This window comes from Clostridium sp. (assembly GCF_016650095.1).
Classification (GTDB): Bacteria; Bacillota; Clostridia; order Clostridiales; family Clostridiaceae; genus Clostridium_AD.
In genome coordinates, this window is record NZ_JAENWL010000002.1 from 1 (window position 1) to 49,155 (window position 49,155).

The window sequence follows — 49,155 nt, forward strand, 5'->3', positions numbered from 1 at the left end:
AACTAATCTTTTGTTAATATTACTATAGATACCACTATGACAATACTTCCAATTATAATCCTAGTTGATATTGGCTCTCCAAAAATAAGTATTCCTAGTATAAGCCCAACAATGGGCTCAAGAGTACTAAAAATTGTAGCCTTAGATGGCCCTACTATTCTAACCCCTTCTAAAAATGCCATTAAAGCCACAACTGTTGATATGAATGCCAATAATAAAATGGCCACAAGTGCATAAAAATGAATATGCATATTAAAATTGTTAGTAGTAATTGCAGCTATTAACATCACAACAGCAGATGCACATGAAATATAAAAAGTTAAAACATAACTGTTGATGACTTTAATCTCTTTGAGAGACGCACCTAGAACATATAATGAATATAGTACTGCTGCAGTACCTGCGAGCATTATTCCATTTAAATTAAAGCTAACACTTCCCATATCAATTAAAATATAAATCCCTACTAAAGACATAACTAAAGAAATAATTTTTCTAGCATACATTTTTTCTTTATAAAACACAAATGATAACAAAGTAACAATAGCAGGATGCATATATAAAATCATGCTAGACATACCAATACTTATATAATTGTATGAACTAAATACACATAAAGAAGTAAGTGTATATCCAAACATGCCTATTATTAATACTAAAACCAATTGCCTTCTAGTTAATTTAATTGATATACCTTTAGTTTTGAGATAATAAAGAAGCATAATCGCTGCAAAAAAGAACCTAAGAAATAGGGTGGTATAGGTATTTGCGCCTCCTATATATGATAGTTTTGCTAGTATTGGCATAATACCAAAAGCAGTAGCAGATAAAATAATATATAAAATTCCTTTTGTTTTTTCCATAGTATAATCCTCCTTGTTATCAGGGACATTCAAGTAAATAACAAGTCAGATACTAGTTTATTTCGCGACATACGACCTCTGCAGAATCTGCTGATAGTATAACTATCAACAGAACCTGCCTCCTAGTCTTTCGCGAAATATCCGTCGCATCTTTGACTTGTTATTTATTTTCATGCCCCTTATATAAAACATCTGAAAATAATTATCAATATAATAACTACTGAAATTGTACCACCTTTCTGGAAATATTACATCATTTTATATGAACTAGTAAATTATGGAGCTAATATTTAACTGTTAGCTCTATTATTAAATAAGGCCCTACGATTGCATCCGCAACCGTAGGGCCTTACAAAAGAACTTTAAAAGCACATTTTACTTACCATTATAAGCATTATCCCAAGTGTTTAAAAACACAAAATCCTTTATATCTTTTTTATCGTTATGCTCCTTGCTTTCAGCAATTTCTCCAATAGGTGTCATGGCAACTACTTTGTAATTTTGTGGAATGGACAAGGTTTTTTTAATAATATCCTCGTCAATTGCAGCAATCCAACAAGTTCCATATCCCTCATTAGTAGCTGATAAAACAAAATGCTCCATAGCTATGGCACTATCCACTAAATAGAACTCTTTGTTTTCTACTTCCCCAGAAGCACCTGGGTCTGCTACTACAACTGCAGTCATTGGTGAATCAATTATTGACTGTGCTGCTGAATTATCCTTATTCATTATAGCTTTAGAAATTTGTTCTAGTTCCCTTTTTTCATCAACTAGAATAAATCTGTAAGAAGTATTATTTTTCCATGAAGGCGACATCATAGCCGCATTAATCATTCGAGCTAATTTTTCTCTATCTATTGGGGTATTATTAAATTTTTTAATACTTTTTCTTGTTTGGACTACATCGTAAAATTCCATATAATCACGCTCCTTCATTTTTAGTATGCGTAATTATTTCTTAAATAATGTACTTATCTTTTTATAATTTTCTTTTTAAATATATCCCACAAATACGTACATTCTTCAATTTTTAAAAGGTATGTTAGAGCGAAATATAATAGTATTCCTACAGTCGCACATAGAAGTAACATCATTAAGTTTACAATAAAAGTTGAAGCCATATTGATTATAAATATCTTTTTAATAAAGTACACTACAACTCCCATAATAATAGATGCTATAGAAATTTTTCCTACAGTTTTAAGAATAGATCTAAAATTGATTCCCTTAAATTTCTTATTCATCTGAATTAGCAACATTACGGTGATAATTACAGAGGAAATAGATGAGGATAGTGTTAGTCCAGGCACTGACATATACCTATATAAAACTGCACTAAAAACAATGTTTGTTATTACTCCCACCACGCTATAAACCATTGGTGTTTTGGTGTCCTTTGCAGAGTAAAATGCTCTATTTAATATGTCTCGAACCCCATAAGCTATCATAGTTGGTGAATAGAATATTAATGCTGTAGAAACTAAGTTAACATCACTTACTGTAAATTTACCTCTTAAAAATAATACACTAATTATTGGTTTTCTTAATATAACAATTGCAAGTGCTGCTGGTATCATAACTAAATTTATTATATTAATTGATTTAACGAATGATTTCTTATACTCAGCATGATTATTTTGAACTATTAAGGTAGACAGTATTGGATATACTATCATAGAAACTGCTACCGCAAAAACTTCGTATGTAAGCAGTGTTACTTTATTTGCAGCTTCAAGAATTGAAGCTGCTCCTTCATATAAGCCCATTGCAAAGGATCTATTTATAAATAAATTAAATTGCATGGTTGCTGTGCTTATTATTATGGGAATCATTAATAAAAACATCTTCTGGAGGTCCTTATTCTTAAGGTTCACTTCTAATTTATACCTGTATCCTAGCTTTTTAAACTTTGGAACATTAATTATGAATTGCACAAAAAAAGCTAGTACCGTTGTAATTGCAAAGCCTGTAAGACCAAATTTATCAACAAATAAGCTTAAATAAATTATATATATTAAGCTTGCAGATGCTGCCATAGCAGCCGGAATAGAGAATTCTTTGTGAGCTTGAAGTGTTCCTGCCACAATACCTTGAAGAGTTAAAAATAACACTGATAAGAACATTATCCTAAGTATTTTCACGGTTTGGGCAAATATAATCGGGTCCTTAGATAAATCGTTTGCAAAAAAATACACTATATAATAGGAACATAATATACCAATCCCAGTGATAATTACGGTTAATATCATGGAAACATTAGTCACGTTATTTACAAAACTATTTCGCTCATCTAATTCTTTTGTCTCAATATATTCCGTTAGAATGGGTATTATAGTAGTACTGAGTCCATATCCTAAACTAGTAAATAGAAATACTACACCAAAACACCATACATATATATCTGTTGAATAAGATGTTCCGAATTTAGCAAACATTAAGCTATCGCGTACAATAGCTAGCATCTTTCCAATTATTACAAATAAAATTACAATCATTGAACTTTTTAAAACTTTGTTATCTCTCATGGTACACTCCATTTTTTATAAATTTTAATAATCTATTTATTAATTTTTAATATGCTTTTATAAATTTCATAATAATTATCCCGAAAATTTTCTATAGTAAAATTATTTACAATAATCTTATATAAATTTTCACCTTTTACATTTAAATTACTCTTATCTAAATAAGCCTCTTTCATAGCTTTGTAAATATCTTCATTATTTTGGCTTTTTATTTTATAACCGCTATTTTCATCCAATATACACTCTAAGTCGCCTACCACAGTATAAATTAACGATTTCTTTACAATTCCTGATTCTAAAACTGTGAGTGGTGGTGCTCCTCCCTCACTTAAAGAAGCCAAAACACTAACATTAGAAGCGTTTATATAGTCTATTGGATTAGTTACATTACCGGCCATAGTAATATTATTCTCAAGTTTTAATTTTACTATTAACGCCTCTAGTTCTGGCCGTAGCTCTCCATCACCAACTAAAAGCAATTTCACATCTTGAAACTCAAAAGTTAACTTTCTAAAGGCAAGTATAACTTCTTTATGATTTTTTATAGGATGAAATCTTGCAACCATAGCAAATACAAAATCCTGTTCTTTTATTCCAAAATTATTTCTTATTTCTTCTGCTGATGTTATAATATTATTTTTTTTAATATCTATACCATTATTTACAACTGATTTGGTTCCTTGAATTTTTTTTTCTTCTAATAGACACTTCAGGTTATTTGATACGCAAATATAATTATTAAAGCTCTTTAGACCCTTGATACTCAGAGGAGTAAAAATAAAATATTTTAATTTATTATTTAAAAAATCATATCTAAAATCACTGTGAACTACTGCTACTGAAGGCACCGTTAATTTACTTTTTAAAATCAAATGCATGAGGAAGGGTTTTGCTCCATGGAAATTTACTATACTTATTGAGTTGTTATTTATAAATTCCAGAAGCTCAATGCTATTAAGCTTCTTTGTAAAAAGTTTATAGCTAACATCCATAGTTTTAGCTTTTGAGTAAAGTGGGCCTTCACCCAAACAACCAATTACATTTTCAAAATTTTTATTGTCTTTGTTACATATGTTTAATACGTGGTTTCCACCACCACCATTATCATTGCCAGATATTATATGCAAAACTTTAATGTGGATCCCCTCCTTGTGCTTCCCTGTTGTAAATAACAACAGATTTATTTTAACAATTATTTACGTTTATACTTTTCCTTAATAACCATTAAAATAAATTCAGGTATAGATGATAATCTTTTAAGTCTAAAAGGTTCTTTTGCAACTCTATATAACCATTCTAGTCCCAATTTTATCATCCACTTAGGTGCACGTTTAAGATTCCCAGCTATGATATCAAAACTTCCTCCAACTCCCATAAATATACTGCAAGGAAGTCTGTCCATGTATTTTGCTATAAACATTTCTTGCCTTGGACATCCCATTGCAACAAATAAAACACTTGGGCTAACTTTTTCTATTTCCTTTAATATTTCTTCACAATTATCCATTTCGAAATATCCATCATGACTCCCTAAAATATTTAATTTTCGATATTTAGTTCGTAAATTAATATTGCACATATCCACTGTTTCCTTTGTAGATCCTAACAAATATATTCCTTTGTTTTCTTTTTCACATTTTTTCACAATACTGTCCATAAGCTCTACTCCAGCAATTTTTTCTTTAACCGGCCTACCTACAATTTTAGCACATATTACCGTACTAATTCCATCCGGAATAATTATAGCATTTTTACTAGTTATACTATCCAATAATACATTGTTTTGTAATCCAGTGAGAAGTACTTCTGGATTTCCGGAAACAATATGTACTTTTTTAAAATTGTTTATACTTCTAAGCAATTCTTCCATATTATCATTAAAAATTTCATATTGCAAAATTCTTGTTGTCATAAAACCCCTCCAATAATTTGCATTTTATAGATACCTATATTCACTTTAATGAATTAAGTCCCTAAAGTGACTTATTAATAAGCTCCTTCTTTTTTAAATACAGATATTACTGTTAAGAAGAGTATTTTTATGTCTAAAAGGACTGAAAAGTCCACAATGTATTTCAGATCATAAGAAACCGTTTTTCCTAGTTCAATTTCTCCTCTTCCACTAATCTGTGCAAGTCCAGTGATTCCTGGCAAAACTAGAAGTCTTTGCTTATAACTTTCTGGATAATACTGTACTACCTCTGGTATTTCAGGCCTAGGACCTACAAGGCTCATTTGTCCAAACAGAACATTAAAAAGTTGAGGAATTTCATCTAAGCTGCTGCTCCTTAAAAAGTTACCCACCTTAGTTACTCTGCTGTCTGACTTACTTTGAAATACGAAATTCTCTAAATCATTCGGGTCTATATTAAGTTCTCTTTTACTTTCAGCTTGAACTATCATAGTTCTAAATTTATATATTGTAAAATTTTCTCCATTTTTACCAACTCTTATTTGTTTAAAAAGAGCAGGTCCTTTTGAGTCTAACTTTATTGCAAATATCAATATTAGATATAATGGACTTAAAATTATTATACCTATGAAAGACAGAACTATATCCATAAGCCGCTTTATAACAAAACTAATTTTTTTATTTTTTATACATTTATTTACATCTATTTGAATAATATTTTTTTGCATATTTACTCCTACCTTTTACCTTAATAAAATATAATACTATTTGATTAAGGTTATTAATTAAATAGTTTGATTATCTTTAATGTTTAATAAAGCCTCTACTGTAGCTAACAAAAACCAAAAATAAGTTGTTGCTTTAGGAACAAAAAATAAGTTATCCGATATATTCATAAATAGAAAAGCAATCATACTCGCCATTACACCCATATAAAATGGTTTATGAAACTTATCTATAGTGGTACTATACAATCTCTTAATTCTAAGTAGCGCAATAGTTATTATTCCTAAAAATGAAACTATTCCTATTATTCCTAATTCACTTTGCACTTTTAAATATGAATTATGGGCTGGATAATCTTGATACTCAAAATATTTTAATTCCTTATACTTACTTACATATTCATTATATCTAGTAGCGTAATTTCCATTACCAACACCTAGAATAGGATGTTCCTTTATCATCATAATAGCCGTTTTCCATAGTTTAAGCCGTGATTCATTTTGCAAAGCATTAGGAATATCTTTTGCTCTATCTAAGACTGAAGGTATAAACATTAATACAGTGCCAGTTAAACCAAAAGGTATTATTAATTTCCAGCTGTACACAACGCATAAAATAATAGCACCAAGAGCAAACCCTAATTGTGCATTTCTAGAATAAGTCATAAATAGATTTACAATTAATAATATTGAAATAATTGTATATATGGCCCTATATTTTAATCTTTTTTCATAAATAGATAACATTATGACTGGAAAAATAATCAAGATAAGGTAGGCTGCATAGGCATTAGGATTATACATCGTAGCAGCAATTTTAATTACCGTATATCCTGATGAATATGCCACAATAAATTTTTCATCAAGGCCCCATATTGTAAAATGTTGTATGATTCCGAAAATGCTTAAAAGTAAAGAAGTAAAAATGTAACATTTAAGTAATGTTGTTATAGCTTCTTTAGTATTAAATTCATATTTAATTATAAAATATATAAATAAATATGTTAAATATCTAAGGCTTTCTGTTAAAGCCAATGACTTATCTGTTGCATACACCGTTGATACAAGCATTATCCCAAATAGAATTGCCATTAAAATACTCAATTTATTTGTAAAAAAGTCAATAATTCCACTGATAAAACGCTTTCTTATATCCCTGCGAAGAACTATACCAAAAATATACGAAATTATTAATATTCCTAACATAATATCTGTAATAGGTAAATCTTTATACTTAGTTCCTTCTTGAATTAGTGGCATTATTACTATATATATGCACATAAAATAAAGTAGGAGTCCACCTTTATCCTTCACTCTTATCACCTCTCTTATACATACTAGGATATTAATGCTTTTATTGTAATTCCATTAATATTTTCTCAAGTTTCCTTGTAATAGTATCTCTATTATAATTTTCTTTAACATATCGTCTTCCATTTTCACCTAGTTTTCCTCTAAGTTCTTTATCATTATATAGTTTAATTACCGCTTCTGCAATATCTTCTGAATTTTCAGGTTCTACCACTATCCCTGCCTGTGCATTGTTAATTAATCTTTCCGCCTCACCCTTTACTGCCATGATAATAGGAACTTCAGAACATAGTGTCTCAAACATTTTAGAAGGTAAAGCGCCCTCAAATAGCTGTAATTTTCTGAGTGGTATAATAGCAGCATCCATAGATGCAACTATTTTAGGCATATTAACCTTAGGTTGCAATGGCACAAAAGTTACATTTGTTAATTTTTTTTCTTTCACCATATTTATAAGATCTTGCTTTTCTGGTCCATCACCTACAAATACAAATTGAATATCTTTTATATCTTTTACAATATCTGCAGCATTAATTATAACTTTCAAGCCTTGAGCAATTCCATGTATACCTGCGTAGCATAATGAAAATTTATCTTCTATTCCTATTTCCCGTCTAAAGTCTTCATCTCGCTTTTCTTTTTTGAATAGTTCTGTATTTACACCATTAGTTATTAGATGCACCTTATTTTTGTCAAAACCCCTACCAACAATATCATCGAGAATTCCTTGAGTTTGACATGTAACTGCTGAAGCTTTCCTATAGCAGAACTCTTCAAGCCATACAGACAATTTTATAAATAATTTATTATTTAACACTCCTAGCTTCACAGCCGATTCAGGCCATAAATCTGATATATTGAAAATAAATTTAGCTTTCTTAAGTTTAGATAATATATACCCTGACCATCCTAAAAATAGCGGAGGTGATTCTGTAATAATAAAATCTTGCCGTTCTATATATTTATACCCTTGAAACACTGATGAAAAAGTAAAGGATAAATAATTTCTTAATCGTTTAGTAAAACTTTTAGATTTTGTAGCATAAATGCTGGTTCTTACTATTTTTATTCCTTCAATTTCTTCAAGAAATACCTTTTTACCTTTGTACCCATCAAATATTTCACCTTTTGGATAATTTGGTAATGCCGTTAATATAGTAACTTCATGGCCCAATTGTTTTAACCCTTTAGCAAACTCAAATATTCTATTTTGGGGAGCACCCACCTCAGGTGGACAATATTGAGTTAAAAATAAAATTCTCATGTTTTCACCTCTCCACTACTTGTTTATAATATCTAGTATTTTCTCTGCTGCATGACCATCACCGAAGATATTTTCTTGATCTTTTTCAGGCTTGAAACTAACTATACCATTTAATATTTTTTTCTTATCAGTTCCTACAACTATGTTCCAACCATTTTCCACTGTTTCTACCCATTCAGTCTCATCTCTCATTGTTACACAAGGCTTCTTCATAAAGAATGCTTCTTTTTGAACTCCACCACTATCAGTTAATATCTTTTTACAATGCAGTTCAAGACTAATCATATCCAAATATCCAACTGGTTCAATTATTTTTATGTGATTTTTAAATTTAAATTTATAATCATCCATATACTTTTTTGTTCTAGGATGCAATGGTAATACTATTTTTTCTCCACTTTCGTTCAAAGCATCAATGATGTTTTTCAGCCTATTAATATCATTAGTATTTTCTGCTCTATGTATTGTTGTTAATATGAATTCTTCATGATTCAAATTTAGGTGATCCATAATAGTAGATTTTTCTTTAGATACCTTAGAAAAGTTAATTGTAGCATCATACATTACATCACCTACATTGTACACTCCATTAGTTAATCCTTCATTTTTTAAATTTGCAACTGCCGATGGTGTTGGTACAAATAAATATTTTGATAGGTGGTCTGTTAGTATTCTATTCTGTTCCTCAGGCATATTCATATTAAAGCTTCTAAGTCCAGCCTCAACATGAGCTACAGGAATCAATAATTTGCTTGCACATAAAGCTCCTGCCAATGTTGAATTTGTATCTCCATAAACTAAAACCATATCTGGCTTTTCTTTTAAATAAATCTCTTCTAACTCTATAAGCATAGCACCAGTTTGTTTTCCATGCCCACCTGAACCTACCCCCAAATTATATTTAGGTTTTGGAATTTTAAGCTCTTCGAAAAACACTCTCGACATATTTTCATCGTAATGTTGACCAGTATGAACTAAAATTTCTTCATGCTGCTGTCTTATAATATTTGACACTGCCGCAGCTTTTATAAATTGCGGTCTTGCTCCAATAACGGTTAATAGTTTCATAAAATCCGCTCCTCACTTATTTACAATTAATGTTATTAACATATAAAAAGTTAATTTTTGATTTTTAAGTTTGCTCCAATAACCGCTGTGTACACTTCCATGAGCTTTTTGGAAACATACTCAGGTGAAAATTTTTGTTTTATATCTGCAGATATCTCCCGCCTATCAAATTCAATGCTGTTTTTGTACATATACTTCATCACACTTACTAGTGCCTCAAGATCATCAACTGGGATCATACGTCCATTCTTTTCATTAACAAATACCTCTGGGCCACCACACTTAGTAGCTATGACGGGAACCCCTGATGCTAATGCTTCAATATAAGCCACACCAAAGGTTTCAGCACGTGAAGCTAAGACAAAACAATCGCTACTCTTTAGTTTCTCTTTTATAACTGTCCTCGCACAAACCCCCATAAGCACAATTCTGCCCTCTAAGTGGTACTTCTTTATAATACTTTCCATTTTAGACCTTTCAACACCTTCTCCAAATATGGTCAATGTAACATCTGGAAAATCACAAAAAGCTATAGAAAATGCTTCAATAGTCAAATCCATCCTTTTCCCATAAACTAAATTTCCTATTGATACAAAGTTAAATGTTTTTCTTTTCCCTGCTGTTGTATACGTAAATAAGTCTGTATCAACAATATTAGGAACATAAAGCGCTTTTATATTAAATTTTTCCTTTATGACATTTACTAATGTTGGACTTACTCCAATGACAACATCTGCCTGTACATATAATGATTTTGCAATGTTAAATAGTGGTTTCTCTATTACAGGCTTCATTATAAGCGATGAGTGTTCAGTTATAACAAGAGGTACATTAATTTGTTGCTTCAGTGTCAAAGCTACATAACCTATATCAGTGAAATGTGCATGTAACATATCTGGTTTTCCCAATTCTTTTAATATAAGTTTATACAGAATGCTCAGACTTATACTAGTCACTTTGTGCAAAATTGCTTCCGGTAGTCTACCACCTGGAATGTTTATTACATAAACATTAACGCCATCTACTTCATGCCGCTGCACACCCCATTTACGCCACCGTCTTATGGACCTAACATCAACTGCAGCAAAAACCACTTTGCAACCTGCTTTAGCTAGAGCTTTAGCCTGGTCAAATTCAAATATACCGTTCATCTTATATTTATTTGTCGGATATCCACGTGATATGATCATGACATACATTAAATTATGCTCCTCTCATATTGGATCTATGTCAATAGTATAGACAAAAATCCACTATCCCATCTTATTTTTTATATATCATCCACATTAATTTTCTCAATTAAAGAACCTTCTTTATTTTTAAGTTCTACAATTGTAAATATCAGCCATATAATTAATGTTCCTGTAATTACACCTTTATGATCAAATTCAATTCCTGTTAGCACAGAATAAATCATATATATTATAATTGATGTAAAAACGCCTCTATTTTCATCGTAATTTTGAAAAATAACCTTTATTCTATTTATAATTATAATAAAGAATAAAATAGAACATACAAATCCAAACTCTACCGCAATTTGAAGCCACAAATTATGTGCGTTTTCCATAGCATAATTTGCAATAGGTGCCTTTATTCTAAACGATTGTGGAAAGGTTAAGTATGCATCCATAGCAAATTTTTTATATAAGTCAGCGAAAGTTGCACCGCCTGCACCAAATGGATATTTAATTACGATTTTGATACTTGCAACAATTGCTTGTAATCTTGCCATCATTGACTCATTTTTGAAAAAAGCAGCATTTATTTCACCTCTATGTAGTATAAATACAACGAGCCACCTTGATGAAAGTAAAAAAGCTATTCCTAAGAAATATACAATTTTCTTATATTTTTGACTTATTAACATAATAAAAGTCACTATAAGAAATGAAATCCACGCGCCTCTACTAAATGTAATAGTTAATGACACCATATATATAAGTAAAGAACCATATACAAATGTTTTCTCTTTTTTATTAAGTTTTCTATATAAAATTAATTCTAAAACTAATGGTACAACCAGAAGTAATATGCCTGCAAATATATTTACATTATGATATCCAAAAGTTATAAGATTTCTATGAATCCTAATTTCTCCTAATGACAAATGGTTCATAAATACTTGTGTAAATCCATAAAAGCATGTTAAATCTAAACTTAATATCAGTGCATAGTAAATGTTTTTTATATCAACATTTTTAAAATTAACTAAAGTGGTTAACATAAACATAACAGGAACTAAAACAGATATAAATGTGCTGCTTAAGCTTGTCATTATATGCTCTGAGAATATATTGCTATTAATTGCTAATAAAACAAAAATCAGAATCATAATTAAAAATTTGCTACTAAGTGATTCTTTATTATACAATTTTTCTTTAACAAATTTACCGATTTTCTTTATATTTAATATAAACATTATAGTAATGTAAATACTTTCGTAGGATACTTTTATAAATAATATATCGAAATAAACAATCTTTCTAGCCGTAACAAATATTGGCAAACACAGAATAAATAAAAATATAGATTTTTTCATATCATAAAATGCACAATATAATGCAAGCAATAGCATTACAGTCGCAATTGACGCCATTCCAGAATCTTTTATACCAATTTTTTTTACTAAAAACATAAAAACAACTATAGCTACTATAATCATGCTACATAAAAGTATATAATTTTTCTTTAAATTTTCTTTAATATTCATAATTTCTCCTTACGTCTTAAACTTCTTAAACACAATTATTTTTCCATAAATTTACTAACATCTAAAGAATAATTATCTACCATAGTTTTGGTATACCCTTCAAAATTCTTGTTGAGTTTCTTTATAACATCTTCTACCTTTTGCTGCCCACTAATAGCATCGTAGAATAATTGTTTTGTAACTCCTTGATCGTAATTTATGGAAATACTAGCATCAAATAGCTCGTTTTTAAAATTAGCCTTATTGTTATATTCTTTATATATATCATTTTTTTGAATAGCGTTTTCCATGAAAATTGGAAGTGCTTTATTAGAAGCTAATAATTGGTTATTTATTTCTTTATCTAAAAATAAATCAAAAACTTTTTTGATAGCTTCTTTGTTCTTATCTGCATTGTCTACATTTTTATTTACTACAAGAGCAGTAGAATTCTCTGTAAAATAATAATTTTGTGAATCTTTTATATCTATCTTCGGTAGTTCAGATATACCAATAGAAAAATTAAGAGGCATAATATTATCAAAATAGTTCTTGTCTTCAAAAGTACTGATGATCATAGCTGTCTTTTGCGCCGCAAAATCTCTTCTTAAGTCTAATCTGTTATTATTCATAAAATCTTTATCTATTAAACCTAATGAATACATCTTACTATAAATGTTTAAAATATCCTTTGAATAGTCAAAATTATACTTTCCATTTTTATAATCCCAAAAAGTTGTATAAATACTTCCTTTATTTACACTCATTTCACCAATAGAAGTTTTGAGTTCTCCATAAGTACAAGCAGGAAATTCAAAAGGTATAACATTTGGATAAGCTTTTTTGATTTTTATTGCATAATCTAAAACTTCATCAAATGTTTTAGGTTGTGATTCTGGATCTATTCCCGCCCCTTTTAACATTTCTTTGTTCCATACAAACTTAACATTATTACCTAATATTTTTACCCCCATTGGTTTTTTCTCATAATATAACAAATTTTCTTTACCAATTTTATCGATATCTAATCCGAACTGTTCCATATCCATTAAGCTCTCATATCTATATAATTCATAATATCCATATTGAAAAATATCGGGTTTATCCGTTGAAGCTAAAGCAGTTCTTAATAAATTAAAGTAGTCATCATTTTCCATTCTAAAAGCTATATAGATATTATCTTTATTTTCTTCATTATATCTTTCTATCTGATTTATTCTAGCCTCTGCCTCAGGCGAGTTTTTTAACCAAACACTTACTACATATTTACCTTTAGTTAAATCATTTTCATCCATTATTTTAGCTTCTTGTACTAATTTAAATCTATATGCATATGACATTGCTACAAAAACTATCACAAGTAGTATATAGACTTTATACTTTAAAGGAAATTTCTTCAAAAATATCATCCTCTTTCTTATTTTAAATCATCACTTACAGTGATGCACTATTTACGTATTATCTTTTTTTTAGTGCTTTAAAAGATAATATAAACTCCAACTCCTTAACCTTCAAAATTGCGAGGGAAAGTGTATAGCATATAGCCCCTATTACAGTGACTATAAGTATTTTTGCTGCTAATAAAACAGTACTGTCTCTAGGAATAATTATATTTACACCTTTGTTCGATATTGTTACTACTATCATCATAAAAATGCCCGCAATTAGCGATTTAATAAATACCGTTTCAATTTTTCTAAATTTAATATTTTTCAACTTAAATTTAAGTTCTACAGCCATAATTATTGCCATAATAGTTACCGAAATTGTACTTGCAAGCGCCAAACCAACAACTCCATATTTAGGTGCTAATAATACTATTAATATAATATTTAAAATTATTAAAACGAATCCATTAATCATTGGAGTTACAGTATTTCTTGTAGAATAAAATACTTTACTTAAAATATCGATTAATGAATATCCCAAACCTGAAAAGGCTAAATATTTCAAACATAATGCTGTACTTACGGTTGCAGCGGTATCAAACTTTCCATGCCCCAGTGTTAATTTTACTATTGGTGTACTTAATGCTGCGAGTCCGAATACAAGGGGCACGGCAATAAGAATTACTACATTTACAGATTTGATAAATAAATTTTTAAAACCCTCGTGGTCATTTTGTGCAAATCTCTCCGTAAGCATAGGATAAAATACTGTTGTTATCGATACAATAAAAACTTGACTTATTAAGGTACTTAGCTTGCTTGCGTAATCTACAACAGATATACTACCGGCCCCCAGTCTTGATGCATAATCACTAGCCACTATTACATTTATTTGATTTACTGCGGTGCTTATCAAAGTAGGTATTGCAAGCTTAAGCATTCCCCTTACATTTTCATCTTTTAAATTAATATACATTTTATATTTATAGTTTGGCATAAATGGTCTCTGTATCATCATTTGTGCAACAGAGCTTATAAGAAACGCAATTACTGCTGCAATAATACCATACTTGTAGAACACTAAAATCCCCACAATAACCACAATACTTGAAACTATTCCAGTAAGTGCAGGTTGAAGAAATATACCATAGGATTGTAAATATCCTGTATATAACCCACTTAACGCAAGGAAAATAATAGATGGCATAGCTATTTTGGTCATAAACACAGTTTTAGCTATTGCCTCACTATTAAATCCACTAGCCATTGTTTGTGTTAGTTCTGTTGAGAAAACTATTCCCAGTAAAGTCAAAATAAAACATAATACAAAAAGAATATTCAAGATATTATTAAAGAATTCATTAGCTTCCTTAATATCATCCTTTACTTTTGAAAAAGCGGGTATAAAACTGGTGGTAAGGGCTGCACCTACACATCCATAAAATATATAGGGTATACGTGTTGCTGTTTTAAATATATCAGATTCTATACTTGCTCCAAACTGAGCTGCAATTATAAACTCTCTAACAGTACCTATCAATTTGCTCAGAATAAGGATCATAGCAATCATGGCACTATATTTAGCTACATTTTTTATCTTAGTACTCATTTAATTTACCTCACTATCAGCTCTCAAAATCTGAAAGAACTGCTCCAATTGTTCCTTTTGTTTTTCATATCTAGCAGTTAAATCTTTAGCTAGCACAAATCTTCCACCTTTTTCATTTACATAATCTAGTATTTTCTCATACATTACTTTATATTCATTATCATAAATTACTCTTTGATGCCATAATACAGACGAAGTTCCTCCATAAAGTATTACCTCATCTATAATTTTCTTAATGCTATACCATTTATCCTCAAAGGTAATTTGTCTTTCCATAATTATACCATCCATTATCACTAGCGGAACCTCAAAAATTGGTATTATTGCATCACTATCTATATTATAGGGTATAAATGCTTGTGTGGTACTCGCTCTAAATCCATTTATATCTGAGTATCCTAAAGTAGAGTCACACTGTATACCTGAGTTATTTAACACTTCCCAGGTAACCGGAACATTAAATCTAAGCCAATGATTTTTGCCACTTATTATTTTAGTATTAGTAAAATTTTCTATAAATACAATTTCATCCTTAATCTTTTTCTCGTCATTATATGAAAAAAAGTTAACATGTAACCCTATATCAAAGTGAGGGTCATTTATAAGCAATCCTATCTCTTTTTTTATACTGCTCAATTCATACCTTTTACCTAGTCTATGCTTCATTCCTACAATAAAATAAAACTCTGATTTTGCATTTTTTTGTTTTTCAATTTTTATATAGTTTTTTATTTGCAAATGTCTATTATACAATATGTCAAATATTAGTGTTTTAGCGTTTTTAATGAAGGGAGCTTTTCTTAATAACATTTGTTTGCAATTATGTAATAGTACATATCTGTTTTTACTGTTAATATTGTCCACGTCATGATTTAGGAATATTTCAAATTGTCTTTTCTTTAACCTCAAATCCTCATTGAAATACTTGATAGCTTCATATAGTATATGTGAATTAACATCAAAAAAAGGTATATCTATCTTTTCTACTCTATTACTATACTTACCAATAAATCTTTCCATTGAATCTTTTTTAGGTATTTCATACTCTTCTTTGCAAGATAATAAATAAAATGATAACATTATTATATCAAAGGTAAATGTAACGTTGCCATCATTTATATAAAAGGGCATTTCTATATTGTCTTTAAAAGACATGAATGTTTTACTCATGTATTTATAGAAAAATATTTTTTTTTCATCGGAACAAATTCTCTCATAAGGTATATATATATTTCCTGATTGTTTAGGTTTAATTCCATAATATATATTCACACTATTGTCTAATGACTTAAATGAAACTTTTATCTCTTCATCATAATCTTTTGTAATATAATATATTGTATATAAAATTTTACGACTATCTTTATTTTCTTTATCTATTATAAAATTTATCATACTTTACACCTTTAGAACTTTTCTTATAATATTTTTATTTTTCCGGAGTAATTTATAAGTTACGGCAAATATAAAACTACTTTTGTTCACATTATGTATTATCTTTTGGTAACCACCAAATTTTCTAAAATATTTTTCTATGTTTTTTATACTAGAACCCTCAAAATCAAATCCTTTTGAAACTTGCGCAGCAAACTTAATGCTTTCCCATAATAATAGGGTTTGCACACCACTTTTTCTATATATAGGGTCACTTCCCCCAATAAGATAATAAGCACATTTTGAGTCATACACTATATAATTAGCTGCTAAAATATTATTATTATCATCTATTCCGAAAAGTATCTTCCTGCAGTTTTTTGCTTTCAACTTCTCATCCATATTCCTTAAAAATTCGAAAGAGTATGGCATCTCCATACCTTGCCTTTTAAAGGTTTTTTTATTTATCTCATAAAATTGCTCTATGCTTAGGTCTGATACTACTTTTATATTGTTTTTCACTGCTTTATTTATTGAATATTTCACATCATATTGGAAATTCGAATATATTTTATCTAAATCTTGTAAATCTTCAATTACATATGTATAACTAATAGCTGTGCTATATCCTTCCCAAATAAAAGGTAAAAAGTTTGTAAAATTGTAACTAAAGTTATAATCAAACAGCCTACAGTGCTGTAGTTTTTCAATAAGTGATACTATTATTGATGTTTCTTTTGATAGCACCGTTGAATACTTAGCTTTACTAGAGGATTTAGGTAATAAAATACCTAATTGTGGGGTTAATTTAGGATTTCTATATAACTCACCACGTGTATATGGTAAAGCAATACCGCCAATAAATTGATTGTTTTCTTCAACAACTAAAATCTTAAACTGAACACAAACAGCTTTTAACCATTGTATTTTACTAAATAAAGTTCCTTGAGGAGACTCATCCACAAAGTTATCCCATTTATAAAATTCTTCTTCATTGATATATCTGACACTAAAATTAGCCATTTTATTCACTCCATGTATTATTTTCCATACGGAAATTTAGAAATAGTAACTCCAAAACAATACTTCAATTATTTTTTCTTATTATTATCTTGGAGAATGTCTTTATATAAGTTAATTAAATTTATTTTTTCAGTTTCCCAAGAAAACGTAGTTTCAACTATCTTTCTATTATTTAATCCCATCTGCTTTGTATTCTCAATATTTTTTACTAAATCTTTCACTTTTTCTGCAATTTCTTCAGGTTTCTTAGGGTTTACAAATATAGCACTTTTCGCAAATACAACCATCCAATAGGGGAAATCAGACATCAAAATTGGAATTCCACATGCCATATATTCAAATGCTTTTACTGGTGAACTTTTTATATGATTAAGAGTTGGATAGAGTGTACAAAGTCCTAAATCCACACTTTTCATGTATGAATAAACTTCATTTACTGGCTTAAAACCTAGATATTTTGTATATCTCCATCCTTCTAGTCTCTCACATTCACTTTTATATTCAGGATCATCCCACTTACCTAAAATCAATAATTCTACTTCCCCATTTAAATAATTAACTGCTTGTATCAATTCCCTTATACCTCTTATTTCAGTAAGTCCTCCTGCATAAAGCATAGTAAATTTTTCGCGTTCTACTGCTAACTGCTTGCTTTCATCTATTATAGCCATAGACGGTAAATTCCTTAATAACATAGTTCTTTTATTCATATTAAATTTCTCAACTATATCCATAGTAACGGTTACCACACCATCAAAATATCTACAAATCCATTTTTCAAAAGCATTAAATAATTTAGATACTATCCTTCTAAAAAAAAGGTTGCCAAGCCAATCTTTATTCAAAATTTGTGCTGGTACATCCTCATGTACATCATATATTACTTTTTTTCCTAATAATTTTAATCTAAGTCCTAAAAAAAGTATTTCTGGATCATGAAAATGATATACCTCAGCGTTTACTTCTTTTGCTTTTTTAAACGCAATTCTATTTTTAAATACAAATCTATATAAACGACCACATTTCTCTGGAAGTGGAATAATATGAACGCCATCTATATCTTCTTCCTTGCCATGAGTGGCTATTAAATATACATCATATCCTTCTGTTGCAAGTGTTTTACATTCTTTGTGAAAAATTCTAACATCAGCTGATGAATGAACTGTAGTAATATGACATACTTTTATAGCCATACTTAAATCCTCCATAATCCTTTAATAAAACCCTACTATTTACTCAAAAATAATTTATTAGCATCTTTAATACTCCTAATTAATTTACTTTTAATCATTTCATAGCTATCTATATTAAAGTAATCTTTTCTAAATTTTTCAAATAATATTTTAGTTTGATTATCATTTATAACATTTATTAATTCTTCAGCGGAATTTACAAAACATACACGATATTCTTTTAACTCTTCTACGTTTGTCCATCCTGAAAACTTCACCACAAATGTTGGAATATTACATACCATAGCTTCATAATGACAAGTTGAAAAACAGGACAAATGTACTTTACTTTTTCTCAAACAAGTATAAATAGTTCCCGTTGTCTCAAAACTCACTCTAGAATTTGCTATAATATCTTTATATAATTCCTTATATTCCATAATCTCATTTGGATGTAACTTTATTAAAATTCTAGTATTATAATCCAATTCTAATAATTCTTTTATAAAATAACACCACTGCTTAGAATATACAGCACCTTGAGTCGTAATTAAAAAATCAAATTTCACTTCTTCTTTACTGGCGATATTTTCCATAAGTTGTTCATATAGATACGGATACCCATATTCAACAATATTTAATTTGATTTTAGGATTTATTTTTATAATAACATCCTTAAAGTGAGCTCCAAAAACACAAAAATAATCTGGTATGGGATCTCTGTCTCTAATTTTATCATTTAAAACATATCCGTAGTGCTTATCGCTTATTAATCCATGCTGAAATTCAACTACCTTTATATTTAGTATCTTTGCAGCATATATAAAAATAATATGACTAGGACTATAAAAACACTGCATATATAGTACCTTAGGTTTTACTTTTTTTAATATATTTAGTGCGTATTTATATCCTTTTAGTAGCACTGATGTATTTTCCAATACTATGTGTGTAATAGGTATATCAATCTTGTATTTTTCTAAAATATAAGATTGAACTTGATCGAATGTGTCTTGTATATGTTTTACTTCACTTTTGTTAATGAAAAGATAATAAAACCTACGATATAGTAAATTTAATAACGAAAGATTTGATAAGTTATAACTATTCTTAGTATATCTATTAGTCCTGTATCCCTCGCCACTTAGCGTCTCTAGAATACCATAGGACAAAGAATCATATTTCCCAATATAATCAAATATGTGATCAAACCCGTTGTCCCTTCTAGATGCCGTATCTGATAAACACAAAATGTCTAATTGCTTATATTTGTTTCCTTTAATATTAATACTTTTTATATATTTTAAAGCTGTAAAATATCTTTTTAGTTTTGATATTACATTTGTCTCGTTACAATTTGGATCTTTTAGTCTTAATATATCTATAGTTTCAAATATTTTTCTCCTAGATACCCACCAAATATAAAATCCTCTAATCTCTATATCAAACAACTTAAATCGTTCTTCAATATCTTTCATAATATCAGTTGTTTGTATCATTTTTTTACTCCTTCGTCAAAATTTCACTTCCTTTATTGTCATATAGCAACTCCTATTTTACAACACATAGTTAACGTATGCAACTTAAATTTTCCTGTTGATTTATCTCTTAATTTGATTTTCTATAATTACTTTACAGACCTTTTTAATATCTTCTAATTGCAAGCCAACAGAGCTTGGTAAGTTAATACCTTTTTCATATAATTCCTTTGTAATACTTAAGTCACCATGTCTGTATTCTTTATATGGAGGCATATCATGTATAGGCATAAAGAAAGTTCTTGCTTCTATTTTTTCTTCATTTAATTTTTGTATAAGAGCATCACGAGTTATGCCATACTCTTCTTCAACTAAAATTGAGTAAAGCCAAAAACAATTTTCTACATTCTGTTTTTCTACAGGTAATGTAATTCCTTTAACCTTGCCTAACAATTCATTATAATAAATTGCATTCTCTCTTTTAATCTTTAAATAGTCTCCAATATTTTCAAGTTGAGCTACTCCAAAAGCAGCAAGAAGATTTGGCATTCTGAAATTATATCCTACCTCTGGATGGTAGAAAGCTTTATTTTCAGTAACTACTTTTGCTTGAGTAGATAAGAATTTTGCCCTGGTACCAAACTCTAGATTGTTAGTTACAAGCATTCCACCTGCTCCAGTAGTTATAATTTTATTTCCATTAAAGCTAAAACAACCAATATGCCCTATAGTGCCAACCATGTTGCCTTTGTAAATTGATCCTAGTGCTTCGGTTGCATCTTCTATAACATATAAATTATGTTTTTGAGCTATTTCCATTACCCTATCCATATCCGCAGGATGACCATAAATATGTACTGGCATTATTGCCTTTGTTTTAGGTGTTATTAATTCTTCTATCTTTTCTGCATCCATAACAAATGTATCTCTACATACATCTACAAATATAGGGGTTGCACCTACGTATTTTAAAGTGTTTATTGGTGATATAAATGTTAAAGATGGAACTATAACTTCATCATCTTTCCCTATTCCTAATGTCAATAACGCTAACTGAAGAGCTGCCGTACCATTATTTGTAACTACTGCACTTTTACTACCTACATATTCACTAAATCTTTCTTCAAATAAATTAACATAACTTCCTACTGAAGATACCCAATTAGTATCTATGCAGTCTTTAACATATTTCAATTCATTACCTCTTATTTCTGGTATACATAATGGTATCATAATATAAACCTCCTGCTTTTATTAAACATTATTCGTTTTTTAAACGTTATATATGTCTGTTTTAAAATATTGCATATTATTTTTTATCCACTCAACTGTTGCGCAAAGACCACTATCTATAGTGTAATTTGGCTTCCAACCTGTTAATTCTTTTATTTTGGTATTATCAGCCCATAATCTGTTAACTTCACTGTTTTCCGGTCTTATTCGCTCATCATCGCAAAGAATCTTTACATCCTTATCTATTATGTTTACTATTTTTTTAACTGTGTCCCCTATTGTTATCTCATAGTTTGAACCGGCATTTATAACTTCACCAATAGTTCTCTCACTTTCTGCTACCTTTATAAATGCTTCGGCAGTATCTTTAACAAAATTAAAGTCTCTAGTTGGAGTTAAACTTCCAAGCTTGATTTCTGTTTTTCCTGCGAGTATCTGTGATATTATTGTTGGAATTACAGCTCTTGCTGATTGTCTTGGTCCATATGTATTAAATGGTCTTATAGTAGCTATAGGCATATTAAAACTTTTATAGTAACTTTCTGCCATCTTGTCTGCTCCTATTTTTGATGCTGAATATGGCGATTGACCCTGCATTGGATGTTTTTCATCAATTGGTACATAAAGTGCTGTGCCATAAGTTTCAGACGTTGAGGTATGCACAATTTTTTCAACCCCATATTCTCTACATGCTTCTAAAACATTAGTAGTACCTTCTATATTTGTTCTTACATATGCCATAGGTGATAAATAAGAATACGGAATTGCAATAAGTGCCGCTAGATGAAATACTACTTCTTGCCCCTTTAGAATTCTTTTCATCCCATCATACTCTCTTATGTCCCCAGTAACAACTTTAATGCTTTCGCGAGTTTTCTTATCGAATGTATCAATCCATCCCCAATTATTAAAAGAATTATATTGAGCGAGGGCTGTAACATCTGCACCAAGTTCCACTAATCTTTCCGTTAAATGACTTCCTATAAATCCTTCTGCCCCTGTAATTAAAACTTTTTTGCCTTGCCAATTCATTGCATCTACTCCCTTTTTATACTTTAAAAAACTTGTGAATATCCCTGTTGGCCTTTGTATAATCTTCAATTTGTCCTATATCCTTCCAATATTCTGTTATCTCATATATACCAGGTTTATCTTCATTATTAATTACATCTTCTATTAAATCAGTCATATTATAAACTTCGCCTTGCTGTATATATTTTATAACTTCAGGATTAAGAGCATATACTCCGCCATTTATATGAAATTTATATGTAGGCTTTTCTTCTAAAGACTCTATAATCATATTATCAGTAACTAATACACCATAAGGAACATTAATTTCATAATTTCTAACGCCAACAGTTACATTAAACTTATTTTCAATGTGATGATTTAAAAATTTATCAAAATCAATTCCAGTTAGTATATCTCCATTTATAACAATAAAAGGTTGATTTAATTTTTCGTTTGCTAAGGCTATTGAGCCTGCTGTACCCAGTCTTTTAGTTTCCTTAATGTATTCTATATTTACGCCGAATTCTATTCCAGTTTTAAAATATTCCTCTATTATTTCTCCTTTATAATTAAGAGAAATAATAAAGTTTCTAAAACCATATTCTTTAAATTGTTCAATTATAAGCTCCAATATAGGTTTATCCCCAATTGTTAGCATAGGTTTAGGTACTGTTTCGGTTAAGGGCCTTAATCTAGTTCCCAGTCCACCCGCTAAAATAAAGATAATGTTATCCTTTTTATCATAAGAAATTATATCATCTAGAAAATATAAATCTATAAGTTTTTTATTTTTATCAATAACAGGTACTTGTCTTATCTTATTGCTTAGCATATACTCTTTCGCTTTCTTTTTACTATACTCTTCTGTAACAAATTTAAATCTTTTAAAGTATGTGCTCTCAATACCATCATATATACTTAGCCCTTTAAGAATAGCCCGTCTAATATCACCATCAGTAATAGTTCCCACGAGTTCATTGTTTTCATTTACAACTAGTGCTCCTCCGGTTAAATTTTTATTTATAACCACCATTGCTTCTTTTATTGTAGAATTTTCTCCTATACAATAATTATCAATTGGAAATTTCATAATGTCACCTTCGCTTTATAATTTTTGATGGAATTCCTACAGCAACTACATTATCTACTATATTTTCAATAACCACAGCTCCAGCCCCTATAATTACGTTATTGCCTATGTGTACTGATTGAATTATAGAGCTTCCCATACCTACATGGGTATCATGGCCTACAATCACCCCTCCAGCTATACAAGCCTTAGGTGATATATGGGTATTCCTTTGCACTTTGCAATCATGCTCGATTACAGCACCAGTGTTTACTATACAATTTTCACCTATGAGCGCTCCAGGATTAATTATTGCTCCCTGCATTACACAAGTCCCTTCTGCAATAAAGGCATAAGGCGAAACCATAGCATTCTTATGAATAAGAACTGGTGAATTAAAGCCTATAGTCTTTAATTTATTATATAGCTTATCACGAGCCAAAATATTTTGGAGTGCCCCAACACATACAAAGGCGTTCTTTACTCCTGTGTTATATAATTCTTTTAAAATACTATCATCACCTATAATAGGAATATCTAATACAAACTCTTTTTCACTAGGGTCATAACTTTTATCTGTTATACCCACAATCTCATATTTAGAATTACTTTTTATTATATCTATAATAACCTTGCAATGACCACCCGCACCTACAAGAACAATTTTTTCCATAATCTCACCCCAACTTTAAATTTTCAGCTCTCAATTCTCAAATTTAAACTATTAACTAGTAAGTTATTTTCTTTTGTATAAGTTCCCTATCTATCAATACATTGCTTAAAATTTCCGCTATTTTCCCACTGGCATTGCCATCCCCATAAGGATTTGTGCAGTTTTCTAATTGTTTTTTAAAACTCTCGTCATCTATTGCCTTATTAATACCGATCTTTACAGCTTCTTTTCCATAAGGCACATCAATTATATTACATGCTCTTAGTCTTCCTTCTTGCCTTGATCCTATGTTTACTACAGGTAGTTTAAAGCTAGGTGCTTCAATTATACCTGAGGATGAATTTCCTATCATTACCGCGGCTATTTCTAAAAAGCTTAGGTACTCTACTTGACTTAAATTTTTAAATACCTTTAAGAATGGGTATTTAGCTCTATATTCTTCAATAATCCTTATAATTTCACGTCCCCCATTATCACTGTTAGGATATGAAACTATAGTTTGATACCCAAGTTCTACAACCGCATCTAGTGTTTCTCTTATTTGCCATCCCACCATATCACGCTCTGTAGTTACTGGATGCTGAGTTAGTAGAAATATCTTATCATCTTTTAAATTGAATCTTTTGAGCATTTCAATTCTTGTTAAATAGTTTGTTCTCTTAATGTAATCAAGACCTGGTGCTCCTACTACAAAAATATTTTCTCCCTTCTCACCTAATTTAATAATTCTTTTCATACTATCCTCATTGGCTGGAAAATGAATATGAGAAAGCTTAGTTATAGCGTGTCTTACAGATTCATCTACTGTTCCAGTTACTTCCCCTCCATGAATATGAGCTACAGGAATATTCATGTGAATAGCTGCGGTTGCTGCCGCTAGCATTTCTCCTCTATCTCCTAATATTAACAAAATATCTGGCTTAATTCGATCAAAACACTGGGCCATGCTTATAATTGAAAGTCCTATAGATTTAGCCATAGCAGTCCCTGTATCAGAAGCTAATATAGTTTCAAACTTATCTGCTATATCAAATCCATCTCTTTCTATTTCATTTATAGTCATTCCATATTCAGGACATAAATGCATTCCACAGACAATAAGTTTAAGATCCAATGATTCATGTTTTTCAATTTCTTTAAGAACATGATAAAATATGCCATAATCCGCTCTTGTACCTGTTATTACTGCTATTTTTCTTTTCATATTTATCCTCCTACTAGCGCTCCTCGGGAATAGCAATTAACAATTGTTATTTTCCTATTCTATTTAAACGTAAAATGATTTAAATCATTTTTATTCCAGCATATTTAAGGCTATTTGCTCATCCATCTTTATATCTCTGTTAGTTTTTTTACCAATAACATCCATATAATATTTGGGTAAAAGCCCGTTTCCTGGTCTTTTGTAATCCAAGTCCATTAAGTTTATACTCTCCCCTGCTTTTATATATCTAGCAGCTACTATACTTTTTCTTGCTGCCTTCATAGTATCTATTTCACTAGCATCATACCTCTTGATTCCAGTTCCAAGTGCCATTTCTACATTTCTAATTGCTACAACCATCTCTTTTAATTCTAGAGGACAGAGAGATGCTTTATGATCCGGGCCTTCCATATTTTTATCGATAGTAAAATGCTTTTCAATTATATTTCCTCCCATAGCCACTGCAGCTATGGGTATAGTTATCCCCTCAGTGTGATCAGAATATCCGGACACAGTTTTAAAAGCATTTTTTATAGTATTCATGGCATTTAAATTAACGCTATGTAATTTAGCTGGATAATTCGAAGTACAGTGAAGCACCGCTACTTTTTTATTTCCTAAAGCATAAATTGCATTGATTCCTTCTTCAATTTCTGCAAGTGTCGCCATACCAGAAGATAAAATTATAGGTTTGTTAAATAATGCTATATGTTCTAAAAAGGGAATGTTAGTTAAATCTCCTGAACTTATTTTAAAAGCCTCTATGCCTATAGATGATAAAAAATTAGCACTTTCAAAATCAAAAGGGGTAGATAAAAACATAATTCCCATATGTCTACAATATTCTTGTATTTCTATGAAGTCTCCCTGTGATAGTTCTAGTTTCTTTAACATATTAAACTGAGAGGAAGTATGGCCTATGTTATCCTTTTGATAATCAGCCATTTCTGCATATCCAGTAACTAATTTTTCAGTAATAAATGTTTGAAATTTTATGGCATCAACTCCAGCAAATACAGCATTTTCAACTAGCTTTTTCGCTATGTTTATGTCTCCATTATGGTTAACTCCAGCCTCGGCTATAATAAAGGTAGGATTTCCAACACCTATAACTTTATTCCCTATCTTAAACATGCTTACTCTCCTTTATTATCAGTTCTACAAGTCTTGCATCGAGCATTGTATCAATGTCTATTGAGCTTTCCTTGTCCATTACATAAGGAATTGTATTTTCATCAACAAACTTTTTTTTCTGTACTATCATGTCACTTGAATTAATATATAACGCACCATTAAATATGTAAAAAGCAGGTAAGTCTTGGCGCCGAAGATTTGTGCCCTCAAAGCTTATGACTTCCTTTAACTTTTCGTTTTCTATACTCCTCATAAGTACAGGATTTTCATCAACTTCGCATACACTTACTAAGGAAGATTTATTTGATTCAATAAGTTTTTCTATTGCTTTATCAAGATGTTCAACTGTTCTTAATGGAGAGGTTGGCTGTAATAATATTACATAGTCAAAACTTATATTCTTATTTTTATAAAAATCAATTGTATGCATCACAACATCTATAGATTTCACATTATCTTTTGATAATTCTGCTGGTCTTAAAAAAGGAACCTTAGCACCACTCTGCTGTGCTATAACCTTTATGATATCACTATCCGTTGATACCATTATTTCATCTATATATTTTGATTTTTTTGCCGCTTCTATTGTATACGCTATAAGTGGTTTACCACATATAGGCATGATATTCTTATTCGGTATCCCCTTTGAACCACCTCTTGCTGGAATAATAGCAAGAAACTTTTTATTTTTAAACATAATTATCCCCTTTTAAGTATGATTTTTTTTTCGTATTATTTAAGTTTATTATAATTACATCCTTCATTTCGTAAAAACAATAAAAACTATGTCCAGGTTGGTCAACTTAGGCATAGTTTTTATTGTTTTACTTTCAGTTATTGTCATACCAGCTATAAGTCTATACCTCTATGAGAATTCTCAATATATATTCTTTTTATTGATTTTTAAGCAATTGATCCTCTGGTACATCTCTCATGACTTTAGCTGGATTACCAACTACAATTTTACCTATTTCAACATTTTTTGTAACTACGCTACCTGCTGCTACAAAACCATCTTCATGTATAGTAATACCTGGCAGAATAACAGCTCCTGCTCCAATTCTTCCACCTTTTTTTATAGTTACACCTTTAAATTTACCAAACCTCTCTTTAGAGCGGGCTGCATAATTATCATTTGAGGTTGTAACACAAGGCGCAATAAATACATAATCCTCAACTTCTGAGTAAGCTGTTAAATACACATTAGTTTGTATTTTACAATTAGAACCAACCTTGCAGAAATTTTCAATAGTTGTTCCACGACCAATAATTGTTTTTGAGCCTACGGTTACATTTTCCCTTATTACAGCAGTATCAGCTATAAGTGTTTTTTCTCCAATTGTGCATCCACAATAAATAATCACGCCTGCTCCGATAAGACAACCTTCACTTATTTGAGCAGGAAGCAATTCTTCTTCGCTTTTGAATATACTATTTACGGATCTCATAGGCATCTTACCTATTACAGTATTATCATCTATTCGAACATCGCTTGCTATAACAGTTCCCGTATGTATAACTACATTACTACCTAAAACACAATTATCACCTATTATTACTTCATCCTCTATAACCACAAAATGTCCCATTGATACATTCTTACCCAATTTACTTTTTTCCGAAACATACTTCATGAAAACAACCCCTTTTCATATAATAATTCTAAAATTATTTTTTCATTTCGAGTGTTGAAAAATCACCCATTGGGAATTTAACTGGAAGCCCTGTAAGTCTTGATTTATAAGCTGCAAGTATAATAGACATCCCTTTTTTACCTTCTTCTCCATTTATGAGCGGTTGCCTATTCGTATTTATAGCATCTACCATGTCTTTATATAATGGTGTATGTCCGAATCCATATACTGAATCTGGATCTCCCTTTTTTTCTTTTAATATCTCTTCCTCAGTATCCACATTATCTGCGAATCTCCAAGTTTCTATGGAATTAACTGCAAGACCTCCTATAGAAACAGTCCCTGTTTCACCAAATATGCTTAATGTTTCTTCTAAGTTCTTAGGATATACACAAGCAGAACCTTCAACTATGCCTATAGCTCCATTTTTAAATCTTATAATAATTGCTCCAAAATCCTCTGCTTCTATATCTCGAAGGAAAGTACCACACTGAGCATAAACAGTATCTATTTCTCCACCAAGCATCCATTGTAATAAATCAATATTGTGAATACATTGATTCATTAAAGTTCCACCATCTAATTTCCATGTTCCTCTCCAAGGTGCCTGGGTGTAGTATCCCATATTTCTATTCCAAAGGATTCTTGCTGTACCACTAACTAATTTTCCAAACCTATTTGCATCAACTGCAGTTCGCAATTTTTGTATTGGTTCATTAAATCTGTTTTGATGACTAACACAAAGCTTTACATTATTTTTCCTTGCACATTCAATCATTCTATCTGCATCACGTGTAGACAAAGCCATTGGTTTTTCAACAAGTACATGTTTTCCACTATTCATGCAATATATAGCTATTTCTGGATGATATCCACTTTCAGTAGATATAGTAACCATATCAATATCAGCGTTTTCAATCATTTCCTTATAATCTGTATATACTTTTACATCTAAATTTTCGCCTATTGCTTTTATGTACTCATCTCTTTTAGCTATAGCATTAGCTTCTACCACATCACAAACCGCAGAAAGCTGGATTTCCATTTTATTTTGAGTTATAGCCTCTACATGTTTGTAAGATATTCTTCCGCATCCTATTATTGCAACATTTAGTTTTTTCATTTAAATTCCTCCTTGTAATATCTCCTAAAATTTTGGAATGCAACATTATAAAATAATTTACAATGTTTGCATGCCAAAATGTTCTGTTCCTGCATCACTATTTCTTAAAGTTTGTTTATTTTTTCTCTATTATTTACAACATGCTTTGTAGCATTTCTTGTGTCATATAATAAACTAGCTTCTTCTACAATTCTTTCATAGTCATAATCAGTATGATCTGTTGTTATTATTACTATATCTGCATTCTCTATTTCACTTTCCCAGTTTACAGATATGTATTCTTTTCCCTTGTGGATAAATTTCGGTATAAATGGGTCATTCATAATTATGTCAGCACCATTTTTTTCTAATTGATCTATAACCTTTAGTGTTGGTGATTCTCTCATATCATCTATATCTTTTTTATAAGCCGCACCCATAAGAAGAACTTTTGCTCCGTTTAGTGCCTTTTTCTGACCATTTAAAAGCTTCATAACATTTTCAAGCACAAATTCAGGCATATAATCGTTAATTATACCTGAAGCTTCTATTAATTTTGTATGATAATCATACTCTTTTGCTTTCCACTCTAGATAAAATGGATCAAGTGGTATACAATGTCCTCCAAGCCCTGGTCCTGGATAGAATGGCATAAATCCATAAGGTTTAGTTTTAGCTGCATCAATAACTTCCCAAATATCTATATTCATCCTTTTACATAAAATAGCCATTTCATTAGCTAGTGCAATATTTACATTTCTAAAAGTATTTTCAAGAATTTTTTCCATTTCAGCTACTGCCGGAGAAGATACTTCCATTATATCTCCCTCAAGCACACTTCTATAGAGCATACCCGCTACTTCTGTGCAGTCTTTAGTGCATCCACCAACTACTTTGGGAGTATTTTTTGTGTTAAATTGCTTATTGCCTGGATCAATTCTCTCTGGAGAAAACGCTAAGAAAAAGTCTACTCCACATTTTAAACCTGATTCCTCAAGTATTGGTTTTAGTACTTCTTCAGTTGTTCCAGGGTATGTCGTGCTTTCGAGTACTACGAGCATTCCCCTATGTAAATACTTTGCTACACTTCTAGTTGAATCAACTACATATGATAAATCGGGTTGCTTGTATAAATCTAGTGGTGTAGGTACAGCAATACACACTGTATCAACATCCTTAACAAAGCTAAAATCCGTAGTTGCTTTAAGTTTTCCCTCTCTTACTAAGCTTTTTAAATCTGAATCTACAATATCACCAATATAATTACGTCCTTCATTCACCATTTTAACTTTCTGATCTTGAACATCAAAACCTATTACTTCATATCCTACTTTAGCCTTCTCTACAGCTAATGGTAATCCTACATAACCCAAGCCTACTACACCAAGTTTAGCTGTTTTATTTTTTAATTTTAATAATAACTCGTCTTTTAATTGAAACATTTTGTTACCTCCTATAACCTTAAAGGTCTAATTTAATACGTTAATTTATATTATTTTGCAATGTAGGAAAAAAAATCATTAAAAATATTTTACATCAAGTCCAATTAACTACAATCGCAAAGTGTTAACTATCTTATTCTCTCTTTCTTATATAAGTAGGAACTTTTTCTTCCATTAAAGTAAGTATTGCTTCTTTATCTCTACTCACTACGTTCCTAAACTCTTTAATAGATTCCTCAATAAAATCTATATCATTCCCCATTGGCTTTTCAACAAAAATTTTATTGTGAGAAGTTGACGTTAAGGCAATCTCATCCATTAGAAGTTCTTCATAAAGTTTTTCTCCTGGTCTGAGCCCTGTAAATTCAATTTTTATGTCTACATCTGGTTCAAGGCCCGAAAGAGTTATTAAGTCTATGGCCAAGTCGAATATTTTTACTGGTTTGCCCATATCTAAAACAAATATTTCCCCACCTTTTGCCATACCTCCAGCTTGAATAACCAATTGCGCGGCTTCCGGTATTGTCATGAAAAATCTATTTATATCGGGGTGCATAACTGTTACCGGTCCTCCATGGGCTATCTGTTTTTTAAATAATGGTATTACTGAACCATTACTTCCTAGAACATTACCAAATCTCACAGCCACATACTGAGTGTCACTGATTGTATCAAAAGCCTGAATTATAAGTTCACAAAATCTCTTTGTAGCACCCATTATGTTTGTAGGATTTACTGCTTTATCTGTACTGATTTGAACAAATCTTTTAACGCCAGCTTCATGACTACATTTTACCACATTATAAGTTCCTAATACATTATTTTTAATGGCCTCAGCTGGATTATTTTCCATAAGTGGCACATGTTTATGAGCTGCTGCATGAAATATTACGTCTGGTTTATTAGTTTTAAAAATTTCTTTTAATCTATCGAAATCTCTGACAGATGCGATAATAAACTCTTTATTTAACTCCGGAAATTCATAATTAAGCTCCATTTGTAAGTCATAGGCGTTATTTTCGTAAATGTCTACGACTATTAGTTTTTTAGGGTGAAATTTTGCAATTTGCCTGCATAGTTCAGACCCTATAGAACCGCCACCACCTGTAACTAATATTGTTTTTTCTTTAATATATTTATCAATCTCTTCATTGCACAATTTAATTGGCTCTCTTCCTAAAAGATCCTCAATATTTACATCACGAAGCTCACTAATGTTTACTTTTTCGTCTACAATTTCATAAATACCTGGGATTGTTTTCAACTTACATTTAGTCTGTTTACAAATATTTAGTATTTCTGTTTTAGTTTTAAAATCTGCAGAAGGCATGGTTATAATTATTTCCTCAACAGAATTTTCCTCACAAATTGAAATTATCTTATCCCTACCACCTAATACTCTAATATCATTGATTATTTTGCCCTTTTTAGATTCATCATCATCAATTAAGCCTACAATATAGTAGTTCAGTTCACTATGCTTTTTAATTTCCTTTACTAAAAGTGCACCTGCATCACCAGCACCCACAATAAGAATGTTTAAATTTTTGTCACAATGCTTTTTTTCACCCTTATTTTGCTCAGTTATTCTATATATGATTCTAATTCCGCCTAAGGTAATTACACATAGAATCCAAAATATAATATGAACAGTAAACGGGAATCTATAATAATCACTTTTAAATAAAATATAACTAACCAAATAGCTATAAATTACAAATGCTATATTTGAGAATGATATGGAATACACTATAGAAAATAATTCTTCTATGGAAGCATATTTCCACATATTTCGATATAATTTAAAAATTTTATTAAAACCTATTATTAAAATTATCACTGGAATAATTGAAAGTTTAAAAAATTGTATGTCTTTACTCGGGATATTAAAATCAAATCTTAATAATAAAGCAATATATAATGATGCCAAAATACAAACAATATCAACCACAAAGACTCTTTTATCAGTTTTCATCAAGTTCACTTCCTCTATCTAATATTAAATCCTTTGCAACTCTCCTTAATCATTTTACATCATTTCTAAAATTATTCAACATATTTACATATAACGCTATATATCAGCATATATTATTATATCCTAAATCAATCTCTTTGCATAATTTAAAGGAGTTTATTAACTGTTTATTTATAATTCCTTATGAATTCAATAGCATAGTCCTTAGACAAAAAAAAGAAGCCAGTTAATTAGCTTCTTTGACTTATTATCTATTTTCATTTTTCTTATTGCATTCCTTATAAATTTCTTTAAACATATCATTGTTCTTAATAGTTAAAAGGTATTCCATAAAAGTTTTTTTAAGATCATCTCTTTTAAGCGCATATTCCACAGTTGCTTCTAAGAATCCTTCTTTATCACCTACATCATATCTTCTACCTTGAAAATTATAAGCGTACATATCTTCTTCTGATATTAAAGTTCTTAATGCATCCGTAAGTTGTATTTCTCCGCCCTTACCGGGCTTTGTATTTTCTAAAATATCAAATATTCTAGGTGTTATTATATATCTTCCAAGTATTGCTATGTTTGAGGGTGCTTCGTCTGCGTTAGGCTTTTCGATAAGATCTTTAACTTTATAAACTCTATCTTCTATTGATGTTCCATTTACTATACCATACTTGTAAACTTCACTTAATGGTACATCTTGAACTCCCAAAATTGAAGTTTTATATTGTGAATGGCAATCTATAAGTTGTTTTAGGCAAGGAACCTCACTATCTACCACGTCATCCCCGAGCATTACAGCAAAAGGTTCATTACCAACAAAAGTTTTTGCACAGCTTATGGCATGACCTAAACCTTTAGGTTCTTTCTGACGTATGTAATAAATGTTGGCCATATTTGATATATCCCTAACCATTTTTAAAACATCATCCTTACCATTTTGTTCTAATTGAAGTTCAAGTTCAATGGACTTATCAAAATGGTCTTCAATTGCTCTTTTATTTCTTCCTGTTATAATTAATATTTCCTCAATTCCAGAAGCAACCGCTTCCTCTATAATGTACTGTATTGTTGGTTTATCAACAATTGGCAACATCTCTTTAGGTTGTGCCTTTGTGGCTGGTAAAAATCTTGTGCCAAGTCCTGCTGCTGGTATTATAGCTTTTTTTACTCTCATAGTTATTCTCTCCTCAAATAATATACTCAAATATCGTAATCTTATTTTAGCATAGCTTTCTACTTGTAATATTATGTCCATTAATACCCAAAATATGTATCATTTTTCTTTATACAGATTATTTATGATCCGCGAGTAACTTTTCTAAGTCAATTACAATATTATCATGAGGATCTATTTTTTTAGCAATTTCTAAATGAATTTTTGCTCCATCATAGTTTTTAACATTCAGATAACACATAACAAGATTTGTGCATATTTCTATAGATTTTGTAACTTCAAATGCCTTCCTAAAGTATTGTATAGCCACCTCGTAATTTTCAAGACAAGCATAGTTTATACCAAACTCATTTATTACTTCTATCAAATTATTATCAATTGCTTGTGCTTCATTTAAATAGTATATAGCCTTCTCATAATTTTGTAGAATTCTATAAGCCACTGCACTATGGTAATATATGTCCGGTTTATCTCCTAATTGCTCCATTAATGGTATTAGAATCTGGAGTGCAGCTTTAGGATCATCAGTTACTAGTTTTTTTGCTTTTTCAAAACTTGTTGTGATTTTTAGAGTATCTTTAAGCTCAATAACCTCTGCTGTTTGCTCTCCATCATTTGTAATATAATTGTTTATTGCAGCATATGCTAATTCATGTCTACTTTCACTATTAAGAACTATTGCTTCATATAGAAATGGTTTACTGTAATGTGCTATTTTTTTAGCATTTTCTATAAGTTTTAATTCTTCATCCTTAAACATAATATTAGTAAATCTTAATTTATCTACTATCAGAAAAATCTTATCGTAATTTTCAATATTTTCTTCTATAATCAATAACCCTTTTAAGATAATATATGCTTCTTCATAATTTTCATTTTGGATTTCTTTAAAGACCACACCTTTAATAAATCCTATTGAATTTGGAATACTATTTATAATTTTTTTATACTCCTGAGAATATTTGAAGTGTTCATCTGCTCCCAAAACATAGAACATGCCTTCTATAAATAGATTAACTGGTATATTATCAAAATCTTCTTTTTCCTTTACCTTTTGGATTATCTCATTAGTTCTCACTGGGAAGTATATGTCATTTACAATGACATAATCATTAATTTTGCTATTCTTTTTTATTTCTAAAAAAAGAAGGGCAGATAATTTTTCAGAAAAATATGCTTTTATATCCATGCTTTCACCTTCCTACTAATCTTAAATATTTATATCAAATATCACTATTAATAATAGTATACTGACGATAATTTGTAAACCATAAGCAACCAAAGTATTGAACATTATGGATCCCTATGAGTTGTTTTATTTAATTTTTGCATGCTTCATTAACTATTGACATAACATTTTCTTTTAGATCAATTATTTTTTTAGATGTATTTTCTAAAGAATTTCCTTTAACCGATAAGTAAATCTTCATCTTCGGCTCAGTGCCAGAAGGCCTAACTACAAACCAAGAACCATCCTCCAATACAAACTTTAGTACATTTGATTTAGGTAATTTAATTATTTTCTCGCGAGTGTTAATTAAATCTACTTCTAAACTAGACCTATAGTCCATTTTTTTTATAATTTTGTTATTATCTATTGAATCCTTCATTGAAACCCTTAAATATTCTAATACATTGCTTATTTTTACCGCACCATCTTTTCCTTTCATTTCTATTGAAACTAGACCCTCCTCGTAGTAGCCATGTTCTTTATAAATATCCATAAGTGCATCATATAGACTTATTCCTTTATTTTTATAGTAAAGTGTCATTTCACAGATTAACATTGCCGCTATAACTGCATCTTTATCACGAACAAAATTTCCTGCTAAATAACCAAAACTTTCTTCGAACCCAAATATAAATTCTTTTTCTCCATCTCGCTCAAACTCTTTAATTTTTTCTCCAATATATTTAAACCCTGTGAGCACATCTATTACTTCAATACTATATTTTTTAGAAATAGACTCTACCATGTCTGTTGTAACAATAGTTTTTATTATCACACCATTTTTAGGCAATTGATTAATTTCACTTAATGAATTTAGCATATAATTACTTAATAACACACCCGTCTGATTTCCAGTAAGAACCCTGTATTTCCCTTCTTTATCTTTAACTAATACTCCAATTCGGTCACAGTCAGGGTCCGTACCAAAAATAATGTCTGGGTTAATATCTTTGGCCATATCAAGTGCCAATTCAAATACCTTTGGATCTTCTGGATTAGGGTATGGAGCTGTTGGAAAATCACCATTTGGCATTTCCTGCTGTGCTACGACGGAAACATTATCATAACCCAGTTCTTTTAAAACTCTTCTCACGGGTATGTTACCTGAGCCATGAATAGGTGTATAAATTATTTTTAAATCTTTTGCACGTTCCTTAACTAGGTCTTGTCTAATAGTTAAATTTTTAATCCTTTCAATATATGATAAATAGAGGTTTTCCCCAATGATTTTTAGCATTCCATTTGTTTTTGCTTTATTAGCCTCCATAGTTTTAACTTTAGAAAAATCTTTTATAATGGCTGCACATGCTATAATTTCACTTGCAACCTCATCAGTTACTTGACCACCATCATCTCCATAAACTTTATATCCATTATACTCTTTAGGATTATGTGATGCAGTAATAACAATCCCCGCTTTACTTTGTAATTCACGAACTGCATAAGATAAAATTGGTGTTGGTGTTAATTCTTCAAATAAATTCACAAAAATGCCATTACCGCAAAGAGTTTCTGCTGCAGCCTTCGCAAATTCCTTTGACATATTTCTTGAATCATAAGCTATACTAACTGATATATCCTCTTTATATTTCGAGTTTAAATAATCAGCGAGTCCCTGAGTAGCTTTACCTATGGTATGTATATTCATCCTGTTGGTTCCTGCTCCAATTACACCTCTTAGTCCCCCAGTTCCAAACTCTAAATCTTTGTAAAATCTATCTTCAATTTCTTTTTCATCTATTAACTCATCAAGCTCTTTCTTCAATTCCAAATTTATAAGTTCAGAATTAATCCAACTTTTATACTTTTCTTTGTACATTATATAATACCCTCCTTGTATTCCTCTAGAACATAACAATTGTTATCCTCAAGCTATTTTTTTTATGTTAACCCAATATATCTTTAGTCACTCATATTATACTATCAACCAATTGCAAATAAAAGACATTTTCAGTGTCTTTATTATGAATTATTATTGCATTTACATTTCTAATCCTTTATAATTATAAATTGCTGAATGAATATATTATAAACAACTATTTTAAAGATTAGGCATTCAAAAATAATTAAACTAGATAGAATCTACTAGCATACTTACCTTATTTATTTGAGTGTGTCTTAATATAAATTCTTTTGAAAGGGGTGTATAAATTGTATAGATTAAATCAAAATGAAACTCCATTATTTGATGCTCTAATGGAATATGTAGACAGAGAAACTTTACCTTTCCATGTACCTGGGCATAAAAAAGGTCTAGGCGCTGATGAACAATTTAGAAGTTTTATGGGGGATAACCCTTTTAAAATTGACGTTACAGTGTTCAAACTTGTTGATAGTTTTCACCACCCAACTGGGCCTATTAAAAAGGCGCAAGAGTTAGCAGCCGATGCTTATGGTGCTGATGCATCATTTTTCTCAGTTCATGGAACTTCTGGTGCTATTCAAGCAATGATTATGTCTGTAGTTGGATCTGGCGATAAAATAGTTGTGCCTAGAAATGTTCATAAATCTATAACCGGTGGCATAATACTTGCCGGTGCTGTCCCAGTTTATATGCAACCTGAACTTGATAGAAAAATAGGCGTTGCACATGGAGTTTCCCCAGAAACTGTGGAAGAGACATTAAAGGATAATCCAGATGCAAAAGCTGTGCTTATAATTAACCCAACATACTATGGAGTTTCCACTGATATTAAAAGAATTGCTGATTTGGTTCATGAATACAACATTCCTCTTATAGTTGATGAAGCTCATGGCCCTCATCTTAAATTTAATAGCAGATTACCAATGTCAGCAATGGAAGCAGGTGCAGATATCTGTGCTCAAAGCACTCATAAAATTATAGGCTCATTAACTCAAAGCTCAATGCTACACGTTAGCTCAAGGCTTGTTAACCCTGCTAGAGTTAAACAATTAATAAACTTACTGCACACAACGTCGCCTTCATATATACTAATGGCATCCCTGGATTGTGCAAGACGACAAATTGCATTGGATGGTAATGAACTTTTAGAAAAAACTATTGATTTATGCAATTATGTAAGAAGTGAAGTAAATAAAATTCCAGGACTATATTGTTTTGGTGAAGAAGTTTTAGATGGCTTTGGAGCTTTCGGTATTGATCCTACTAAAATTACGATTACCTGTAGAGATTTAGGTATAACAGGTTATGACCTAGATATGATACTTTCTAACAAGTATCATATACAAATGGAATTATCCGATCTTTATAACATATTGGCAGTTGGTTCTTTTGGTGATACGGAAGAAGGAATGGAAAAATTACTAGAAGCTTTAAGAGAAGTAAGCGATGAATACTATGGCAAAGGCATAAAAAAATCTGATTTCATTGATATTCCTAGTATTCCTGAGCAAGTTCAAATTCCTCGTGAGGCTTTCAACAGTGTAAATACTGCTGTAGAAATTAAAAAGAGTGCCGGTATGATAAGTGGTGAATTCCTAATGGCCTATCCACCTGGCATTCCAATACTTTGCCCCGGAGAGAGAATAACGCAAGAAATTATAGATTATGTTGAAAAATTAAAAAACACAGGATTATATGTTCAAGGAACCGAAGACCCAGAAGTTGAATATATAAAAGTTGTTCGCGAAGAAGATGCTGTGTATATAACTGTAGAATAAAAGTAAAAAGAACTCCAAATTAGGAGTTCTTTTTACTTTTATTCAAATGTCATTAACTCATCACCTGCAGTATTTCAATATTAAAGATTTAAAAATTATAAGTCATAATATAATTGAAATTCTATTGGTGATGGAACAGGCATTATTTTTTGAATTTCTTTTTCAGTTTTTAGTTTAATCCAGGTATTAATAAAGTGTTCATCAAATACGTTGCCCTTTAATAAAAATCCACAATCTTTTTTGAGTTCGTCAAGTGCTTCATCTAAAGATCTCGGTAATGTTTCAATTTTATTTCTTTCTTCCTCTGGCAAATCAAAAACGTTTACATCGTATGGTCCAAAACCTTCTTTAGTAGGACTGATTTTATTTTCTATACCATCAAGACCAGCCATTAAAAGTGCTGAATATGCTAAGTATGGGTTTGCAGTAGCATCTGATGGTCTAAATTCGAATCTTCTAGTTTCTGGATCTCTAATATACCCTGGAATTCTTATTACTGCAGATCTATTTCCTGTAGCAAAACAAATTGATACAGGTGCTTCAAACCCAGGTACTAATCTCTTATAAGAATTAGTTGACGGGTTAGTAAATGCAAGTAATGCTTTAGAATGCTTTAATACTCCCCCAATAAAATATAGCGCAGTTTCACTCATTTGAGAATATCCATTTTTATCATAGAAAAGGTTTTTCCCATCTTTTCTTAAAAGCATATGAACATGCATACCACTTCCGGCTTCTCCAAATAATGGTTTAGGCATAAAAGTAGCTGTTTTTCCGTGAGCTATCGCTTCATTTTTAATTAAGTATTTTGCCATCATTGTAGCATCAGCCATTTTAGTCATTTTTCCGAGTTCAACTTCTATTTCAAGTTGCCCGGCCGCTCCCACTTCATGATGATGATATTTCACAGGCATTCCCATTTCTTCTAATTTTAAACACATTTCGCTTCTTAGGTCATTATTAAGATCGTAAGGTAAGCCTAAATGGTAACTTTTTTGGAAAGGTGCTTTATATCCAAAATTCTGTTCTTTATTATTCGTATTCCATGGTGCTTGGTTAGAATCTATAAAAACCTCTTGATGGTGATTAGTAACTTCATAATTTATATGATCAAATATATAAAATTCAAATTCTGGTCCTATTACATATTCATCAGCAATTCCGAGTTCTGTCATGTATCTTTCTGCTTTTTCAGCTATAAATCTTGGATCTCCAGAAAATCGTCCTTCATTTTTGCCAAGAGTGTACATATTTGCAATCATACTTATAGTTGGTATCTTACAATATGGATCAACAAAAGCTGTAGTCATATCAGGGATAAATCTCATATCTGAATCCTCTATAGTTGAGTATCCATAGCTTGATCCGTCAAATCCTATTCCATCAGAAAATGTCTTTTCTGATAATCTTTCAATAGGTATAGTTAAATGGTTCCATCGACCTTGTAACGTTACTACTTTAAAATCGACAAATTTAATATTATTTTGTTTTATAAAGTCTTGTACTTCATTAATATTATTAAACATATGTAAAATCCCCCCTTAATTTGTACGAATATTTAAAATATTCGTATTTTTAGTATAATACATGATTTTTATTTGTCAACCCTATCAGTTAAAGAAATAAATAAATCAAAAAAAAGCCACAATGTTTTGTGACTTTTTTCACATTATAATATAAATTATTTAAATTATTTAAATTATTTAAATTTAAAATAAAATTCTATTGTCAATATTTTTTATAGTTTTACAACCCGTAAGCACCATAGCTGATTTCAATTCACTTTTCAAGAAATCAATGTAAGATTTAACACCCTCTGCCTTACCTCCAAATGATGCGGTTACAAATGGCCTACCAATAAGTACAGCATCTGCACCTAGTGCTATCATTTTTAATATATCTGCCCCACTTCGAACTCCGCCATCAGCTAAAATAATAATTTCACCCTTAACTTCCTGCGCGATTTCATTGAGAACATCAGCTACGCCTGGAGTTTGGTCTAATACTCTTCCTCCGTGATTTGACACCACAATTGCATCTACCCCTGCATCTACTGCAAGTCTTGCTTCATCTGCTGTCATTATTCCCTTAAGGATAAATGGAAGTTTCGTTGATTTAACAATTTCTTTAATTTCTTCTACAGTTTTAGGCATAACTGGTTTACCATAAAGTGCTAATGTAATAAGACCACAAGCATCTATGTCCATCCCTATAGCAAACGCCCCGGCTTTTTCTGCTAATTTAATTTTTTCTATAACCTTTTCATTTTCCCAAGGCTTTATTATTGCAATGCCTGCTCCACCTTGTTTTTCTAATTGATCAAGATTAGTTGTGTAAAATGAATCTACCGCTGTATCTCCTACCATTGGGAAAATGCCTCCATCTAGGCACCCACTAATTACCCAAGAGATATATTCTTCTTCAGTAAATTTACCACCCATATTTAAGGTAGTACCTGATACAGGAGCTGCAAATACAGGAATATCCATTTTTCTCCCGAATAATTCTAGCGAAGTATCAGGATTTTTCGCATCATGTATAGTCCTCATATTAAGTTTATAAGCGTCTAATGCCTCTATGTTAATTTTAAAGGCATCCCCCGTTCCTTTTCCACCCATTCCGGGTACTTCACCAGCACAAGCTACCCCATTACATACGGGACAAACTCTGCAACTTTTATTTAAATTCTCTCTAGCTTCTTTTAAAACATCTTTATAATTCATTTTATTTCCCCCTAAGTTAAATCATCACCAGCGATGATGTCTTTAAAATTTATTTCGTCTAAATTTTCTTCTGTATAAATTTTTATGTCCTTGGATAATAGTAACTGCGTCGTAACTCCATTACCGATTTTTTTAGTTCTACTAAAAGTCCCATCGTAAATCTGCGAAACTCCACAAGAAGGACTTCGCGCTTTTAAAATAGCAACACTTGCTCCAACTGCTTCTGCAATTTTTAAAGTTTCATAAGCACCTTTTATAAACTTCGTGGTTGCATCTGCTTCATCTACTCCGAGAATTCTAGCTTTTCCTGCTAGAACGTCCATTCCGTTCCCGTTTACAATTTCCTTTGGATCCCTAGGAGTTTCTAGTCCACCTAGTTGCTCTGGGCAAACAGGAATTGCTTTTCCTTCCATTAAGAGTTTAAATACCCTTTCATCTAAATTATTTCCACCATCATATCTACAATTAATGCCACATAAACAAGCACTCACAATAATCATAACATAACCGTCCTCTATTTATTTGAATTTCCCTTATTTATTTATTAATTAAATTAGAGCTATTTAAGTTCTACTACAGTAACACCACTACCACCCTCACCATAATTTCCTAGTCTGTAAGTTCTAGCATGACTATGCCTTTTTAGCATATCTGTAATAGTCTTTCTTAAAACTCCTGTTCCCTTGCCATGGATAATAGTAATTTCTTTAAGCCCACCTAGAAAAGCTTCATCTAAGTATTTATCGACAGTATACGTAGCCTCCGACCCATCCATACCTCTTAAATCTATAGATGAAGGTACACTTTTTAAAGTTAGCTTCATTTCTCTTCTAACTATCTTTGCCTTTTTCTTTTCTTCCTCAGTAACTTTGGACTTTCGTAGATCATCTAGTTTAACATATATCTTCATAATACCAGCTTGAACCTGTACTTCACCTTTATTATTAGGTTTAGAAATTATAATAACCTTTTGATTAAGCGATGGCAAATATACCTCGTCACCTTCTTTTACTATTTTTAACTTTTCTCCTAGTTCTTCATTGTTTTTTTGTACATGCTTATCTAAGCTTTCTATTTTATTCTTAATTTTTAGCCTTTCCTCTTCAAGCATTTGCCTCGCTTCAGAAGGGTATCCTAACTTTTCTAGTTGTCTCATATTTTTAAGAATAACGTCTGATTCTTCTTTAGCACCTCTAATAAATTTTTTTGCTTCTCTCTGAGCTTCATACATTGCATTTTCTCTAATGTTTTCAAGCTTATATAATTTTTCCTGATATTTGTCTTTTAACTTACTAGCTTCTAGTTTCAAAGCCTCTGCCATCCTAGCATCTCTTTCTGCTTTTATGCTCTTTTCTTGCAAACTTTGAACTAATTCTTCAAACTCTAAGGTCTCTTTAGAAATATTTTCTCTAGCATTTTTAATAATATACTCTGGTAATCCTAATCTCTTAGAAATTTCAAAAGCATTAGATTTACCTGGCACTCCAATTATTAGCCTATAAGTAGGGCTTAGTGTGTCTACATTAAATTCTACGGAAGCGTTTTCGACCCCGGTAGTTTTTAAAGCATATCCTTTTAATTCACTATAATGTGTAGTTGCAACTACTTTTGTACCTCTTGCTCTTAAATTTTCTAGAATTGAAACTGCAAGAGCTGCCCCCTCTGTAGGATCTGTTCCAGCGCCTAATTCATCAAATAGAGCCAAGGTTTTTTTATCTGCTTTTTCAATGATATTTACAATATTGGTCATATGAGAAGAAAAAGTTGATAAGCTTTGCTCTATGCTTTGCTCATCACCTATATCTGCGAAAATATCATTAAAAAAACTTACCATGGAGCCTTCTCTTGCTGGAATTAAAATTCCGCTCATAGCCATAAGTTGTATTAACCCTACAGTTTTTAACGTTACTGTTTTACCACCAGTATTGGGTCCTGTTATTACAAGCGACGTAAATCCTCTTCCTAAGTAAATATTACTAGGAACTACAAGTTTAGGATCTATCAAAGGGTGCCTCGCCTCAATTATATCTATTATTCCATCTTCATTAACATTCGGAATAATTGCATTAATTTCTATTGCATACCTTGCCTTTGCAAAAATAAAATCTAATTCCCACACTATACTTGCATTATTTGAAACAATACTTATATTTTCGTATATTTTATAGGACAATTCAGCTAAAATTCTTTCAACCTCAGCTTTTTCCTTTAACATAATTTCTTTAATTTCATTGTTTAAGTGAACTAAACTCATTGGCTCAATGAAAAGCGTAGCCCCAGAGGAACTCTGATCATGCACAATTCCAGGAACGCTACCTTTATGTTCTATTTTAACTGGAATTACATACCTATCCCCTCTTATTGTATAAAGACTTTCTTGAAGATATTTCGCATTAGATCTAACTAGTGAATTTACCTTTTCTTTTACGGAAGAATTCTTCTCTTTTAGTGATTTCCTTAAACTGAATAGTAAACTACTAGCCCTATCAGAAATTTCTTCATCACTTATTATAGCTACAAAAATTTCATCTTCTAGTTTCTTTATCGGAACAATTCCAATACATATATCTTCTAAAACTCTTGAAGATTCCTCATCATCTTTGTTTCCCACGTATTTCTGAAATAATCTAGCACACCTAAGCATTTGAGCTATTCTAAGGAGCCCAGTTGGCATAAGAGAGGCTGCTTTAGATGCCCTGCTTATGTCACCACGAACATCATATATTCCTTCAAAAGGTGCACTTCCCTTTTTTGATAAAAGAAGTAGTGCCTCATTAGTTTCCTGCAAATGTTCTTTTAGTTCATAAATGTTTGTGTAAGGTTCTAATTTTTCTATAATATCCTTGCCAGCTGTAGTATGTGTATATTCTTTAATTTTGTCTTTAATTTTATAATATTCTAAAACTCTTAATGATTTTGTATTCACGATTTCACCGTCTTTCCTTTATTCCACGCCTCTTTTATAATGCCCTCTTGTATAGTTTTTAAATTCTGTGGTCCAAGTTCTTTTAATATAATTCTGAAGAACCTCAATAGTTTCGTCGAAATTCTCATGGATAAAATCTAATCTAAAACATGAAATATTATTTTTTATAATTTCTGTCATATTAGAAATCAAATTCACTGGTACGTTATTATAAATATAGCTTCTACAGTACTTATCAGTATTAATACCAAATTCTTCGCCTTTTCTATCTTTAAGTGTGTACGCGCCTTTAGTACATTTCTCGGTGCAGCTGCATTTATCACTCTTGTTACCAAAAACACTTCCTATAGCACAATATTCGCTGACCATAAGCTCATATTTCCCGTAAACCATAATTTGCAGTGGCAAAGAACTTTTAGATGCTATTTCTTTAATTTCCTTTTGGTTTAGTTCCGCACTAATACAAGTCCCTGCAATGAAACTTTTGTAGAAATCTCCTGCATAGCTATTAAAAACATTTAATTTATAATCTCCAATTATATTAGTTTTTTTATTAAATCTATTAATTATGCCTAAATTAGCAGTAATAATACCTTTTACATTGCATAAATTAGTTTCAATAAACTCACATACACTTTCAAATTCACCCTTAATAATACTCGGAATCTTCAAATAAATATTCACATCATAATCATTAAAGTTAATGTCACATGATCTCATAAAAGGATTTACAGCAATATTATCAAAGCCCATTTCAATTACCGCTCTTAATTGCTCTCCACTCGTAACATATATAAGTGTTTCCGGTATAATGTTATCACTCGTTTCCACAGTTTCTACATAATTCTTTTCTCCCTGCATTTTAAGTCCTTTATTATAATTAATCTGTGTGTTATTTCTTTCTCTTTTATACTTTCCTATTATATGATTTTTAACATCCTCTATTAATTCCCGCCTAACTGAATTTAATGAAGACATTGGCACAAAACCATCTCCAAAGCTTTCAAAGTTAACTTCATTTATTTTGAAAGGAGTATCTCCTGTTTTAGATAGATTTTGGATAATACGCTCTCTATCTATTGGTTTGTTTATTGATTTTTGAACCAGTTCTCCAATAGCATTAAAGCTCTTTCCCATATAACTCGTACTTATGGTTAGAGGCTTATTCACACAAAATTCAATTGAAAGATTTAGTTCTATTTTTCTCCTATATGCATCGCTATAGGTCTTTGAAAGCTCATTCATTAATTCATCATCAGAAATCTTATATAAAAAGTCAGAAGCTTTGAATTTAGTTGGTTTTAATAGCACCCTATCGCCGATTACTGCCTTTTGAACTTCGTTGCCATCAACAATAATCTTTGATATAGCAAACCCATCATCGTTAAACATTACACCATCTTTTAGTGCTATATTTTCTAAAAGAATCACCGACAAATCAGCAGCAACCTTTCCTATTGCAAGCCCCGAATTCTTAGGAACCTTATATGCCATCATATCTTTTCCTGTATTACCATATAGATACGCTTTTGAAAACCCTTCTCTATTAAATAATTGTGTTAAAACTTTAGTATCCTTATCTAACTTTTGTATTGTATTGTTATAAACATTGTCTATTGCCCGTCTATATATTTCCACAACGCCTGATACATATTCTGGTTTTTTCATTCTTCCTTCAATCTTTAGTGATGATGTACCACTTTTAACTATATCTTTTAAGTTATCTATTGTACAAATATCTTTAGGGCTTAACATGTATGCCTTATACTCTCTGTTAGTGTTTTTATCTATTAGTGTATAAGGTAATCTACATGGTTGGGCGCATCTACCTCTGTTTCCACTCCTACCACCAATAATACTACTCATAAGACACTGTCCTGAATAACATATGCATAGTGCTCCATGAATAAAAACTTCTGTTTCAACTTTTAGTGTATTAGATATGTAATCAATTTCTTTTAAACTAAGCTCTCTTGATAGAACTATCCTACTAAATCCAAGCCCTTTTAAAAACATGGCACCTTCACCATTGTGAATCGTCATTTGTGTAGATGCGTGAAGCTCAAAGCTCGGGAAATTATTTTTTATTAAGTATATTAATCCAGTATCTTGGACAATTAATGCATCTACTCCTACTCTATATAAAAACCCTACATACTCCATAATTTCTTTTAATTCATTATATTTTACTAATGTATTTAAAGTAACGTATACTCTTACTCCATAAATATGGCAATAATCCACTGCAATGGCAAGTTTCTCATCATCAAAATTAAAAGCATATGCTCTTGCTGAAAATTTGCTTCCTCCTAAATAAACTGCATCTGCGCCCATTTGCACTGCTGCATATACGCTTTCCATACTTCCAGCAGGGGCTAGTAATTCAATCTTTTTCATTTGCATCTCTCCTAAAAAAATCTTCTAAATCTTATTATACAGTAAATGTTGTCATAAATTAAGGGATTTTAATATTTCACATCAATAATTCTCATATATCATACGCATTGCTTTCCGCAAGCTGTTTCCTATATAATAGAAATAGTAGAATATAATTAAAAATAGACTAATGGAGATATGAATATGACTATAAAAAATAGTATTAGGAATATAGGAATAGTTGCCCACGTTGATGCTGGAAAGACTACCTTAACAGAGCAACTACTTTATCAAAGTGGTTCTAGCAGAATTCTGGGTAGCGTAGATAAAGGTACAACCCATACAGACTCACTAGATATGGAAAAGCAAAGAGGTATTTCAGTAAAAGCTGCTGAAATTGATCTTAATTACAAAGACACTAATATCCATGTTATAGATACCCCTGGGCATATTGATTTCAGCTCTGAAGTAGAAAGAAGCATAGGTGTTCTAGATGGATCAATAGTAGTATTATCCTCAGTTGAAGGAGTACAACCTCAAACTGAAATATATTTCAACGCTTTAAAGGAATTAAATACGCCTTCAATATTCTTTATAAATAAGCTTGATCGTATTGGGGCCTCCCCCCGTAAAACTATTATGGATATGAAAAAGCTTCTTACAAACAATCTTGTTCCCTTACAACTCGTCTATGAAAAAAATAATGAGTTTATTGTAAGCAACATATTTGAACAGGAGAATTATTCAAAAAATATTTTGGAACTAAAAGAGGATGTTTATAAGCAGCTGCTTGAAGATATAATAGATATGTTAGGTAATTATAATGAAGAAATTTTAAATCAATTCTTTGAAGGTAATTTAACCCTAGGAATGGTAAAAGCTGAGATAATCGTGCAAGCGAGTAAAGGCACAATTTACCCTGTGTTATATGGTACTGCACTAAAAGGTGAAGGAATTAAGGAGCTTCTTGATGGAATAATAGATTATCTTCCTGGCCCAGAGGATTTGGATAATTCTAACCTCTCCGCATTGGTCTATAAAATCTCTTATAACAAAACCTTAGGTAAAATAGCCCATATAAAAATTTTTAGCGGATCAATATCCACGAGAGAAGATATTTTAAATGTTACTACAAACAAAAGTGAAAAAATTACTATGATAAAAAAAATGATTAATCAAAAAATAGTTGATGTAGCGTCAGCAAGTAGTAGTGATTTAGTACTAGTGAGTGGTTTAAATTGTAGCACATATGATGTCCTTGGTAGCAAAACTCATATTCCTAGAATACAAACAATTACAACGCCACTTCTTACTTTGAGAATTTATTCGAAAGTTCAAGAAGACTATATAGCTTTAGTTGAAGCTTTAACGATCTTGCAAGAGGAAGATCCACTTCTTAACATGCAATGGATAAAAGAAAAGAAAGAAATTCATATACGGATTATGGGCAAAATTCAAATTGAATATATCGAAGCTATTTTAATGGAAAGATTTGGCCTACAAGTATCTTTTGGTCCACCATCGGTTATCTATAAAGAAACACCTATATCAAGTGGATATGGTGAATCTCGTTATACTATGCCCAAACCATGCTGGGCTATAGTTGAATTTTTAATTGAGCCGCTACCGAAAGGGACTGGACTTATATATGAATCTAAAGTAAGAACTGAAAAAGTTAAGATGAAGTATCAACGAGAGATAGAAGATAATTTAGATAGAATCTTAAGTCAAGGTATTTACGGCTGGCCAGTAACAGATTTAAAGATAACCTTTATAAGAGGAGAAGACCATGTTATGCATTCACGTTCAGGTGACTTTGCTGCATCTACTGCCATGGGCATCATGAGAGGGCTATATGAAACAGGCACTACACTACTTGAACCCATAATTAAGTATAGGATTACTGTACCTGAGAATGTAGGAGGAAGGGTTTTAAATGACATTATAAAAATGCGTGGCAGTTTTGACTCACCACTTATTCACAACGGTACTTTTACAATAGAAGGAAAAATGCCTGTATCCACCTCTCTTGAATACCCAGGAGAACTGGGCAAAATTTCTTCTGGGAAAGGCATAATGACAACAGGATTTTCAGGTTATGAACCATGCCCCTTAGAACTCGGATCCACAAGGGAAAGAATAGGTGTTAATCCAATAGACAGAGCTAAATTTATACTTTATGTACGGAATGCATTATAAAAAAAA

At 30.8% G+C, this 49,155-nt stretch carries 38 protein-coding genes; 2 read left to right on the forward strand and 36 right to left on the reverse strand.

All coding sequences use genetic code 11. The features are described 5' to 3' along the window. Positions 1 to 2 precede the first annotated feature (2 nt). From JJE11_RS00370 to JJE11_RS00520, 31 genes are all read right to left on the reverse strand, one after another. On the reverse strand, positions 3 to 863 hold the full coding sequence (locus JJE11_RS00370; RefSeq protein WP_291632260.1) for an EamA family transporter: 861 nt from the start codon (positions 861 to 863) through the stop codon (positions 3 to 5). 375 nt (positions 864 to 1,238) lie between these two features. Continuing rightward, positions 1,239 to 1,784 carry a nitroreductase family protein gene (locus tag JJE11_RS00375; protein WP_291632261.1) on the reverse strand — a complete coding sequence of 182 codons (546 nt, stop codon included), beginning with the start codon at positions 1,782 to 1,784 and terminating at the stop codon, positions 1,239 to 1,241. A gap of 53 nt (positions 1,785 to 1,837) precedes the next feature. Beyond that, complete coding sequence (gene murJ / locus JJE11_RS00380; protein ID WP_291632262.1) at positions 1,838 to 3,391, reverse strand: murein biosynthesis integral membrane protein MurJ; 1,554 nt, start codon at positions 3,389 to 3,391, stop codon at positions 1,838 to 1,840. 32 nt (positions 3,392 to 3,423) lie between these two features. After that, positions 3,424 to 4,518: a glycosyltransferase gene (locus tag JJE11_RS00385; protein ID WP_291632263.1), complete on the reverse strand. Its 1,095-nt coding sequence runs from the start codon at positions 4,516 to 4,518 to the stop codon at positions 3,424 to 3,426. 65 nt (positions 4,519 to 4,583) lie between these two features. After that, positions 4,584 to 5,303: a WecB/TagA/CpsF family glycosyltransferase gene (locus JJE11_RS00390; RefSeq protein WP_291632264.1), complete on the reverse strand. Its 720-nt coding sequence runs from the start codon at positions 5,301 to 5,303 to the stop codon at positions 4,584 to 4,586. 74 nt (positions 5,304 to 5,377) lie between these two features. After that, the gene (locus tag JJE11_RS00395; protein WP_291632265.1) at positions 5,378 to 6,031 is read right to left on the reverse strand and encodes a sugar transferase; all 654 of its coding nucleotides are present in this window, start codon (positions 6,029 to 6,031) and stop codon (positions 5,378 to 5,380) included. Positions 6,032 to 6,088: 57 nt separating this feature from the next. Beyond that, positions 6,089 to 7,342, reverse strand: coding sequence for an O-antigen ligase family protein (locus tag JJE11_RS00400; RefSeq protein WP_291632266.1), 1,254 nt, complete (start codon positions 7,340 to 7,342; stop codon positions 6,089 to 6,091). Positions 7,343 to 7,382: 40 nt separating this feature from the next. Further along, the gene (locus JJE11_RS00405; protein WP_291632267.1) at positions 7,383 to 8,603 is read right to left on the reverse strand and encodes a glycosyltransferase family 4 protein; all 1,221 of its coding nucleotides are present in this window, start codon (positions 8,601 to 8,603) and stop codon (positions 7,383 to 7,385) included. Positions 8,604 to 8,618: 15 nt separating this feature from the next. Continuing rightward, a complete protein-coding gene (gene wecB / locus JJE11_RS00410; RefSeq protein ID WP_291632268.1) occupies positions 8,619 to 9,671 on the reverse strand; it encodes a non-hydrolyzing UDP-N-acetylglucosamine 2-epimerase in 1,053 nt (350 codons plus the stop codon). 50 nt (positions 9,672 to 9,721) lie between these two features. Beyond that, positions 9,722 to 10,870 (reverse strand): glycosyltransferase, encoded by a 1,149-nt coding sequence (locus JJE11_RS00415; RefSeq protein ID WP_291632269.1) that lies wholly within the window; start codon positions 10,868 to 10,870, stop codon positions 9,722 to 9,724. Between the two features lie 71 nt (positions 10,871 to 10,941). Then, positions 10,942 to 12,384 (reverse strand): O-antigen ligase, encoded by a 1,443-nt coding sequence (locus JJE11_RS00420; protein WP_291632270.1) that lies wholly within the window; start codon positions 12,382 to 12,384, stop codon positions 10,942 to 10,944. Positions 12,385 to 12,419: 35 nt separating this feature from the next. Continuing rightward, positions 12,420 to 13,763 (reverse strand): ABC transporter substrate-binding protein, encoded by a 1,344-nt coding sequence (locus JJE11_RS00425; RefSeq protein WP_291632271.1) that lies wholly within the window; start codon positions 13,761 to 13,763, stop codon positions 12,420 to 12,422. 58 nt (positions 13,764 to 13,821) lie between these two features. After that, positions 13,822 to 15,360, reverse strand: a complete 1,539-nt coding sequence (murJ, locus tag JJE11_RS00430; RefSeq protein WP_291632272.1) for a murein biosynthesis integral membrane protein MurJ — start codon at positions 15,358 to 15,360, stop codon at positions 13,822 to 13,824. Further along, positions 15,361 to 16,755, reverse strand: coding sequence for a hypothetical protein (locus JJE11_RS00435; RefSeq protein ID WP_291632273.1), 1,395 nt, complete (start codon positions 16,753 to 16,755; stop codon positions 15,361 to 15,363). A 3-nt stretch (positions 16,756 to 16,758) separates the two neighbouring features. Then, the gene (locus JJE11_RS00440; protein ID WP_291632274.1) at positions 16,759 to 17,757 is read right to left on the reverse strand and encodes a GNAT family N-acetyltransferase; all 999 of its coding nucleotides are present in this window, start codon (positions 17,755 to 17,757) and stop codon (positions 16,759 to 16,761) included. Between the two features lie 68 nt (positions 17,758 to 17,825). Beyond that, positions 17,826 to 18,950 carry a glycosyltransferase gene (locus JJE11_RS00445; RefSeq protein ID WP_291632275.1) on the reverse strand — a complete coding sequence of 375 codons (1,125 nt, stop codon included), beginning with the start codon at positions 18,948 to 18,950 and terminating at the stop codon, positions 17,826 to 17,828. Positions 18,951 to 18,985: 35 nt separating this feature from the next. Then, positions 18,986 to 20,428 (reverse strand): capsule biosynthesis protein, encoded by a 1,443-nt coding sequence (locus tag JJE11_RS00450; RefSeq protein WP_291632276.1) that lies wholly within the window; start codon positions 20,426 to 20,428, stop codon positions 18,986 to 18,988. 102 nt (positions 20,429 to 20,530) lie between these two features. After that, complete coding sequence (locus tag JJE11_RS00455; RefSeq protein WP_291632277.1) at positions 20,531 to 21,640, reverse strand: LegC family aminotransferase; 1,110 nt, start codon at positions 21,638 to 21,640, stop codon at positions 20,531 to 20,533. 39 nt (positions 21,641 to 21,679) lie between these two features. Continuing rightward, positions 21,680 to 22,672, reverse strand: a complete 993-nt coding sequence (locus JJE11_RS00460; protein ID WP_291632297.1) for an NAD-dependent 4,6-dehydratase LegB — start codon at positions 22,670 to 22,672, stop codon at positions 21,680 to 21,682. Between the two features lie 16 nt (positions 22,673 to 22,688). Continuing rightward, positions 22,689 to 23,744 carry a nucleotidyltransferase family protein gene (locus JJE11_RS00465; protein WP_291632278.1) on the reverse strand — a complete coding sequence of 352 codons (1,056 nt, stop codon included), beginning with the start codon at positions 23,742 to 23,744 and terminating at the stop codon, positions 22,689 to 22,691. Positions 23,745 to 23,748: 4 nt separating this feature from the next. After that, positions 23,749 to 24,396: an acetyltransferase gene (locus JJE11_RS00470; protein ID WP_291632279.1), complete on the reverse strand. Its 648-nt coding sequence runs from the start codon at positions 24,394 to 24,396 to the stop codon at positions 23,749 to 23,751. 55 nt (positions 24,397 to 24,451) lie between these two features. Further along, entirely contained in the window at positions 24,452 to 25,600 is a 1,149-nt protein-coding gene (gene neuC / locus JJE11_RS00475) for a UDP-N-acetylglucosamine 2-epimerase (protein WP_291632280.1), read from the reverse strand. Between the two features lie 90 nt (positions 25,601 to 25,690). Then, positions 25,691 to 26,734, reverse strand: a complete 1,044-nt coding sequence (gene neuB / locus JJE11_RS00480; RefSeq protein WP_291632281.1) for an N-acetylneuraminate synthase — start codon at positions 26,732 to 26,734, stop codon at positions 25,691 to 25,693. Further along, complete coding sequence (locus JJE11_RS00485; RefSeq protein ID WP_291632282.1) at positions 26,727 to 27,431, reverse strand: acylneuraminate cytidylyltransferase family protein; 705 nt, start codon at positions 27,429 to 27,431, stop codon at positions 26,727 to 26,729. Before JJE11_RS00485 ends, neuB begins: the two co-directional genes overlap by 8 nt. 196 nt (positions 27,432 to 27,627) lie before the next feature. Continuing rightward, on the reverse strand, positions 27,628 to 28,368 hold the full coding sequence (locus JJE11_RS00490; protein ID WP_291632283.1) for an acyltransferase: 741 nt from the start codon (positions 28,366 to 28,368) through the stop codon (positions 27,628 to 27,630). 34 nt (positions 28,369 to 28,402) lie between these two features. Continuing rightward, positions 28,403 to 29,491 carry a Gfo/Idh/MocA family oxidoreductase gene (locus tag JJE11_RS00495; RefSeq protein WP_291632284.1) on the reverse strand — a complete coding sequence of 363 codons (1,089 nt, stop codon included), beginning with the start codon at positions 29,489 to 29,491 and terminating at the stop codon, positions 28,403 to 28,405. A gap of 104 nt (positions 29,492 to 29,595) precedes the next feature. Continuing rightward, a complete protein-coding gene (locus JJE11_RS00500) occupies positions 29,596 to 30,912 on the reverse strand; it encodes a nucleotide sugar dehydrogenase (RefSeq protein WP_291632285.1) in 1,317 nt (438 codons plus the stop codon). 133 nt (positions 30,913 to 31,045) lie between these two features. Continuing rightward, complete coding sequence (locus JJE11_RS00505; protein WP_291632286.1) at positions 31,046 to 32,887, reverse strand: nucleoside-diphosphate sugar epimerase/dehydratase; 1,842 nt, start codon at positions 32,885 to 32,887, stop codon at positions 31,046 to 31,048. Between the two features lie 247 nt (positions 32,888 to 33,134). Then, a complete protein-coding gene (galU, locus tag JJE11_RS00510) occupies positions 33,135 to 34,052 on the reverse strand; it encodes a UTP--glucose-1-phosphate uridylyltransferase GalU (RefSeq protein WP_291632287.1) in 918 nt (305 codons plus the stop codon). A gap of 118 nt (positions 34,053 to 34,170) precedes the next feature. Continuing rightward, on the reverse strand, positions 34,171 to 35,241 hold the full coding sequence (locus tag JJE11_RS00515; RefSeq protein WP_291632288.1) for a M48 family metallopeptidase: 1,071 nt from the start codon (positions 35,239 to 35,241) through the stop codon (positions 34,171 to 34,173). A 130-nt stretch (positions 35,242 to 35,371) separates the two neighbouring features. Next, positions 35,372 to 37,102, reverse strand: a complete 1,731-nt coding sequence (locus JJE11_RS00520) for a phospho-sugar mutase (protein WP_291632289.1) — start codon at positions 37,100 to 37,102, stop codon at positions 35,372 to 35,374. 332 nt (positions 37,103 to 37,434) lie between these two features. Here JJE11_RS00520 and JJE11_RS00525 point away from each other — a divergent pair, with 332 nt between their 5' ends. Further along, positions 37,435 to 38,925, forward strand: a complete 1,491-nt coding sequence (locus JJE11_RS00525) for an aminotransferase class I/II-fold pyridoxal phosphate-dependent enzyme (RefSeq protein ID WP_291632290.1) — start codon at positions 37,435 to 37,437, stop codon at positions 38,923 to 38,925. 95 nt (positions 38,926 to 39,020) lie between these two features. Here JJE11_RS00525 and glnA read toward each other — a convergent pair whose 3' ends face one another. The 5 genes from glnA to JJE11_RS00550 form a co-directional block, all read right to left on the reverse strand. Continuing rightward, entirely contained in the window at positions 39,021 to 40,451 is a 1,431-nt protein-coding gene (gene glnA, locus JJE11_RS00530; protein ID WP_291632291.1) for a type I glutamate--ammonia ligase, read from the reverse strand. Positions 40,452 to 40,634: 183 nt separating this feature from the next. Continuing rightward, positions 40,635 to 41,648, reverse strand: coding sequence for an alpha-hydroxy-acid oxidizing protein (locus JJE11_RS00535; protein ID WP_291632292.1), 1,014 nt, complete (start codon positions 41,646 to 41,648; stop codon positions 40,635 to 40,637). An 11-nt stretch (positions 41,649 to 41,659) separates the two neighbouring features. After that, complete coding sequence (locus JJE11_RS00540) at positions 41,660 to 42,148, reverse strand: DUF523 domain-containing protein (RefSeq protein ID WP_291632293.1); 489 nt, start codon at positions 42,146 to 42,148, stop codon at positions 41,660 to 41,662. Between the two features lie 59 nt (positions 42,149 to 42,207). Then, a complete protein-coding gene (locus JJE11_RS00545; RefSeq protein WP_291632294.1) occupies positions 42,208 to 44,574 on the reverse strand; it encodes an endonuclease MutS2 in 2,367 nt (788 codons plus the stop codon). An 18-nt stretch (positions 44,575 to 44,592) separates the two neighbouring features. Beyond that, positions 44,593 to 46,971 carry a U32 family peptidase gene (locus tag JJE11_RS00550; RefSeq protein ID WP_291632295.1) on the reverse strand — a complete coding sequence of 793 codons (2,379 nt, stop codon included), beginning with the start codon at positions 46,969 to 46,971 and terminating at the stop codon, positions 44,593 to 44,595. Positions 46,972 to 47,154: 183 nt separating this feature from the next. Here JJE11_RS00550 and JJE11_RS00555 point away from each other — a divergent pair, with 183 nt between their 5' ends. Continuing rightward, entirely contained in the window at positions 47,155 to 49,149 is a 1,995-nt protein-coding gene (locus JJE11_RS00555; protein WP_291632296.1) for a TetM/TetW/TetO/TetS family tetracycline resistance ribosomal protection protein, read from the forward strand. Positions 49,150 to 49,155 lie beyond the last annotated feature (6 nt).

Excerpts from the sequence above, each read along its gene's own strand:
- JJE11_RS00370 (WP_291632260.1), bottom strand. The coding sequence starts at position 863 with ATGGAAAAAACAAAAGGAATTTTATATATTATTTTATCTGCTACTGCT.
- JJE11_RS00375 (WP_291632261.1), bottom strand. The coding sequence starts at position 1,784 with ATGGAATTTTACGATGTAGTCCAAACAAGAAAAAGTATTAAAAAATTT.
- murJ (WP_291632262.1), bottom strand. The coding sequence starts at position 3,391 with ATGAGAGATAACAAAGTTTTAAAAAGTTCAATGATTGTAATTTTATTT.
- JJE11_RS00390 (WP_291632264.1), bottom strand. The coding sequence starts at position 5,303 with ATGACAACAAGAATTTTGCAATATGAAATTTTTAATGATAATATGGAA.
- JJE11_RS00395 (WP_291632265.1), bottom strand. The coding sequence starts at position 6,031 with ATGCAAAAAAATATTATTCAAATAGATGTAAATAAATGTATAAAAAAT.
- JJE11_RS00405 (WP_291632267.1), bottom strand. The coding sequence starts at position 8,603 with ATGAGAATTTTATTTTTAACTCAATATTGTCCACCTGAGGTGGGTGCT.
- wecB (WP_291632268.1), bottom strand. The coding sequence starts at position 9,671 with ATGAAACTATTAACCGTTATTGGAGCAAGACCGCAATTTATAAAAGCT.
- JJE11_RS00415 (WP_291632269.1), bottom strand. The coding sequence starts at position 10,870 with ATGTATGTCATGATCATATCACGTGGATATCCGACAAATAAATATAAG.
- JJE11_RS00420 (WP_291632270.1), bottom strand. The coding sequence starts at position 12,384 with ATGAATATTAAAGAAAATTTAAAGAAAAATTATATACTTTTATGTAGC.
- murJ (WP_291632272.1), bottom strand. The coding sequence starts at position 15,360 with ATGAGTACTAAGATAAAAAATGTAGCTAAATATAGTGCCATGATTGCT.
- JJE11_RS00435 (WP_291632273.1), bottom strand. The coding sequence starts at position 16,755 with ATGATAAATTTTATAATAGATAAAGAAAATAAAGATAGTCGTAAAATT.
- JJE11_RS00440 (WP_291632274.1), bottom strand. The coding sequence starts at position 17,757 with ATGGCTAATTTTAGTGTCAGATATATCAATGAAGAAGAATTTTATAAA.
- JJE11_RS00445 (WP_291632275.1), bottom strand. The coding sequence starts at position 18,950 with ATGGCTATAAAAGTATGTCATATTACTACAGTTCATTCATCAGCTGAT.
- JJE11_RS00450 (WP_291632276.1), bottom strand. The coding sequence starts at position 20,428 with ATGATACAAACAACTGATATTATGAAAGATATTGAAGAACGATTTAAG.
- JJE11_RS00455 (WP_291632277.1), bottom strand. The coding sequence starts at position 21,640 with ATGATACCATTATGTATACCAGAAATAAGAGGTAATGAATTGAAATAT.
- JJE11_RS00460 (WP_291632297.1), bottom strand. The coding sequence starts at position 22,672 with ATGAATTGGCAAGGCAAAAAAGTTTTAATTACAGGGGCAGAAGGATTT.
- JJE11_RS00465 (WP_291632278.1), bottom strand. The coding sequence starts at position 23,744 with ATGAAATTTCCAATTGATAATTATTGTATAGGAGAAAATTCTACAATA.
- JJE11_RS00470 (WP_291632279.1), bottom strand. The coding sequence starts at position 24,396 with ATGGAAAAAATTGTTCTTGTAGGTGCGGGTGGTCATTGCAAGGTTATT.
- neuC (WP_291632280.1), bottom strand. The coding sequence starts at position 25,600 with ATGAAAAGAAAAATAGCAGTAATAACAGGTACAAGAGCGGATTATGGC.
- neuB (WP_291632281.1), bottom strand. The coding sequence starts at position 26,734 with ATGTTTAAGATAGGGAATAAAGTTATAGGTGTTGGAAATCCTACCTTT.
- JJE11_RS00485 (WP_291632282.1), bottom strand. The coding sequence starts at position 27,431 with ATGTTTAAAAATAAAAAGTTTCTTGCTATTATTCCAGCAAGAGGTGGT.
- JJE11_RS00490 (WP_291632283.1), bottom strand. The coding sequence starts at position 28,368 with ATGAAGTATGTTTCGGAAAAAAGTAAATTGGGTAAGAATGTATCAATG.
- JJE11_RS00495 (WP_291632284.1), bottom strand. The coding sequence starts at position 29,491 with ATGAAAAAACTAAATGTTGCAATAATAGGATGCGGAAGAATATCTTAC.
- JJE11_RS00500 (WP_291632285.1), bottom strand. The coding sequence starts at position 30,912 with ATGTTTCAATTAAAAGACGAGTTATTATTAAAATTAAAAAATAAAACA.
- JJE11_RS00505 (WP_291632286.1), bottom strand. The coding sequence starts at position 32,887 with ATGAAAACTGATAAAAGAGTCTTTGTGGTTGATATTGTTTGTATTTTG.
- galU (WP_291632287.1), bottom strand. The coding sequence starts at position 34,052 with ATGAGAGTAAAAAAAGCTATAATACCAGCAGCAGGACTTGGCACAAGA.
- JJE11_RS00515 (WP_291632288.1), bottom strand. The coding sequence starts at position 35,241 with ATGGATATAAAAGCATATTTTTCTGAAAAATTATCTGCCCTTCTTTTT.
- JJE11_RS00520 (WP_291632289.1), bottom strand. The coding sequence starts at position 37,102 with ATGTACAAAGAAAAGTATAAAAGTTGGATTAATTCTGAACTTATAAAT.
- glnA (WP_291632291.1), bottom strand. The coding sequence starts at position 40,451 with ATGTTTAATAATATTAATGAAGTACAAGACTTTATAAAACAAAATAAT.
- JJE11_RS00535 (WP_291632292.1), bottom strand. The coding sequence starts at position 41,648 with ATGAATTATAAAGATGTTTTAAAAGAAGCTAGAGAGAATTTAAATAAA.
- JJE11_RS00540 (WP_291632293.1), bottom strand. The coding sequence starts at position 42,148 with ATGATTATTGTGAGTGCTTGTTTATGTGGCATTAATTGTAGATATGAT.
- JJE11_RS00550 (WP_291632295.1), bottom strand. The coding sequence starts at position 46,971 with ATGAAAAAGATTGAATTACTAGCCCCTGCTGGAAGTATGGAAAGCGTA.
- JJE11_RS00555 (WP_291632296.1), top strand. The coding sequence starts at position 47,155 with ATGACTATAAAAAATAGTATTAGGAATATAGGAATAGTTGCCCACGTT.